The following is a 57,669-nucleotide window of genomic DNA, read 5'->3' on the forward strand; positions in this document are numbered from 1 at the left end:
TTAAGCAGTTTAGTGAGTGAGAAGTTAAAGTTATATGGTGAGGCCCATTATATTAAAGGGCGTAAAACAAAACAGTCCCTTAAGGGAATTATAGGTGTACGCTATAGTTTCTAAATATATGGTTATTTTTAATTGATCTCAATGTGTGTAGAAGGATTTTCAAACCAAGTGTCTAGGTTCGTCCTCTTTAAAGAAGAAGGCTTTCAAAAAGATATATTTTTTGCATGTGAGTTTTTTCTTATGACTTTTTATTGCTTAAATGATAATTTTGATGGGAAGCATTTAAGATTATGAAAGAAGGTTCAATATTTATTGAGAGTCGGTAGCGCATCTTTATGATGGGATGAGCGATTGCAGGTATTTTTATTAAAGTTTTCTTTATAATTCATTCTATATTTTGAGAATTTGTGTAGATTTTTGCAGAGTCACTTGGCAAAGGGCTCCTTGCCCGCTATAGAAACAGTCAGAGAATGTTATAATGAAATAAAGGTGAGTAAATGGCTTTAGAGCGTACTTTTTCGATGATTAAACCAGATGCAACCCGTCGTAATTTGACTGGCGCAATTACTAAAATGCTTGAGGATGCGGAGCTACGTGTTATTGCGTCTAAACGTGTTTGGATGAGCAAACGTGAGGCTGAAAAATTTTATGCTATTCATAAAGAACGCCCTTTTTTTAGTGAATTGGTTGAATTCATGTCTTCTGGTCCAACCGTTGTACAAGTTTTGGAAGGCGAAAATGCAATAGCTAAAAACCGTGAAGTAATGGGGGCTACGAATCCTAGTGATGCAGAAGAAGGGACAATTCGTAAGGTTCATGCTTTATCGATTGGCGAAAATTCTGTCCATGGATCCGATAGTGCTGAAACGGCAAAAACAGAAATCGCCTTTTGGTTTTCTGAGATAGAAATTGTTGGTTAATAAAGCGTTTATAATAATAAAGCGTATATAAGAAGCAAAAATCCGAAACACTATATTTCGGTTTTTTGCTTATAAGATTATAGACTTTTTTGAAAGCATATGGAGCATTAATTGTTTTTTAGCTTTTAATATTACAGCTGCTTTTACGAAAATATAAAGCCCATTTACTCTTTTTTGAAGAGCTTTCATCTATATACCACCCTTACTTGTAATGTGCAAAAAAGTGCTTGATTGATTTATCATTAATAAAAATAAATCAATCTTATGCTATTCTTATCTCTTATTTAAGTACAAAAAGATAAATTATCATTATAAATCTCCATACTCTTCATAGGATAACGTGTTTTAAACCTGCACGAAAATAATCCCACCCTGTCCACAATGTAAGGAGGGCAGAAATCCACAGCATAGTAATGCCAAACTCTACTGTGTAAGGGAAAATTTTATTACCGGCTGGTCCAGCTAAAAGAAATACAATAGCGATCATTTGTACAAAAGTTTTCCATTTTGCAAGACGAGAGACAGGAACACTAACTTTTAACTCAGCCAAATATTCACGTAATCCTGATACAAGAATTTCTCTGCAAAGAATGATAATAGCTGCCCATAGTGTCCACCCAGCGATGGTACTGTCTGCGGCAAGCAAGAGCAAACAAGCAGAGACGAGAAGTTTATCGGCAATTGGATCTAACATGCGACCAATATTGGATGTTTGTTCCCAAATACGAGCAAGGTAACCGTCAAGAAAGTCAGTAATGGATGCAACGATAAAAATGGAAACAGCAATCCAGCGAGTGATATCACTTGATTGTAGTCGCCCTTCTAAAAAAAAGCATGCAACAACCATTGGGACTGCAACAATTCGTGCATAAGTTAAAATATTTGGAAAAGAAAAAGTATGATTTTTCATGGAGCCATTTTTAATTCTTGTGAAAGAGAATATATTTCCTTAACGTAACAAGTCGAAGGTTATGAAACAAGCCTATTTTTCATGAAAATGGTTATGAATTTTTTGTGCAATTGTCATAGAAATTCCCGTAACTTTTTTTAAATCTTCAAATGAGGCACTAGCAACAGCTTTGGCACTTCCAAAATGATGAAGCAATGCACGCTTTCTTGTCGGACCGATATTTTCGATTTCATCAAGTGGGTTTTTGAATGTTGCTTTTTTTCGTTTTATCCTATGAGTTCCAATCGCAAAACGGTGTGCTTCATCACGCAGACGTTGCAAAAAATAGAGGATAGGATCACGTGGAGGAAGTGTAAAGGGGGGGATACCTTTTATAAAAAATCGTTCACGTCCCGCATGACGGTCAACACCTTTGGCGATTCCAACAACTGTGAAGAGATCATTTAATTGTAATTCAGCAAGTATTGCATGTACGCTGTTGATTTGTCCTTCACCACCATCGATTAAGATAAGGTCAGGCCAAATGGGAAAAAGATCATCATCTTTTATGTCATGACTTCTATTTGGCAGATCATACTCTTTGATAAGGCGTGAAAATCTTCGTTTAATCACTTCTTTCATCATGCCAAAATCATCGCCAGGCGTGATATCTGTTGAGCGAATGTTGAATTTTCGATATTGATTTTTAATAAATCCCATTTGACCAGCAACAATCATAGCCCCTACAGCATTTGTTCCCATGATATGAGAATTGTCATAGACTTCTATCCGGCGTGGAGGAACAGGTAGTTGGAATGTTTTAGCAAGACCTTGAAGCAATTTTGTATGGGTGGCTGTTTCAGAAAGCTTATGTTCAAGTGCTTCATGAGCATTGAGATAGGCACGATTAACAAGAGTTTTTCGTTCACCTTGTTTAGGTAAAGAGAGGGACACTTTGTGATTTGCTTTGAGACTAAATGCCTCTGTAAGAAGTGTCTTTTCTTCAATTTCTTCAGATAAAAGGATGCTTTTAGGAAGTGGTTTATCATCGTAAAATTGGGCAAGAAAACTCGCTAAAATTTCAGTGCGGGAAAAAGAGGGATCTGCTTTAGGAAAATAGGCACGGTTTCCCCAATTTTGCCCCATGCGAAAAAAGAACACTTGAATACAGGTCATTCCTTCTTTTTGCGCAATTGCAAATACATCCGCTTCTTTTATCGTTTGAGGATTAATACCTTGATGGCTTTGTATGTGAGAAAGGGCTGATAAGCGGTCACGATAGGAAGCTGCTTGTTCAAAATCGAGATTTTCAGCGGCTTTATGCATAGCTTGAACCATATCGCTTTTAATAGATTGATCTTTTCCCGAAAGGAACGCTTTTGCTCCTTTCACCAGTTCTTTATAATCACTGTCACTAATTTCATGAGTACAAGGTGCAGAACATCGCTTAATTTGATAAAGCAAGCAGGGGCGTGTACGGTTTTCAAAAACTGAATCAGTACAGGTTCGTAATAAAAAGACGCGTTGTAAAACATGAACTGTTTGTGTCACTGCACCAGCAGAAGCAAAAGGACCAAAATAGTGAGCTTTTCGTATTCGAGCACCACGATGTTTGTAAAGTGCAGGCACTCGATGATCATCTGTAATCATAATATAAGGAAAACTTTTATCATCACGTAGGAGTACATTAAAATGTGGATGCAATCTTTTGATGAGATTGGCTTCTAAAAGGAGTGCTTCTGTTTCTGTATGGGTGACGATAAATTCCATATGATATGTTGCACGAATCATGCGGGTAATACGATTATTGTGTCCTTGTTCACGTGTATAGTTTGAAACACGTTTTTTGAGATTACGAGCTTTTCCAACATAGAGAATATCACCATTTTCACCAATCATCCGGTAAACCCCTGGCTTATGCGGAAGGTGTCTAACAAACTCTTGTATGAACTTGATACCTTGGAATTGATTTTTCTCATAGCTTTGATTAGCATTATGCCATGTAATATTAGAGAGAAAAGAAAGTTTTTCCCGTTCATTTTGCGGACAATTTGTATTACTTTTCAGGACCATTCCGTTTATTACAAATATGTTGTTCGTTTAATATATGAAATATTCTTTTTTATTAAATAATGATTATTTATGTCTTTATAATTTTTTTCTATAAATAATATCTTATAGCATAAGAGTATGATTTTAGAGAGCCGATCTTTCATAAAAAATATGAGAGTTGTTATTCTAAGACAGCTTTATGAATTTGCCTAATTTATCCATTAAAATGATTGAATAGGAAATCCATGATGATTAAGAGGATAGACTTTCTAAAAGGAAAAAAATTAATTCACGCTGATCGTTATTAGCTTACCATTATAATATGTTGGTTTTATCCAAAGAATCAAAGAACTTTATCATTTAATGCCTTTGTATTTTACAACATGATATTTGATTTAGAAAAAATATAGAGAAAAGTCTAACATAATAGATGTTCTTTTTGAAGCCACTTATGCGTTATTTGGGCATTTTCATCTTGTCCCAGACGGTTGATAAGAAAGGGGCTGAGTTTTTTCATTTCTTCTTCCAAAAGGTAGGGAGGGTTAATAATAATCATACCACTTCCATTCATTGTCGGTGGACTTGAACTTTTTCGGATACGCATTTCAAGCTGTAGAATCTTAGGAATTCCGGTTTGATAAAGCGCGTGAAGAAAACTTTCAATTTCTTTGTCATATTTAACAGGATACCATAAAGCGTAGATTCCTCCAGAAAAGCGACGATAGGCTTTCGTTAATCCATCAATAAGGCGGGAAAACTCTCCAGTTTTTTCAAAGGGAGGGTCAACAAGGATAAACCCACGTTTTTCTTTTGGTGGTACATGAGCATTTAAGGAAAGCCAACCATCTAAATGCAGAACTTTTGTCTGATAATCTCCTGCAAAGTTTTTTGCTAAAATATGATAATCTTCATTGTGCAATTCTATTGCGGTGAGGCGATCTTGTTTCCGTAATAATTGACGAATAAGAACAGGAGATCCAGGATAAAATACAATTTCTTTTTCCCCTTTATTGAGGGCATCAATGATATCACACCATGGACAAAGGAGTGTTCTTAAATCTTCTGGGATAGGAGTTGAAAAAAGTCGTTGGACACCTTCGCGCCACTCTCCTGTTTTATATGCTTCTAAAGAAGAAAGGTCATAAATACCGATTCCAGCATGCGTATCTATAACGCGAAAAGCTTTTTCTTTGCGTTTGAGATATTCTACAATGCGAGTGACAATAATGTGTTTAAAAACATCAGCAAAATTGCCAGCATGATAAATATGCCGATAATTCATGGAGTAAACTCTATCATATGTATAACTGTACCGGATTATTAGCATAGAATAATAGAATTGATATCCATAAAAATATTCTTATAGAAATCAAACAATACCCTCACTCCCACATTATACACTACAGAAAAAATATTAATGTCATCGGAGCATTTATTCACAAGGCTATTTTTATATTATGAGATTAATCGTTAAAATTTTAAATTTTTTATATGAAAGATAGACAAGAAGAGATCAAACATTTCAATAGAGATATTTATGTTGTAAGAGATTTTTCTTTATGATCGCGGACTCTTCCAGGAAGACTATAAAAAACACTCAATTAACGAGAATATTAGTGAAGTTTGTTGAAAAATTGAAGGGTATCTTTCAAATTCATTCATAAATTTTCTTGTTTAAAGATTAAAGAATTTCAAATGCTTGATAAAAATATTGTTACATTTATAAGTTTTTTTAGCGAGCGTAAAATTATGGATAGAGCAATAAAGTGCTGGTGTTATAGTGATAGATTTTTGTAAAAGTGTGAATGAATCTCATTGCTTTAAGCAGAGCCAAAGCTTTACATTATACACGCTAAATAGCTAGGTTATTGTGTATGATGCTAAAATAAAACTTTTGAAAATTGATATGTGCTCTGCAAGCGATCTCAATCAAAATGAGGAATTTTAAACTAAAGTAAATAGGTTTATCTATCTCTAACACTATATTATCGAGCGGCTTTATGAGGTAATCTTATAAAAAAGGCTAGGATAAGAAATTCTTTTTATATGGATTATGCTTCGATACCATGCTTTTGATTGAATGTAATTTTCTATTCATGCCCATTCTGTTTTCAATACTGAGATAGGTTAAACACATGATATTATGAGAACGCATGCCCAGAATCCGGAGACTTGTAATAGTTAGAGCATACAGTGGCTTAGAGAGCTGGTTATATGGAGGTATTTTCTGAATAAAGGCGCAAGCTGGTACCTTTTTATTTTTTAGCAGTATTGCCATACCTCTTGGTACTTGAGTTGGTTCATAAAGTGCATTTTTACTCTTTCCGCTAATAGTTTTTACTTACACGCCAGATATTTAACTGAACGCGATGATGGCTCATATTTCGTATTGTACATAGAATAATGAATGATAAAATTCCTACCCCAACAAAGAATAAATGTTGTGCGTAAGATGATAGTTTTTGAAGAGACTGATGATGTGTTAAGAAAGTTTTTTAGAGATTTTTCTTTCTGAATTTTTTAATTGAATACGTAAGGTATTTTACAGCATGTTATGATCTTTATCAGTAAAGGATAATTTGACGGAAATATTTGTAATGATACGTAAAACATTGTGTAAAAGGAGAGACATTAGCTATAGTATTTACAGGAAGATGAGTAACCTAGGAGATCAGATGAAGTTATTTTAGAAAAGTTTTTAAGTGTTTTGAATTTTGTATGAGGCGGTTTATCATTGTTGAATGGTTTGTGTTATAGTACGCTAAAAAGGGATGAGAGGATAAAAAGTTCTTTTGCAATAAAAGCGTGTAATTGTTTTTAAGTTAAGAAGAAAATATACAAGTAAGATATTATTTTGATACATTCTTCAGAGGAAGCATGAATAAATGAAATCAAATTTAAAAGCATAAGTTAGAGAGAGTAATGGGTAATATTTTTTCACCAACGCATTTAATTATAATTTTATTGATTATCTTTGTGCTTTTCGGTCGCGGTAAAATTTCTGAATTAATGGGCGATGTTGCTAAGGGAATTAAAGCCTTCAAAAAAAATATGAAGGAAGAAGATGACAGCATTGAGGATAAAGTTGAAATGGCTCCTACTTCCCAAATAATTGATGTAGAATCTCAACAATCTCAGCCGTTATCGGTAAAACATGCAACAGCGCGCAGAAAGGTTTCTTCTGCTTCTAAAAAAAGCAAAACATCTGTTGCTAAAAAACAGTAACAAAAACGCAATCATCATTGTGCATTATTTTTTGATGAGAAAGTCGAATTAAGAGATGTTTGGGATTGACGGACCAGAGTTTATCGTAATCTTACTTGTTCTCATCATTGTCGTTGGACCGAAAGATTTACCTAAAATATTAAAAACAGTAGCAAAGGTAAGAGCGCGTATGTGTTCAACAGCAAATGAATTGCGTCATCAGTTTGATGATGCAATAAGACAAATCGAGCTCGATGCTTTGCAAAAAACATGTTCGAATATTAGCGATTCAAGTAAGAAGTTGACAGAGACTTTTGATCCCATTCAAAATACATTAGAAGATATCCACGATAATTTGGATGTTAAGGCAACACACCATAAATCAAAAAAAGATAAAGAAATTTTGGAATGCGATCAAAACGTAACCAATAAAGATACGACAGTATCTATTGCTTCTAAAGATAAAGAAGATATGTCATGAATGTTAAGAAAGATGAAGTTGATGCCCATATGGCACCACTTTTAGAACATTTAATTGAACTTCGTCAGCGAATTATTGCTGCCTTGGTTGCATTTATGATCGCTTTTATGATGTGTTTTCTTGTTAAAGATTATATCTTAAATTTTTTACTATGGCCATATCAGTGGGCAATGAAAATAGCAGGGGGTAATCCTGAGGGTATTCGTTTGCAATCAACGCAAGTATGGGAAACTTTTTTAACGAAGATGAAGCTTTCTGCTTTTGGGGGAATTATTTTATCTTTTCCCTATACGGCTTTTCAGTTTTATAGTTTTATTGCACCAGGGCTTTATAAAAATGAGCGGATGGCTTTTTTACCATTTCTCATTGGGGGGCCTATTTTATTTTGTATTGGGGGAGCGTTTGTTTATGGTCTATTAGCGCCAATAATACTATGGTTTAGCCTTTCTCAACAATTTCTTCCAGATGTTCATTTAAAAATAGAGTTTATAGTGCGTATTTCTGATTATTTGGGCTTTATGACATCGTTTATCCTAATTTTTGGTTTGATTTTTCAATTACCTCTTGTCATCAGTCTTTTAACAAAAATTGGATTTTTAACGTCTTATGATTTGGCGTCTAAACGAAAATGGGCTATTTTGCTCTCTTTTATTATTGCGGCAATCATAACGCCGTCGGATTTTTTTACGATGTTTGCAGTGGCTTTACCAACGATAGCACTTTACGAGATTTCAATTTTAATTGCTTACAGTATAGAAAAGAGAAGAAAATCCGCTTAAGAAAAGTGTATAATCTTATGCGATAAGGAATGAATAAAAACAATATAAATGAGGAATTTTTATGCTTGATATTAAGTGGATTCGTGACAATCCTGAGAAATTAGATAAAGCACTCGTAAGTAGAGGTCTTGAGCCACAAGCTGAAAGGTTAATACAACTTGATCTTGCACGTCGGTCGCATATTGCTAAGGTGCAATTGGCGCAGGAACGTCGCAATGCTGTTTCAAAGGAAATAGGACAGGCTTTAGCGGTATCGGATCAGCAAATGGCTGAACGTCTTAGAGCTGAAGTTGAAGAGATTAAAGCTTTTCTTTCCTCTGCAACAGTGGAAGAAAAACAGCTGACGGAGAGTCTTGAGAAAATTCTTTCAGCACTTCCAAATATTCCATTAGATGATGTTCCAGAAGGTAAAGATGAAAGTGATAATGTCGTCATTCGACATTTTGGTACACCTCCAACATTTAATTTTACACCAAAGGAACATTTTGATCTTGGTCAAGATCTCAAGCAGATGAATTTTGAACGAGCTAGTCGTTTGTCTGGAACACGTTTTACAGTACTTTCAGGGGCATTAGCACGGCTAGAACGAGCATTAGGCCAGTTTATGCTCGATGTGCATGTCAATGAGAATGGTTACACAGAAGTCTCAATACCTCTTCTTGTTCGTGATGAAATTGTTTACGGAGCAGCACAATTACCGAAATTTGCTGAAGACCTTTTTCGTACAACAGATGGTCGATGGCTTATTTCCACAGCAGAAGTGCCATTAACCAATTTGGTCAACGATGAAATTCTTGAAATATCAGATTTACCACTGCGATTTTCTTCTTTATCTCCCTGTTTTCGTTCAGAGGCGGGAGCAGCCGGTCGTGATACGCGCGGTATGTTGCGTCAGCATCAATTTTGGAAAGTTGAAATGGTCTCGATTACCAGTGAAGAGCAGTCTTTAATTGAATTAGAACGTATGACGGAATGTGCAGAAGATATATTAAAACGGCTTGGTTTGCCTTTTCGCACAGTGGTTCTTTCTACGGGTGATATGGGGTTTGCAGCGCGTAAAACCTATGACATCGAGGTTTGGCTTCCTGGTCAAGAATGTTATCGTGAAATTTCTAGCTGTTCAGTTTGTGGAGATTTTCAAGGTCGCCGTATGAATGCGCGCTATCGTAAAGAAGGCGATAAAAAATTGCATTTTGTTCATAGCCTTAATGGTTCTGGTACGGCTGTTGGACGTTGTCTTATTGCCGTACTTGAAAATTATCAACAGGCTGATGGATCAATTATTATTCCAGATGTTTTACAACCTTATATGGGAGGCATGCGCTGTATTACTGCTTAATTTTACGAAAGGAGAGACAATATGCGTTTATTGCCAAGAGGTGATGATACACAGACGCAAGTTTTTGCCATTTTAAAAGAAGCAGTTTGTCAGTATGATAAAAGTGTACCTCCATTGGAGATTGAATGATACTATGGGGCAAAAGGGTATTTTACAATTTCGTGAGGAGTTAGCCGCTCTTGTACTGAAAATGCGTAGCAAAGGCATTGATGACGTGCGATTTTTTTCGGCATTAGAGAAAATTCCGCGTCAACAGTTTGTTGCTGCTCCTTGGTTCAATAGTGCTTATGATAATAAAGTTATTCCCCTTGAGTGTGGTGAATATATGGAACGTTTGGAAGAACAACTCTTAATTCTTTCGGCATTATCGTTGAAAAAAAGGCATCGTGTCTTAGAAATTGGTACAGGATCTGGTTTTTGTACTGCTCTTATGGCATGTCTGAGTGACCGCGTGACAACGATTGATCGTTATAAAACGCTTGTTGATTTAGCACGCCAAAAATTTCAAACTTTAGGAATTGAAAATATTGTTATAAGGCAGATTGATGGAAGTCATAGTGTGACAGGCTTAGGATCATTTGATCGCATTCTTATTTGGCCATCACGTTTTGATGAACCAAAGGAATTTTTAGAACTTTTAGCTGAAAATGGAATTCTCATTCAGGCGATAGGACCTGACGAAGGGGTACAAACGGTGACGCGCTATACAAAAATTGGTAGTCGATTTGAGTGTTTAGAACTGTTCCAAGTGCGTTACCAACCTTTTATTAAAGGCATTGCGGAGATACTTTAATTTTTAAAAGCTAAGAAGTTTCTGCAAATTGTCTACGTTAAATTCATTTTGATCTTATATAAAGATATTTATGAATAAAACATCTCATTTTAACTCTTCGGTAATTTAAAAAAGCTTTAATGGAGTGAGTTGATTATTGATGAGTGAGCAAAACGATGTATCTAAAAGCTTTGGATAATATTTTCCAGCATAATTTTCAGAGAATAACTTTGTTAGCGGTGGTAACTATTGTTGCTGGTTGTAGTTCTGGTACACAGCGTTTTTCCAATACGTTCTCTCATCGTACGGTATCATCTCAATCAAATATATCAAGCACTATGTATACAGATCCGCGAATGCTATCATACGGTAGTGGTATGATACAAAGCACTGAATTGCCACCTGTGGAATCAGGTGATGATTCGTGGGGAGATGACAATTCTCCCTATAATTTTCCACATCAAGATAGGATAACTTCTTCTGATGGTCGCGTTATGGGCTCCCCTCCACGTAATCTTGGAACACTTTCTCGTTCACAAATGGATAAATCTCCTATTTTTCGGCGGAATTCTTATATTGTCCAGAGTGGAGATACACTGCTCAGTATTGCACGACAAGTAGGGGTTAGTGTTGAGGCATTAAAATTAGCAAATGGTATAAACAGCAATTCCATTTATATCGGTCAGGTACTGGTTGTTCCAAGCAGGCGTACATTATCAGCTTCAAATGCACACAATAATAACGATTGGGCAGTGTCAACTACAGAATCTACATCCCAATCTCAAGTGATGTCCTCTATAAAAAACAAGAAGTCCTCTCCTATATATAAAGCTCCTGTAACAACGCCACCCTCTGCAAAGATGAACAAATCAAGTTCTGAGAAAAATTTTTCTAAACAGATGACGCAATTGAAACATGAGACTGGTTTGTCAAGTACTGTTACGAATACAGATAATATGACGACTCCGCAAGCCACAGGAATTTCTAAGATGCGTTGGCCAGTACGAGGGCGTTTATTAAGCCAGTTCGGTCAAAAAAAGGGAACAGTAATGAATCGAGGAATAGATATTGCAGTGCCTGAAGGGTCTTCGGTAAAGGCGGCAGAAAATGGTGTGGTTATTTACGCGGGAGATGGATTAAAAGAGCTTGGTAATGTTGTGATGATTCGACATGAAAATGATATTATCACTATTTATGGATGTAATAGTAAGCTTGTTGTTAACAAAGGACAAAGGATAAGGCGCGGTGATGAGATTGCTAAATCTGGTGTTTCAGGAAATGTTAAAACGCCACGTGTCTATTTTGAGATGCGTAAGAATTCATTACCTGTTGATCCCCTTAAATATTTAGAAAACTAATTTATTGATGACTTTTACATTTGAATAGTCTTACAGTTTATAGAAAATTCATGAAAAACAATTGATTTTCTTAAATCAATAACATTGCAGCAAAAAATCATTGGTTTCAGGAGAGTAGTTCGTGGGGGGCGTTAGATATTACCATCTTTGTATTTATGAAAGTGTAAGAAATAGTATCATACTATTTGTCAGCTTTGAGTGTTCCAATTGCTCTTGCATTTGAGAGAAGCATGAAAAAAAATTTCACGCCTTTCTTAAAAAGTTTTTATCTACAGGCTCATTTCATATGTGTGACGTGCAAGAAAATCGTTTTGATTAATTCAGAAGGTTTGAAATAAGAGCGTTTTATTGTATTTAGATCTGTCGTTCGATATCAAAAACGATAAATTATCTATATAAATTAAAGTTTGTTCATTAGAAAAATTATCTTGTATAATTTATTGAGTTAGTGAAAAGATTTATATTGTAGGATATACAATAGGGGAAAGTGAATCTATTTTTTAAGATTTTTCTCATTATATTTTGGTATTCTGCCTCTTAAGGATTTATTGTATTTTTGTAAAGCTGTGATTAGATTATGTAGTTATTGCTTTTTATGATAAATTCTTTAGGAATTTTTTCTGTATCGGAATTTCATTTTAATAGAGTGGGAAATACCTGAGGTTTAACTATAGGAGATAAAAATGTTTATGACGAACGCTTATGCTCAAGTTGCAGGCGATGTTTCCGGTGGAATTTCATTTGCTAACGCTGTCCCATTCATTTTAATTTTTGCAATTATGTATTTTTTTATGATTCGTCCACAGCGTGCCCAAATGAAAAAACGCCAAGAAATGCTTAATGCAGTACGTCGTGGTGATACAGTTATAACGGGTGGTGGTATTATCGGCAAGGTTACGAAGGTTCACGACGAGAGTGGTGAATTAGAGGTTGAAATTGGTGAGAGTATGAATATTCGTGTTATTCGCTCAACATTAGCTGATGTGCGCGTTAAAGGTGAGCCGATTGCAGAAAAAAAATCAAAACTTAATGCTAAAGCAAAAACACCACAAAAGTCTAAATCTAAAACGACAACAAAAGAAGATATGAGTATCTCTAAAGAGAAAAAAGCTATATCAAAGGAAAATGCATCTTAAGGTGTAATAGCAGTTTATTACATTTTTTAAGCATTTTTGTAAAAAGCTTGGCAAGATCAAGGCAATATCATTGGAAAAGGGGCTTTATAGTGGCTACAGAAAATGGAGTTTTGGTTTTCTTTAGATTATTAAAATAGTTGCTTTATTTATAGAATATTACGCAATTTTTTTCTGTTTTTTAAATAAGATCATTGTTTTTATAAAAAGAAATTTGTGAGTAAATAAGCTGAGGAAACTTTTTAAAAGATAGATTTATTGAAGCAGGTATAGCAATTTATCGCGATTTATTACCAAATTTTCCTATATTTGTTGTATGAGAAGATTAGGGTATTATATAAAAATTTTCACTTCAGTACTAGGTTATGGTTAACATATCAATGTTTATATCAGCCTTACTTTAATTTTTATGGTGAGAAGTAGCGAAGTAGCAAAGACAATTGGATTATTCAAAAATAAAAGGTGCTTATTCATGTTCGATGCAATTCAAATTCGTGAAGCACATTTTCCAAGTCGCGCACCTATTGATGCTTATGGAAATGGTGGGTTTCGTTTTGCTGATATGTCTCATAGAGGTTCTATTATTTGTGTACCATCAGGTATTTATGGCATTGACATGGCAGGGCCTATTCCCACTCAAGGGGATATATCTCGTATTTTAGAAGAAGCTTCTGAAATCGAAGTTTTATTAATAGGTACTGGAATTGAATTATTACGATTACCTGAAGAGTTACGGGTGCTTTTAGGGGAAAAACGTATTTCATCAGATACAATGAGTACGGGAGCGGCGGTGCGTACATTTAATGTTTTATTGGCTGAAGATCGCGCTGTTGCGGCGTTATTATTTGCGGTAGAATAGAGTATTGTTTAATAAAACAAATGCTCTCGTCTAGTATGAAAGACTTGTGCGATTATTTTTCTGCGCCGTAAAGTACCGTCGTTTAAGGCGGTGATATAAGGGTATAGAATATACATAACTTAACATATTAAAGTGTTTTTAAATACAAAAGTGTTTTTAAATACAGCGGCAAGTATTTAGGACAAAGCTTGCTCGTCGTTCCTAATGAATCACATGAGTGATCAACTCTTGGCACTTGAGACAGTTCATAAGAGGCATTTTTAATTCTTTCTTATACAGTTGTTACCTACAAGCCAGTTACTCTTGGGACGTGCAAGGGAATGGTTTTTATTAATTTAACATGGAATTGGTTTGAAATGAAAGCATATCTACGATATTTGGGATTCTAATTTAACATACAAAACAACAAATTATGATTATAAATCAATGTATTGATAGTAACAGAAACTCACCGAGAGCAATTGGACTTTTTACAAATTAGTGTTGGTAAGAACCTTTGTCTTTTAGGATGGGGAGGAGGTCAATGATTTGATGAAGTTTTTGTGATCAGTGCATTTTTTATAAAATAACATTGTCATCTATCCACTGAAAAAGTGTTTTTCGTTGTTTGTTGTTCAAGTTTTACTATGCATGTTACGATTGTTTTTTAGCTTTTTTACTGCAAATGAAAACTTGAAGTCCTATAAGATAAGTTTTATCAGAAAAATTATTTATTTAATTTTTTTCTTTCTAAAACGAAAAGTGACTAGAAAAGAAACTTTAATTCACAATACAGTTAAGAGACACATTTAAAAATCTTATTTTCTGAACTGTATTTGCTTATCCTTCATTTTTTAATATGAATAAAAAGAGGATATTAATTTAATTGCTAAAAAAGGGACGTTAATAGGTTCATAGAATGATAGGCTCTCTTCCTTATTGTCTTGATATTTTACGTACCATAGATCGTGATCGCTATATATCAGTTTTATTTGCACCTAAAAAAAAGCGCCAAGCATTGGCTGCTCTTTATGTATTTAATGCTGAAATTTCTCGTATTCGCGAAAGTGTACATGATCCACTCATAGGAGAAATACGGTTACGTTGGTGGTATGATACTATTGCTCATGGTGAAATGCAAACGAGTGGAAACAATCCGATTTTGAATGATTTATTAAAAGCAATGACTCTTTTTAATTTACCTAAGACAGCTTTTTTACGTTATTGTGATGCGCAAATTTTAGATCTTTATCACAATCCAATAGAAACACTTCATGATCTAGAGCATTATTGTGGTGAGACAGCAGGCATAATTTTACAGCTTTCTTGTCAGATATTAGATCCTGAAACTGCACAAGAGTTTACAGATATCTATGAACATGGAGGGATTTCTCAAGGATTAAGCGGTGTATTGCGTCTTTTATCATTCATGCAATCACGATATCAATATTATTTACCTACTGATATATTAAAGGCTGTAGGAGTGAATAGGGAAGATTTGGAATCTCATCGTCTCAGTGATCAACAAAAGGGTCGTATTGTTGAAGCTATGGTAGCATTATCACGCGATCATTATACCCAATTTTACGAGTATTCTTGTACTTTACCTAGAATTCTTAAGCCAGCTTTTCTTCCATTGGTCATTGTACCGGCTTCTCTTCAAAAAGCTATACAGCTGGGGGCAGCAATTTTTCAAGAGAGTGCAACTTTGCCATTGATATATCGCTATTGGTTGATAACAAGGGCAGCAATAAGCGGCAATTTTCCAAAGATACTGTAAAAGAATATTACTACGTTGGAATGCGTAACATGGAGACTGATTTTCTCATATGAAGATAAAAGGAGCCATTGTGATTCCAAACCATTTTTTTGTTATAAAAAATGTTGATGTTTTGGTTGTTATGAACGCAAAAGAATAAGAAATTTTATGATCTTGAAAATACAGTGTATTTCTTCATCAGTAATATGTTTTATTCAGTGTATTGGATGGGTGAGATGCAGATAAAGAAAAACATGAGATAAATCTTAATACATTGGTTTGTTTGATGAAGAACTTTTAAGTACTCTGAATGTATTGATTGTAGCTCATTTGCAAATGAAATAAAATTTCTATTTTATGAGAGAAGTTATCTTAGCAGTCTATAAGTCTATAAAAAACTCTTATTTTTGAGAAATTATAACATCATAATTGATGGCTGTTATGATTTATGAATATATTGATTTATAATGATAATTCGTTTTTTCTCATATTGAATGAGAGTCTTGAATAGAAAAAGATTTCTCCATTTTTATAATGAATTTTAAAAATAGTTTTTTTGTATATTATAAGTTTGGTGTGTAAATGAAATCATTTAAGGAAGAAGAAATATGCTCCTTATGACTGATATTAAGAGTAGTAATATGATGAGCTATAAATGAGTGACGATAGGGATGATATTTATAGCTTAATGGGCGACAACCTTTACAACCTTTGGATGAATAATGTTTTTTAATGCGTTGCAAAAACGACTCTACATTCCATTGACTATTTTCTCGCAAATCCATACATGCACTGATTTGCGAGAGAATGAATCATTATACAAATGTTTGATCCTAAGATATGCAAACAAGAGATCTATCTTACCTCTTCAACTATAGACGAAGAGCTGACGGAAACTTTATCAAATAAGTTCTTTAAATTATGTAAAATCTTTTTATTGGAGAGCGTTAAAGATCTGATTATAATTTGTGCTATTAATTTCCAAAGGATGTTCTTTATTGGCAACTTGTAGCATTTCTAGCTTGAGATCTTCTCTTATCATCATATCTATATTGGTGCGGACTTCAGTTGAAAGAGTATGAGACGTGATATCTTTAGGCATGGTTACAGTCTTTATTTGATAAATGATACGGTTTGTTGCAACCGGACCTTTTATGATGCCATAATGACCTTTGGGAGCGGAAAATAATGCTTTAATGCCTTCAACGCCAAGGGTTTCAGATGAGTATTGACGCCGGAGGGTTGGTGTTGTTTGTTTTGTAACACCAAGGGTATGAGCAAGAGCAACAAGACTTTTTCCTTCCGTGAGCTGTTTGAGAGCATTTTGGGCTTTTTCATCAAGAAGACGTTGGATTTCCTCATTTTTCCATTGAGAAAGAACATCTAGCTTAGCCTCTTCAAGTGTCTTATCACGGGCAGGAATAATTTTATCGACCTTGTACCAGAGATATCCACCATTTTGAAAAGAGAGAGGATCAAGATCGACTCCTTCGTTTGATTGATAGATGGCATTCAGTAAAATATCTTTTTGAGGTAAATCCGTGAGTATTGCACCTTCAAGCGTTTTTCCTGTTTTATCAATGGTAATTGTGCGCAAAGATAACTTGTATTGGTCAGCTAACTCTTTGAGAGAAGCACCCTCAAAACGAGCATTTTCAATGGCTGCATAATTGTTACGGATATCATCAGTAGCACGATTTTTGGCAAGTGTTTGGCGAATATTTTCTTCTACACTTTCAAAAGGAAGAGAGCTTGAGGGTTCAATATGCGTGACGCGAATGATAACAGGTCCTTGTAAGTCATTTATCACAGAACTGACTTGGCCTTGTTGAAGTTCAAAAATTTCAGATGTCAGATGATTAGGAAGTTCATTTTCTGCGAGAGGCCCTTTTTTTATTTCATTAAGAGTCTTTTTTTCAGCTTTTACCAGTTCATCAAAACTCAATCCATCAGCTATTTTTTTTGCTGCATTATCGGCTTCTTCGCGTGAGGGGAATCGCAGTTCTTCGAATGTACGCTTTTCAGGCGTTACAAAACGTGAAGCATTTTGTGTATAATAGGCTTTCGCCTCATCTGTTGAGATATCTTGAGGTTTTACAAAATCATTAAGTTCCATAGATAGCAAAGAGACAGTGCGGTATTCTGGAGCACGAAATTGACTTTGATGTGTTTCAAACCATTTTTGTAATGTTGCGTAATCAGGATCAGCAATTGTTTTCTTTTCTTTTAGATCAATAACAAGATAATCAGCAATACGCATTTCTTCTTGATAAAGAGCAAGTGCTTTATAAAAGAGATTTGGTGCCTTCATATCAGAAAGTAAAGCAGCAATAAGCTGATTACGCTTTTCTTGTTTGGTGTAATAATTAAGAAAAGCACTTTCACTAATACGTAAATGCTGAAGATAGTTATAAAACAAGTTTTTATCAAAAGTGCCATTTACCTGGAACATCTTATCAGAACCAATCGTATGAGCTATTGTATCTTTTGAAAGACTTATTTTCATTTTACGTGCTTGTTCATCAAGCAGTACATTTTGTTGTAATTGATTAAATACAAAAGCAGGAATTTGGTATTGCTGCATTTCATTTGCTGTAAACATTCGTCCAAGATGAGCTGCATATGCTAAACGTGCGCTTTGATCGGCGAGTGCAAGACGATAATCATCGACAGTTACTGTGGACTTTCCAGATGTAATAAGATCTCTTTCACTTTTTTTGTGTAAGTGCGGTACCCCCCATAAAAGAATGAAGCATAAGAGTAAAATAGCAAGGAAAATTCTAAAAATCCAAGAATTTGTAGCACTTCTTATGATGTCAAGCATTGTTCAAGTCCATTTTTAATGTGAGTTATTATCAAAGCTGTAATGGAATTTGCAATAAAGAGATGAAAGATGCAAGCTTTAAAGACTTGCTTTCATTTTATAATTTGGTAACTACAGATAAACAATGTATTGTAAGAGCTCTTGAGGTGAAAATATGTCTCAAAATATTCGGCCTTTTCTTGCTGGAAATTGGAAAATGAATGGAACGAGTGAATCGCTTGGAGAGTTGCGTGCTATTGCTACAGGCGTTAGCTCTGATCTAGGTCATCTTTTTGAGGCGCTTATTTGTGTTCCAGCAACGCTTTTATCGCGTGCTTCTAATACGCTGAATGGTGAAAATCTCCTTTTAGGAGGACAAAATTGTCACTTTGATGATCATGGTCCCTATACTGGAGATATTTCAGCTTTTATGCTTAAAGAAGCGGGAGCAAGTCATGTTATTATTGGGCATTCAGAACGTCGTACAGTTTACCAAGAAAATGATGCGATTGTCTGTGCCAAAGTACAAGCTGCGTGGCGAGCAGGTCTTGTGGCTCTTGTGTGTATTGGTGAAACATTGGAGGAGCGTAAGAATAATAAAGTACTGGATATTCTCACGCAGCAGCTTGAAGAATCTTTACCAGATGATGCAACAGAAGAGAATACCATTATCGCTTATGAACCAGTTTGGGCGATAGGCACCGGCAATACAGCGACTCCAGAAGATATTGCAAAAGTACATCATTTCATTCGTGATAAGGTGCGCTCTCGTTTTGGTGATGAAGGCAATAAGATTCGTTTGCTTTATGGTGGATCCGTAAAGCCATCCAATGCATTTGAACTTTTAAGCATTGCTCATGTTAATGGTGCTTTGATAGGTGGAGCAAGCTTAAAAGCGATTGATTTTTTAACTATTTGCGATGTTTGTCGTAAACTATAGCAGAGAAATTTGAGTTTCCCCTTGGATTGTGCGTTATTTATGTGTAAATAGCTATTAAAGAGTTATTTGAAGAGCAGGGTTTATGCAAACAGTACTTATAGTTATTCATTTTTTGATTGTGATTACTTTGGTTGGTGTTATATTAATTCAACCTTCAGAAGGTGGTGGGCTAGGTGTGAGTAATAGCTCAGGGTTGATGAAAACTCGTGGATCTCGAAACCCTTTAACACGTTTGACTGCTATTTTAGCCTGTTGTTTTTTTGTTGTGTCTATTGGACTTACCGTGGTGGGTAATATATCAAATTCTAGTTCTGATATCTTAAAGCGTATACCGGTTAATTCAGAACAGAATTCTACCGATAAAGGCTCAGGCTCAGTTCCATCATCAAATGATGAGTCTTCCCCTTCTGTTCTTGAACAGCTAGGAGGCACTTCGAATTCTCCGCAGGAACAGAAACAGTCCACAAATCCTGAAGCAGAAAGTCCAGTTCCACAGGTTCTTGAAAACACAGTTCCGGATAACAGTACAAAATAGTTTTTTAAGAAAATATAGACTTTTTAAAAAGGTGATTTTTTCACCTTTTTTATTTTAGAAGAAAAATTGTTTCTTTTTGCATTTTTTGCTGGAAAAATCATTATAAATTGCTTATCACCATAAGCCCATGGCACGTTATGTTTTTATTACTGGTGGTGTGGTTTCTTCCCTTGGAAAAGGCATCGCAGCGGCGGCGTTAGCAGCGTTATTACAGGCTCGTGGTTATCGCGTACGTCTTCGCAAACTTGATCCTTATTTAAATGTTGATCCAGGTACGATGTCACCTTATCAACATGGTGAAGTATTTGTGACCGATGATGGTGCAGAAACGGATCTTGATCTTGGTCATTATGAGCGTTTTACTGGGCGTTCTGCAAATAGCCAAGATAGTATTACAACAGGGCGTATTTATCGCAATATCATTGAACGAGAGCGGCGTGGTGATTATTTGGGGGCAACAGTCCAAGTTATTCCTCATGTTACGGATGAAATTAAGAGATTCATTACGATGGGAAATGAAGAATTTGATTTTGTTTTATGTGAGATAGGTGGAACGGTTGGTGATATTGAAGCAATGCCTTTTCTAGAAGCGATTCGTCAGCTTCGCAATGAGCTACCGAGACAAAATGTCGTTTATGTCCATCTCACATTAATGCCTTATATTCCTTCAGCAGGTGAATTAAAAACGAAACCAACACAACATTCTGTCAAAGAATTGCAAGCAGTTGGTATTTCTCCTGATATTTTGCTTGTACGTGCAGATAGATCTATTCCAGAAACAGAACGGTGCAAATTATCACTTTTTTGCAATGTTCGCTCCAATGCAGTCATTCAGGCATTAGATATGCCAACGATTTATGATGTTCCTATGGCATACCATAAGGAAGGTTTGGACTCTGAAGTTCTTTGCGCTTTTGGAATCGATTCGGCACCTTCCCCCAAGATGGATCGTTGGGAGGATATTACGCATCGTATTCACAATCCTGAAGGAGAAGTCACGATTGCTATTGTAGGAAAATATACGGGCTTAAAGGATGCTTATAAATCTCTTATTGAAGCGATTGCGCATGGTGGTTTAGCGAATAGAGTGAAAGTTAATATTGAGTGGATTGATTCGGAACTTTTTGAAAAAGAAGATTCTGTTTCAGCTTTACAAAAAGCCCATGGAATTTTGGTTCCAGGTGCTTTTGGGGCACGTGGGGCAGAAGGGAAGATTCGAGCAATTCAATTTGCACGAGAGCGTAAAGTTCCATTTTTAGGGATTTGTTTTGGGATGCAATTAGCTTGTATAGAAGCAGCGCGCAATATTGCACAGATTGAGAATGCTTCATCAAGTGAGTTTTGCGAAACAGACAATCCAATTGTAGGTTTAATGACAGAATGGCTTAAAGGAGACGTCCTTGAAAAACGTACAAGAAATGGTGATCTCGGCGGTTCGATGCGCCTTGGTGCTTTTGCTGCTGAATTAAAAGAAGAGAGTCATATTGCTCAAATTTATGGGATGACCAAGATTGTCGAGCGACATCGTCATCGTTATGAGGTTAATATTGATTATAAGGATAAGTTAGAACAGTGTGGTTTGATTTTTTCTGGGATGTCTCCTGATGGTATTTTACCAGAAACGATAGAATATGTAGATCATCCATGGTTTATTGGTGTTCAATATCATCCAGAATTAAAATCCCGTCCTTTTGATCCACATCCGCTTTTTTCTTCTTTTATTGAAGCTGCTGTAGAACAAAGTCGATTAGTTTAATGCATAAATTGGGTTACTTTGCTTTTGAGGGATAAAATGACTAAACCAAATGCCCGTGTGAAAGTTGGAAATATGATTTTTTCAAATGAAATGCCTCTTTCATTAATTGCAGGGCCGTGTCAGATGGAAAGTCGTGATCATGCTTTTGAAATGGCTGGTCGTATTAAAACAATTACCGATCAGCTTGGTATCGGGTTTGTTTATAAATCAAGTTACGATAAAGCCAACAGAACCTCTTTGGGGGCGGCACGTGGTATTGGTCTTGAAAAAGCAATGTCCATTTTTTCTGATTTAAAAAAAGAGTTTAATTGTCCCATATTAACTGATGTGCATACAGAAGAGCAATGTACAATTGTTTCTTCTACAGTTGATATTTTACAAATACCGGCTTTTTTATGTCGTCAAACAGATCTTTTGGTAGCAGCCGCCAAAACAGAATGTGTTATTAACATTAAAAAAGGTCAGTTTTTAGCGCCGTGGGACATGGAGAATGTTTTAAAAAAGGTTGTTTACAGTGGTAATCCGAATGTTATGCTTTGTGAGCGAGGCACGTCATTTGGTTACAACCGACTTATTTCTGATATGCGTTCGTTGCCTATTTTACGTTCATTTGGTGCTCCTGTTATTTTTGATGCAACGCATTCTGTTCAAGAACCTGGGGGGCAGGGGGCTTCATCTGGTGGGCAGCGTCAATTTGTTGAAATTTTAGCGCGTGCAGCTGTCTCTGTTGGGGTAGCTGGTATTTTTTTAGAAACACATCAAGATCCAGATAATGCACCTTCTGATGGACCCAATATGGTTAAAGTTGATGATTTACAAAGATTGCTTGAGACTTTAATGGAATTTGATTATCTGTCAAAAAAGTTGAGTTGAGAAGAGAAGAAATATTTCATTAATAGGGCATTATAAATGAATCGAGACTTTTATTGGATAAGGAAACACATATGACTATAATTGTCGATATCATTGGGCGTGAAGTTCTTGATAGCCGTGGTAATCCAACGGTAGAAGTTGATGTTCATTTGGAGAATGGAGCTTTTGGTCGCGCTCTGGTTCCTTCGGGAGCTTCAACAGGAGCACACGAGGCTATAGAGCTTCGTGATGGTGGTTTGCGCTATCAAGGGAAAGGTGTTGAAAAAGCGGTTGCTGCAGTTAATGGCGAAATTCTTGAAGAACTTGGTGGGCGGGATGCAACAAATCAAATTGCTATTGATCAAGCAATGATTGCTTTGGATGGAACGCCAAACAAAGCCCGTCTTGGTGCCAATGCACTTCTTGGTGTTTCATTAGCTGTTGCAAAAGCAGCTGCGGATTCATTAAATTTACCTTTGTATCGTTATATTGGTGGTACACAAGCGCATATTCTTCCAACCCCCATGATGAATATTATTAATGGTGGCGTTCATGCTGATAATTTGATTGATTTTCAAGAGTTTATGATTATCCCTATAGGAGCTCCTACTGTAAGAGAAGCTATCCGTTATGGCGCTGAGATTTTCCATGCATTGAAAAAGCGTTTAAAAGATGCGGGTTATAATACCAATGTTGGTGATGAAGGTGGTTTTGCACCTCAATTTAAAAGTGCTGATCAAGCAATTGATTTTATTATGGAATCTATCATGATATGTGGCTATAAACCAGGTGAACAAATTGCCATTGGTTTAGACTGTGCTTCAACCGAATTTTATAAAAATGGTTCGTATTTTTATAAAGGTGAGGGGAAATGCCGAGACATCCAAGAGCAGGTAGATTATTTAGCACATCTTGTGAAAAATTATCCTATTATTACAATTGAAGATGGAATGGCAGAGGATGATTGGGAAGGTTGGAAGTTACTCACTGACACAATTGGAGAAAAATGTCAGCTTGTTGGCGATGATTTGTTTGTAACGAATTCAGCACGTTTGCGTGATGGTATCAAAATGGGGGTAGGCAATTCTATTCTCATAAAAGTTAATCAAATTGGTACATTGAGTGAAACACTTGATGCTGTAGAAGTAGCACATAAAGCAGGTTATCGTGCCATTATATCTCATCGTTCAGGCGAAACAGAGGATTCTTTCATTGCAGATCTTGCGGTTGCAACGAATTGTGGACAAATTAAAACAGGTTCTCTTGCACGTTCGGATAGATTAGCCAAATACAATCAACTTATTCGTATTGAAGAAATGCTAGGAGCCCAAGCGCGTTATGCTGGTGATTTAGTGTATAGTTCTGAGCACAAAATATGAAAGTATAAGATCATTTAGATTATGAAATTGAGATTTCTTATCAAAGGCATATACGCAATAATTTTTAAGTGTTTAAATTTATAGGGATTAAGATGAGAGGTATAATTATTAGTCAAGATCAAGGAACGTATCTCGTTGCTGGTGATGATGGTAAACGTTATCAGTTTGCGACTTGGGATTGGTTGGGAAAGAATCCACCAAGGATTGGTAATGCTGTTGATTTTGTCTGTGAAGGGGGGGTTGTCAGTTCTGTTTTTCCATTGTTGAGATCAGGTACAGAGAACACAAAGATAATGTTCGCACTGCTTTGTTGGGTTGCAGGTATCTTTGGTGTCCATCGCTTTATGGTTGGTAAAGTTAGGACTGGTGCTTTAATGCTAGTTCTATCTTTATCATTGTTTGGATTGATAATTACCGGCATTTGGGCAATTGTTGATTTTATAGTCATTCTTGGTGGAAGATTTACGGATAAAGATGGAAATCAGATTACAGATTTGTGAAAATCTTATAATAAAAAAAGGTAATTTAGCTCGCTTTTTATTTTTATAAATATATTAAGTTACATCATGCGAAATTATTGTACTACATTTATTTAATATGAGATATTAAAAAACATGTACAGCTAAGTAAACGTATTGAAAAAGACAATGCTATTTTATATGGGTAAAGCAAAGATATAAATCAACTAAAGCATGTTTTTTGTTACTGCTTATAGCAGGGGGAAATATTAGATTATTGGGGAGTTACGAACTATTTTAATTTCATGTTTATCATGGTGAGTACGAATTGTATTTACACCGTGAGGTTAATCCGCATATTGTCGAATTAGAAATAATCTCTTTATGAATAACACATGAGGAGCAGCTTTATAGGTGGGCAAGAATGAAAGGTAAGATTATTGGTCAGGATCAAGGAGATTATTTTGTTTCAGGGGCTGACGGTAAGCGTTATCAATTTACGAGTTGGGATTGGTTAGGAAAAAAAACACCAAAAGTGGGTGATACCGTTGATTTTGTATATGAAGATAATGTTGTTAAATCTGTTCTCCCTCTCGTGAGTAAAACTCAGTCAGAAAAATCAAGATTGGCGATAGCACTTGTTTGTTGGTTTTTTGGATGGTTGGGAATTCATCGCTTTATGGCAGGTAAAGTTGGAACGGGTATTGTAATGCTTCTTATAAGCCTACTAAGTATACCATTTACTTTTGGGGTAGGGATACTTTTAGTAACTGGTCCTTGGTCATTCATTGATTTTATAGTTATTTTATCCGGATATTTTAGGGATGAAAATGGGGATAAAATTATAAATTGGTAGAAATTTTAGAATAATATAAAAAGTAAAGAGTGAGGCACTTTCTTTACTTTTAATGTTGTCAATATATTAATTTAATAATGTAAATTATTTTAATATATGTCTTTAAATGTGAAATATTAAAGAAAATTATGAATATTTAAATAAAACTATTGAAAAAGACTGTACTATTTCATATGAAAAAAGCAAAGGTGCAAATCGAACAGCGTGCTTTGTATTACCACTTGTAATTGCGGGAATTTTAAGTTGTTGGGGAATTTTTAGCTTTTTAAATTGTCATATATCACGGTGAATACAGACTGTATTCATGCTGTGAGGTTTATTCAACATATTATCATATTAGAAGAAAAGCTTCTTTATGAATAACAATTTTATAGGTGGTGAAGATGAAAGGTAAGATTATTGGTCATGATCAAGGAGATTATTTCATTTCAGGGGCTGATGGTAAGCGCTATCAGTTTGCGAATTGGGATTGGTCAGGAAAAACGCCGCCGAAAGTTGGTGACGTCGTTGATTTTGTGTGTGAAGGGGATACCATTAAATCTATTTTCCCTATCTCAACTGAAGGTCAGTCACAGCAATCAAAAGTGACGTTAGCGGTCGTTTGTTTTTTTCTAGGTGGACTAGGAATTCATCGTTTTATGGTTGGTAAAGTTGGAACTGGTATTGCAATACTTCTTATAAATATAATAAGTGTAATAAGTATAATAAGTATAATATTTATGCCGGTAGGGCTTATAGGAATTTTTTTGATAATTACACCTTGGGTATTGATTGATTTTATAGTCATTTTAACAGGAAGTTTTAAGGACAAAGATGGGTGTAAAATCACAACTTAGAGGATATCCAATATTTATAATATAAAAAGTGGGGCATTCAGCTTACTTTGATCGTATTAAGGGGGGGGATAAATTGAAATAACAAATTATTTTGGTGTAGATTTGGTAATGAGGTATTAATCAAAATCATGCATAGTTGGGCAAAATATCAAGAAATTTGTGCTGTAAAGACTGTGCTATTTTATGTGGACAAAGCAGAAACGTCGATCAATCAAAGTACGCTTTGTACTACCTCTTATGACGGTGGGAGTCTTAAGCTATTTCAGTTATCACATTTATCATGGTGAGTATGGATTGTATTCACGCAGTGAAGTTAATCAGCATATTAGCGAATTAGAAAAGGAGCTTCATAAAATAGAAGCTGAGCGGATATTCATGGAAAAGCGTATTTCTCTTTTACGCAATGGGCATATAGAAAAAGATATGTTGGATGAGTATGTCCGAAAGAATTTGAACTTTTCTAAGCCAAATGAACTGACAATCTTAATACCTTGAAATTGATACTAAAGGTAAATGAAAAATCGCTTAATTTAAACAACAATCAGCAATGATATTGTTTAAGCCGATTGATAAGGCTTGTAACTTTTGTTCGTAAAGGTTATTCCTAAATAATCATAAAAGGGAGTTTAATATGGCAGAACGACTTAAAAAAAATTCTGCGTCGGCGGCGCGCACTGCATTATCAAGCACCACAAAGAAAGCACCAATAGCAGATTTTACAAAAGAAGAAGAAATTGATGCTTATCGTGAAATGCTTTTAATTCGCCGTTTTGAAGAAAAAGCAGGACAACTTTATGGTATGGGGCTTATTGGGGGATTTTGTCACCTTTATATTGGTCAGGAAGCCGTTGTTATAGGAACATTGAAAGCGGCAAAAGAAGGTGATCAGGTTATTACGTCTTACCGTGATCATGGTCATATGTTAGCGGTTGGGATGAGTCCGCGTGGTGTCATGGCAGAATTAACGGGGCGCCAAGGTGGCTTTTCCAAAGGGAAAGGTGGCTCGATGCATATGTTCTCTAAAGAAAAGAACTTTTATGGAGGACATGGTATTGTTGGTGCGCAGGTTCCAATTGGTTCAGGTTTGGCATTTTCGAATCAGTACCTTGGTAAAGATAATGTGACATTGGTTTATTTTGGTGATGGTGCTGCAAATCAGGGGCAGGTTTACGAGAGTTTTAATATGGCTTCACTTTGGAAGCTTCCCGTTGTTTATATTATTGAAAACAATCAGTATGCTATGGGAACGTCAGTTTCACGTGCATCTGCAGAAACTGATTTTTCCCGACGTGGTCTTTCTTTTGAAATTCCAGGTATTGTTGTTGACGGTATGGATGTTCGATCAGTAAAAGGAGCTGCTGATGAAGCAATTTCTTGGGCACGCTCAGGTAAAGGACCGATCATTCTTGATATGCAGACCTATCGCTATCGTGGTCATTCCATGTCTGACCCAGCAAAATATCGTTCAAAGGAAGAAGTCCAAAAAATAAAAGAGGAGCACGATCCGATTGATCAAGTAAAAAGTCGGATTCTTAAAAAAAATTGGGCGAGCGAAGACGATTTAAAATCTATTGAGAAAGAGGTCCGTGCAATTGTTGCTGATGCGGTAGATTTTGCACAAAGTGATCAAGAGCCAGATGCTTCTGAGCTCTATACTGATATTTTAGTTTGATGCGAGGGAAGCAAGTATGTCTATTGATATTTTGATGCCGGCGCTTTCACCAACTATGGAAGAAGGTAAACTGTCTAAATGGCTCAAGAAAGAAGGTGATAAGGTTAGCTCTGGCGATGTTATTGCTGAAATTGAAACGGATAAGGCTACAATGGAAGTAGAGGCCGTTGATGAAGGTACTCTTGGTAAAATTTTTGTGCCTGAAGGTTCAGAAGGCGTAAGGGTTAACACTGTTATTGCAATTTTGTTAGAAGAAGGTGAGCGTGCTGAGGATATTTCGCAACCTACTGATATAGCACAAAAACCTAAGGAATCTGCTCTTTCTCTGCCATTGTCAGTTCCGCAGGCTGCTCCTACTTTTGATACATCTCTTAATTTTGATATTCCAGCGGGAACACAAATGGTTACAATGACAGTTCGTGAAGCGCTTAATCAGGCTTTGGCTGAAGAAATGCGGCGTGATGAAACAGTTTTTCTTATGGGGGAAGAAGTCGCGCAATATCAAGGTGCCTATAAGGTTAGTCAGGGTTTGTTGGAAGAGTTCGGGGAACGCCGAGTTATTGATACCCCAATTACAGAGCACGGCTTTGCTGGGCTGGCTGTTGGGGCTGCTTTTGGTGGGTTACGTCCTATTGTCGAGTTTATGACCTTTAATTTTGCGATGCAGGCGATGGACCAAATTATTAACTCAGCAGCCAAAACACGTTATATGTCTGGTGGACAAATGACCGCTCCTATGGTTTTCCGAGGTCCCAATGGTGCGGCTGCCCGTGTTGGTGCTCAACATTCTCAATGCTATGCTGCATGGTATAGTCATGTACCAGGTCTGAAAGTTGTCATGCCTTATAGTGCTGCAGATGCAAAAGGTTTGCTGAAAGCTGCTATTCGTGATGATAATCCTGTTATTTTCCTTGAAAATGAGATTTTGTATGGGCATCAATTTGATGTTCCTCAACTGGATGATTTTCTTTTGCCTATTGGTAAGGCGCGTATTCATAAGTCTGGACAAGATGTGACGATTGTTGCATGTGGAATTGGGATGCATTATGCTGTTCAAGCGTTACCAGAAATTGAAAAACTTGGTATTGATGTTGAATTGATTGATTTACGAACCATTCGCCCTATGGATCTTCCAACAATTCTTTCGTCAGTTAAAAAAACAGGTCGTTTGGTAACAATTGAAGAGGGATTTCCTCAGTCATCCGTGGGAACTGAAATAGCAACGCGTGTTATGCAGCAGGCTTTTGACTATCTTGATGCGCCAATTGCTACGATTTCTGGCAAAGATGTTCCGATGCCTTATGCCGCTAATCTTGAGAAGTTGGCTTTGCCTAATACTGCTGAAATTATTGAGGCCGTTAAGGCTGTGACATACAGAGCATAACGGAGGAAAGCATAATGCCCATTAAAATTACAATGCCAGCGCTTTCCCCTACGATGGAAGAGGGAAATTTAACAAAATGGAATATTAAGGAGGGAGATAAGGTTTCCTCTGGTGATGTTATTGCTGAAATTGAGACGGATAAAGCGACAATGGAAGTCGAAGCCGTTGATGAAGGCAGGGTTGCTAAAATTGTTGTTCCTGCTGGAACACAAGGCGTTAAAGTAAATGCTTTAATTGTTGTTTTAGCAGAAGAAGGTGAAGATTTAGCTGAAGCTGCAAAAGTTACAGAAGAAATCTCTTCTTCTACAAGACAAGAATCAGAGGGCATCAAACAGACAGATTCTCTGAAACAGACGGACTCAAAGGGAATAAAAATGTCTCATGAATCATCAACTGGGCAATTAATACAGCAAGATAAAAAAGAATCTCGTCTTTTTGCCTCTCCCTTAGCGCGGCGATTAGCATCTCAGGCAGGTCTTGATTTATCCCTTATTTCTGGAAGTGGTCCGCATGGGCGTATTATTAAGCGCGATGTGGAAAAAGCTGTGAGCAGCGATATTTCTAAAGTGTCTTATTCATCACAGATAGGGGAGCTAACAGCTACAGGTGCTTCAGACAAACAGATATTGAAACTCTTCAAAGAGGATGAATATAGCTTCGTTCCCCATAATAATATGCGTAAAACAATCGCGACACGTTTGGTGGAATCAAAACAGAAAGTCCCACATTTCTATGTAACGGTAGATTGTGAACTTGATGCGCTATTAGCACTGCGTACACAACTGAATGCTGCTGCACCAATGGTTAAAAGGCAAGAAGAAACTCAGCCTACTTATAAGCTTTCTGTTAATGATATGGTGATCAAAGCTGTCGCACTTTCTTTGAAAGCGGTTCCTGATGCGAATGTCTCTTGGCTTGAAGGTGGGATGATTCATCATAAACATTGTGATGTTGGGGTTGCTGTTTCCATTCCCAATGGATTAATTACACCGATTATTCGCCATGCAGAGGAAAAGCCGTTATCACTTATTTCCAAAGAGATGAAGGATTTTGCAAAGCGTGCGCGCGAGGGCAAGTTAAAAATGGAAGAATATCAGGGTGGAACAACAGCTGTATCAAATATGGGGATGTATGGTATAAAAAGTTTTTCTGCTATTCTTAATCCACCGCATGCGACGATTTTTGCGATTGGAGCAGGGGAGCAGCGCGCCGTTGTTAAAAATGATGCATTAGTCGTTGCGACAGTTATGTCAGTTACGATTTCTGCTGATCATCGTGCTGTCGATGGTGCTTTAGCAGCAGAGATCGCGCGGACTTTTAAGAAGATGATTGAAAATCCATTAGCAATGTTGGTTTGAACTGTTTAACAGTTCTTCACGTAAATTGTGAGAGAGTGTATTAAGAGAATAAAAGCAAATTTAACGAGTTTGAAGAGCAATGTTATTGCTATTTCTGGTTTGGGTAAAGCATTTACGTAAGCAAAAGACATAAGATAATTCTGTCATGTTATTTTGCAGACTTAAGTTCAAAAAGTGCATATCCGTTTTATATATATCCATGGAGGAATTACTGTGGCAAATCTTTATGATGTAATTGTGATTGGATCAGGTCCAGGCGGATATGTAACCGCAATTCGTGCAGCACAATGTGGCTTTAAGACTGCGATTGTTGAACGTGAACATTTGGGAGGGATCTGTTTAAATTGGGGATGTATTCCCACAAAGGCCCTTCTACGTTCAGCGGAAATGAAACATTTTGCTGAACATGCAAAAAATTATGGACTAAAAATTAATGGTTCAATTGAGGCAAACATCAAAGATGTTGTGGCACGTTCACGCGGTGTTTCAGCACGTTTAAATGCTGGTGTTGATTTTCTAATGAAAAAAAACAAAATTGATATTATTTGGGGTGAAGCAAAGCTTACTAAAAAAGCAAAGGGAAGCCATCCTGCGGAAATTATGGTTTCTTCATCCTCAAAACCGATTATGCAACCGCAAAATCCAGTCCCTAAAGGAACGTTAGGGGAGGGAACTTATCAAGCAAAGCATATCATTATTGCAACGGGCGCACGTCCTCGTGTTCTTCCTGGTATTGAACCAGATGGAAAACTCATTTGGACTTATTTTGAAGCTATGATACCGCCAGCAATGCCAAAATCGCTTTTGGTTATAGGGTCTGGGGCTATTGGCATTGAATTTGCCTCTTTTTATCGTGATATGGGGGCGACAGTAACTGTTGTTGAAATGATGCCCCATATCATGCCTGCTGAAGATATTGAAATTTCAATGTTTGCTCGTAAACAGTTAGAGAAAAGAGGTTTACGCATTCTTCGTCAAGCAAAAGTAACAAAGGTTGAAAAGTCTTCCGATTCTGTGACTGTACATATTGATGTTCAAGGTAAAATAGAGACAATGACTGTTGACCGGTTAATTTCCGCTGTAGGGGTGCAAGGTAATATTGAGAATCTTGGTTTAGAATCTTTGGGAATAAAAACCGATCGTGGGTGCATTGTAACTGATGAATGGAGTTGGACGGGGGTGGAAGGCATTTATGCTATTGGTGATGTAGCAGGTCCTCCTATGTTGGCCCATAAAGCAGAAGAAGAAGGAGTGATATGTATTGAGCATCTTGCAGGTTTGAAGAGTGCTCATCCGCTTGATAAAAGAAAAATTCCAGGGTGTACATATTGTACACCACAGGTTGCCTCTGTAGGGCTTTCAGAAGCGGCTGCAAAAGAAGCAGGTTATGATATACGTATTGGTCGTTATTCTTTTGCTGCGAATGGTAAGGCGATTGCTTTGGGTGAAGATCAGGGGTTAGTAAAAACGATTTTTGATAAAAAAACAGGACAGCTTCTCGGGGCCCATATGGTAGGGGCTGAGGTAACAGAATTGATACAGGGTTTTGTTATTGCTATGAATCTTGAAACAACAGAAGAAGAATTAATGCATACTGTCTTTCCACATCCGACCTTATCGGAAATGATGAAAGAAAGTGTATTGGATGCTTATGGTCAAGTTTTAAACGCTTGATGACTGGATTGTATGAAAAATTTTATATTTTTGATTGTTACTTCGTATTTATAAGGCAAAGGCTTAAATGGTTACGGTTGTTGATAGAGTTACAAATAGACGTTTGCGTCATCCTGAAAAGGCACATCGTCCTGATACAAGCGTTCAAAAAAAGCCAGATTGGATTCGTGTAAAAGCGCCAACATCACCAATTTATAAGGAAACACATGGTATTGTACGTACGCATAAGTTAGTGACTGTATGCGAAGAAGCTGGTTGCCCTAATATTGGCGAATGTTGGAGCCAGAGGCATGCTAGCTTTATGATTTTAGGTGAAATATGTACGCGTGCTTGTGCTTTTTGTAACGTTGCAACAGGTATTCCACTTGCCGTTGATGATAATGAGCCAGAACGTGTCGCCGATGCTGTTGCACGGATGGAATTAAAACATGTTGTCATTACATCTGTTGATCGTGATGATCTTGCTGATGGTGGCGCTGAGCATTTTGCAAAAGTTATTTATGCGATTCGTCAAAAAACTCCTAAAACAACAATTGAAGTTCTTACACCTGATTTTCGTCATAAGGATGGCGCTTTAGAAGTTGTTGTTGCTGCTAAGCCTGATGTTTTTAATCATAACTTAGAAACAGTTCCTTCTAAATATTTGAAGGTCCGTCCAGGGGCGCGTTATTTTCATTCAATTCGTTTATTACAACGCGTTAAAGAACTTGATCCAACAATTTTTACAAAATCGGGAATTATGGTTGGCCTTGGGGAGGAGCGAAATGAGATTTTGCAATTGATGGATGATTTGCGCGCTGCTGATGTTGACTTTATGACAATTGGACAATATTTGCAGCCTACACGAAAACATCATCCAGTTGTTCGTTTTGTGCCTCCTGAAGAATTTGAGTCTTTTGCCAAGATTGGTAAAGTAAAAGGATTTTTACATATGGCTTCCAATCCTCTGACGCGTTCATCTCATCACGCTGGAGATGATTTTGCCATTTTGCAAAAAGCGCGTGATGAAAAATTTTCCTTACAGAGATAATTATGCCGATTTTTACAATACATCGGCAGATCACCCATAGTGCCAGTGAAATGTTTGATCTGGTTTCAGATATTGAGCGTTATCCTGAATTTTTACCAATGTGTGAGTCTTTAATAATACGTTCTCGAAAAGAATATGGAAAAAAAATATTGCTTCTTGCGGATATGACCGTTGGCTATAAGATTATTCGTGAAACTTTTACGACTCAAGTATTTCTTCAGCCGGAAAAAAGTCTTATAGAAGTTAAATATATTGATGGTCCATTCAAATATCTTGAAAATCGTTGGGCCTTTCATGATATTGAAAATACCAATGCATGTAATGTAGAGTTTTTTATTGATTATGAATTTAAAAGTAAAACGCTTGGATTAGTGATGGGCTCAATGTTTGATATTGCGTTTCGTAAATTTACCGAGGCTTTTGAGAAGCGTGCGCATCAGATTTATGGCTCTACGGTAACATAGTCTATTCTGTTATTTTTTAACAATACGTATTGCTTATAACAGCGTGAAGGTGAAAACCGGTTTCCATCTTTACTATTTGTTTTTAATTCAGCTTTCAAAAGCATATTGAAGGAACATCATTTTAAATGATGAAGATGATGTACAGCTTCACTCTTTTGTTTCTCTCTTTTTAAATAGATGCACATCCGTTAAACAGAACACCCAAATAGAACATGCTTGCGTCATACCCATTTCATAATAGTGCTCATAATAAATAGTATAGATCCTTCGTAAAAGCATATAAACTCCACATCTGTACGTTTATGAACAAGTCAGCCTGCACCATTTATTTGCCATCTCTCAAGATGTTGCGCCAGCTCTTAGCACTTGAGAGAGAGGTACAAGTGTCCTTTTCTTTAATCATTTTATTTACTACAGTTTTTTTCTCTTGTGGCGTGCAAGTGAATAAATTTGATTAATTCAACCTACACAGGGCTGAAGTGAGATAACTTTACGCTATTCAGGTCTTTCATTTTCAAGTTGTGGGCGACTATAGACTCAATGTGGAATAGAGAATTTTGAAATTAGTATGGGGAATTCAGTGAAGTAATTCCAGAATCATTTTAAAAACATTTTCAACAGTTGCATGGCGGATAGCATTGCGATTAAGATGAGCAAAGTGCATTTCTTTGTGCAGGGGGGGGTGATTTTTATAAGCAACTGCGCAATGCACAAGTCCTACAGGTTTATCAAGACTTGCACCTCCTGGACCAGCAATCCCTGTTACAGAAACTGCAATGTCAGCTTGTGAATGTTTTAATCCACCCTCAGCCATTGCAAGAGCAACTTCTTTTGAAACGGCACCATAGGTTCTTATAAGTTCAGCACAAACGCCAACAAGGCGTGTTTTGGATTCATTTGAATAAACAACAAATCCACAATCGAGAACATCTGACGATCCTGCAATATTTGTGAGGCTTGCAGCAATGAGTCCCCCTGTACAAGACTCTACAGTTGTTAACAGTAAACCTTTTTGGCGAAAGGTATTAAGGACTTCATGTGCTTGTTTTTCACAAAGATATGTCATTGGGGAATTTCTCCTGAATAAAGAACGCTCGCTGTTGCAAGAGCAGCAATTCCCTCACCACGACCAATAAATCCAAGCTTTTCATTTGTTGTTGCTTTGATAGAGATTCGATCAGGTGTCATTGCAAGTATTGTCATAAGATTTTCTGTCATAGCATGACGATAGGGACCAATTTTAGGATTTTCAGCGATAATTGTGATATCAACATTGGCGATACGACCATCTGCTTGTTTTATAATATCGAGAGCATGACGGAGAAAAATTTCTGATGATACATTTTTCCATTGAGGATCAGAGGGAGGAAAATGTGTACCGATATCTCCAGCACCTTGAGTTGCAAGAAGGGCATCTGTTAATGCATGAAGAGCAACATCCGCATCGGAGTGTCCATTTAATTTTTTATGAAAAGGGATTTTTATACCACATAATATAAGAAAATCACCATCTTCAAAAGAGTGAACATCATAACCATTGCCGGTACGGATATCAGGAAACATTTGCATTTTCTTTTGGAGATATAAATGTGCAGTATTAAAATCTTCATGCCATGTAATTTTTATGTTGTTAGGATCCCCAGGAACGGTACGCATAGGAATTCCAAACCATTCGGCAATTGCAGAATCGTCAGTGAATTCTTGTTTGCAAGCTTGTTTTGCTTGTTTATGGGCCGCTAAGATATGTTCAAAGGGAAAACACTGTGGAGTTTGTGCACTATAAAGATGGGTACGGGGAATTGTTTCTAAAACATGCTGATTATTTATACGTTTAAGGGTATCAGAGATGGGCAGAACAGGAAGAACACCTTCTTGAGGCGTGATAGTGTTGTGAATGTTATTAAAAAGCTTGTTTTCAATAAAAGGGCGTGCACCATCATGAATATGCACATATTGGGGGGAAAATTTTTTAAGTGCCTGAAGTCCATGTAAGGTAGAGATTTGACGTGTATTGCCTCCTTCAACGATAATAAGGCGCTCTTTAAAATCGCCAATAGCTTGTTCACAGATTTGACGATCTTCTGGATGAATAACAAGGATAATTGTTGTGATAGCTGGATGCTGCAAAAAACAATGCACGGTATGATAAATAACTGGCTTTTGTCCTAGAAGCCGATATTGTTTTGGAATTTTATGGGGAGATCCTGCTCTTTCACCCCGTCCAGCGGCTAATATTATTGCTGCAATAGAAATATTTACTCTCCTTGTGTTATAATCTTAGTTTGCTTTTTTGTCATTAATTTTAAAATGATTTTGAAAGGATGGTTGTTGTAGATCAGCAAGGGATATCATGGACAACACCTCAAAAAAAGCATTTAATGCTTTTTGAAGTGCGGTATTTAAACCACAAAAATCAAACAAGGGGCAAGTTGGTTCTGCAGTATCGAAACATTCTGCTAGGGAAAAGTTGTCTTCTGTTACTTTCACAACATCAGCGACTGAAATCTCTGCTGCGGGTTTAGCCAATCTAACTCCACCATTGCGTCCACGCACTGTTTGTATAAAACCTGCTTGAACAAGCAGCTGAAGGATTTTAAATAAAAAAAGTTCTGAAACGGCATATGCTTTAGCAATTTCTGGAACACGACTGAGAGTTCCCTGATTATCTGCACAATACATGAGCATTCGAAGAGCATAATTTGTTTGTTTTGTTAATCGCATCTCATTTCCTTCGTAAAGTATCGTCGAACACAGTCTATTTTAAAGATATTTTGCAAAATATAGAAGCTTTTCCTCATTGACTATATTTGCCCTATTTTAAATGTAGTATTAGTATTGTCAATTTTTGCTACAAAAGGTTATATGAGAATAATGGGATAAGGGTATGTAAGCTCATGACGAATATAACATCTGTGACGAATCTTCAAGACATAGATAAAAATACTTATAACGATGAGTTGTATCGTTTAAGTAAGGTATATATTTTTTTAGGGATTACAATTATTGTATTGGCTTTACTTACGGCCTCTGTTTCGTTTATTATTCTTATTGGATTAACTCCTGTTGTTCCCAGTAGAACAGTAACCCTTATTCTTATAGGAATTAATAGTTTTTGGGTTTTAGGGCTTATTGTCATCGTTTTTTATGAGATGATTCCGATCATTCGTGCTTGGCGTTCAAGGCGTGCAGGATCGCGTCTTCATGTGCGCCTTATTTCATTGTTTGCACTTGTTGCGACAATGCCAGCTGTTGCTGTAGCTCTTGTATCGGGTCCAGCACTAAATTTGGGACTTGATCGATGGTTTGATACAACAACGCGGCAAATTGTGGGCTCTTCTATTGATTTAGCAAATGCTTATGCAGATGAAATGCTTCAAAATTTAAAAAATTTATCCTACGCGATGGCATTTGCACTTGATAACAAAAAACTCTTAGAACGTAATCCAGCTGAATATAGGATGCAATTGACGCGTCATGCTATAGGACGCAATTTGCGTGGTGCATTTTTGTTAAGTTCTAGCGGAGCTATTTTTGTATCGAGTGCTCTTGGTGATGAAGATAAACTGCCAATTCCTCCTTCTCATCTTATTGAACGTGCAACCAGTGCGAGACCTTTTTCTTTTCAACCAGGCGTTCATGATTATTTTGGTATTATTTTAAAATTTACCAACATTCCAAACACATTTTTATATTTGGTGCGTGACGTTGATAAAGGTGTTTTATCTGCTTTGCGTTTGACAGAAGTTAATACAGATCGTTATCGTGATTTAAATGAAAATCGCCTGCTGACACAGATTGCATTTGGTATGCTTTATTTGTGTCTTTTTTTTAGTTTATTCTTATCAGCTATTTGGGCTGCTATTGCTGTTGCTGATCGTTTAGTGCGTCCTATTCGTCTTCTCATTAGTGCTGCCGATGATGTTGCTTCTGGAAATATGGAAATTTTCGTGCCAGTACGAGCAAAAGATGGAGATATTGGGCAATTATCCAAAACTTTTAATTACATGGTCAGTGAATTGAAAAGTCGGCGTAATGAGTTGATTGCAGTGCGTGATCAAATTGATGAAAGACGGCGTTTTTCTGAAGCTGTGTTATCGGGTGTAACAGCGGGAGTAGCAGGTATAGATGATAATGGTGATATCACCATTATCAATCGGTCTATTGAAGCGATGTTTGATATTCGCTCTGAGCACGTTGTTGGACAAAGTCTTTTATCTTTAAGCGCTGAAATTTGGCAGGTTTTTCAGTTTGTGCGTTCATTAGATCGTAAAAACCATCGTGAACAGGTCACTTTAAACGTTGCAGGAAAAGAGCGTGTCTGTAATGTTCAAGTTACGATGGAGGAGGATGATGGACAGGGGCAATCTTGGGTTCTAACAATTGATGATATTACTGACCTTGTTGCAGCGCAACGTACAGCGGCGTGGGCGGATATTGCGCGGCGTATTGCGCACGAAATTAAAAATCCTCTTACACCTATTCAGTTATCCGCTGAACGCATTCGTAAACGTTATAACAAAGCTATTACACAAGATAGAGAGGTTTTTGAGCGGTGTATTGACACAATTATTCGGCAGGTTGGAGATATTGGGCGTATGGTTGATGAGTTTTCCTCTTTTGCACGTATGCCCAAACCCAAAATGCATATTTTAGATATACGAGAATTGTTGCGCGAAGCATGTTTCTTGATAGAGGTGACGCGACATGATATTCATTTTGAGCAAGATTTAGGAACTCTACCACTTATGGGTGCATTTGATAACCGTCTCATTGTACAGGCTTTCTGCAATGTTATCAAAAACGCGAGCGAATCCATAGATTCAGTTATGCGAGAGGAAAATATTCACGGTCATATTCTTGTCCGTTCTTATCGACAGAAAGAATGGGTGGTTGTGGATGTTGTTGATAACGGGAAAGGACTTCCTAAAGAGCAAAGACAAAAGTTATTAGAACCCTATATAACAACGCGGGAAAAAGGAACAGGACTGGGGTTAGCCATTGTGCGCAAAGTTATTGAAGATCACGGTGGTTTCATGGAGCTTCATGATGCACCGGAGAGTTTTTATGAAGGTCGTGGTGCGATGATCCGTTTGATATTTCCTGCGGATGGGGGTAAGCAGGGTAATATTATACAAGCCATAAATCATAAGATAGGGGAATAGTATGGTATCAGATATCTTGATTGTTGATGATGAAGCAGATATTCGTGAGCTTGTTGCTGGTATTTTAGAGGATGAAGGTTATGAAACGCGCGTTGCTTGTAACTCTGATGAAGCATTGGCTCAAATTAGTGAGCGTATTCCAAAGCTCATTTTTTTGGATATTTGGCTACAGGGTAGTCGTCTCGATGGTTTAGCACTGCTTGATGAAATTAAAACACAATATCCGGCTCTTCCGGTCGTTATGATCTCTGGTCATGGTAATATTGAGACGGCTGTTTCCGCTATAAAGCGAGGGGCATATGATTTCATTGAAAAACCTTTTAAAGCTGATAGACTTGTATTGGTTGCAGAGAGAACACTTGAAAATTCAAATTTAAAACGTGAGCTTTTAGAATTACGAAAGCGTTCGAACGAGACATTAGAGTTGCTCGGAAAATCGACAGTTATAAAAAATTTGCGTCAAATCATAGAAAAAGTAGCACCAACCAATAGTCGCATCATGATAACAGGGCCTTCAGGGGCAGGAAAAGAGACTGTTGCACGAACTATTCATGCGCTTTCAACGCGTTCGAATGGGCCATTTGTTACAATAAATGCTGCAACGATTACTCCGGAAAGAATGGAAATAGAGCTGTTTGGCAGCGAAATGGAGGGAAGAGAGCGTAAAATCGGTGCCTTAGAGGAAGCTCATGGTGGTATCTTATATCTTGATGAAATTGCTGACATGCCGCGTGAGACTCAAGGGAAGATTCTTCGGGTTTTAACGGGGCAAACATTTGAGAGAATTGGCGGCACAAAACGTGTTAAGGTGGATGTCCGTATCATTTCTTCGACAGCGCAAAATCTTGAAAACCTCATTTCTGATGGGCGCTTTAGGGAGGATCTTTTTCACCGTCTTTCCGTTGTTCCTATTGTTGTTCCGCCCCTTTCAGCGCGTCGTGAAGATATTCCAGAACTTGTACATCATTTTGTAAAAACAATATCACAGCAGGTTGGGATTAAACCGCGTGCAATCAGTGATGATGTGATTGCTATTTTGCAAACGCACGCTTGGCCGGGTAATGTGCGGCAATTACGTAATAATATTGAGCGTCTTCTTATTCTCGTGCGGGATGGTGATGGTCCTATAACAGCGGACTTTCTTCCCAGTGAAGTAAGTGATTCTTTGCCACGCCTTCAAATGGATTCAGATGAAAGTATAATGGATTTGCCGTTACGTGAAGCTCGAGAATTGTTTGAAAAGAGATATTTAGTGGCGCAGATTGGGCGTTTGGGTGGAAATATATCACGTACTGCTGAATTTATAGGCATGGAGCGTTCAGCTTTGCACCGTAAACTTAAAGCGCTTGGAGTTTCTTAAGCGATGCGTGTTATTATTTGCGGAGCAGGACAGGTTGGTTATGGGATAGCAGAGCGTCTTGCTGCTGAAAATCATGATGTTACTGTTATTGATATCGAAACGAGATTAATTGAAAAGATTCGCGATACATTGGATGTGAGAGGTTTTGTTGGTCACGGTTCACGGCCTGAAGTTCTTTTGGCAGCAGATGCAGACAAAGCTGATATGTTGATTGCTGTTACTTTGTTTGATGAAGTCAATATGGTAGCTTGCCAAGTAGCACATTCATTATTTAATGTGCCCACAAAAATTGCTCGTATTCGCTCACAATCTTATTTAGAGCCACGTTATAAGACGCTTTTTTCCAGAGAGAATATTCCCATTGATGTGGTTATTTCGCCAGAAGTTGAAGTTGGGGAAATGGTTTTGCGCCGTATTGCTTTACCTGGTGCAATAGATGTTCTTTATTTTTGTAATGATGATATTGTTGCGTTAGCCTTGGAATGTATGGAAGATTGTCCAGTTATTAATACACCTTTGCGTCAATTAACAGAGCTTTTTCCAGATCTTCATACGACGGTTACCGCTATTAAACGTGGCGCGGAATTATTGGTTGCACATTCAGAAACGCAATTACGCGTTGGTGATATAACCTATCTTGTTGTTTCTCGTGAACAGATGCGTCGTGCTGTTGGGCTTTTTGGTCATAAAGAACAAGATGCACACCGCATGATTATTGCAGGGGGTGGTCACATTGGCCTTTATGTTGCACAGGCGATTGAAAAGCGTTTCCATAAATTAAAATTGAAGATTATAGAATCGCATAGAGAAAGAGCTCTTACAATTGCTGATCAGCTTGAAAAAACGACAGTCTTATACGGTAACGTGTTAGATCCAGTGATTCTTCAAGATGCGGGAATTGATCAGTCCGATTTAATGATTACATTGACCAATCAAGATCAGGTTAATCTCTTAAGCGCTATTATTGCTAAAAGATTGGGCTGCAAAGCCAATATGGTATTGATTAATAATGTTGCCTATCAAGAATTTAGTCGTGCTGTTGGTGTGGATGCATATCTTAATCCCCATAGCGTTACAATATCGAGAATTTTGCAACAAATGCGCCGTGGGCGTATTCGTTCTGTTCATTCAGTTTTTAATGGCCGAGCAGAAATTATTGAAGCTGAAGTGATGCAAACATCTTCATTAGTTGGTAAGTCATTATCAGAGCTCAATTTATCAGATGGTTTGAGAATTGGTGCAATTTATCGCAATAAGACAATAATACAGCTTTCGGCAGATACGCGTATTTTGTCTGGTGATAGAATAGTGATTTTTGCTCTTGCTGATAGAGTTCGTGATGTTGAACAACTCTTTCGCGTAAGTTTAGAATATTTTTGATGTATTATCTATGGATATTTGTACTTTTTGGTATAGTGGATAATTAAGATTGGTGGATAGGCTTTGTTTGTCTTCAATGGTTAAAACTGGACAGCGTGTTAAGCTTTTTAGTTATGATAAAAAAATAGATAATCTCCCTGCTGGTGTTGAGCTGCATGAAGCCGAATCAATTTTACCACGCTCAGCAATTTATCGCCTTGATCCCGATTTTTCTGATTATAAACTAGGGTGTACAATTGTTCAGTTCTCGGATTTTTTTCGTGTTATGCTGATGAAATATCAACAAGGTGTTTGGTTAGATACAGATGTTTACCTTGTTAAACAATTTCATCCAGATGCCGATAAGGTTTGGTTGGCAAGAGAAAATAATACAAGAGTAGGCGTTTCTGCACTTTATTTTCCACCCAATAACCCTGTTATAAAAATATTTGAAGATTATTGGGCAGGCACAGAAATTATTCCTCATTGGCTTGGGTTTAAGCGTCGTGTTTGGAGATCGTTCTGGTTAAAGAGGAAAAAAATGCCGATTTTACCGGGAAATCTTGGCGTTACAATATTTGGCAATGATGGTATTTCACGATTAGCAAAACGATATGTTTTTTTTCATGAAGCAAGGGAAAAGGAAACTTTTAATTATTGGACTGGTCGAAAAACTGAATGTATTTTTGAACCAGCTTTTGGCGTAAAGCCGCTTACAGATTCACGCTTGATAGGCTTTCATATTCACAGAAAGACAAAGACCACGAAAAGACCTCAGGAAGGAAGTTTTTACCATTGGGCGGTATCTCGCATTCCTGATGTTCATCATTTGTTTAGGTAGAGTTATTATTGCTATTTTAACTATTGAGATTTTAATCTATCTTATACATCTCTTGATTGTAGCTTGCACAAGAGAGTAATGTTAGCATATGGATAAAAACATTGAATGTGTAAAGAGCGGTTGTTATATGAACGGAAAGTAAAAATATGAGTGATCCAATGAAAACAGCATTAAGCCTTGTTCCTATGGTTATTGAACAAACCAATCGTGGTGAGCGGGCCTATGATATTTTTTCCCGTCTTTTAAAGGAGCGGATTATTTTTATTAATGGTCCTGTTGAAGATGGTATGGCAATGCTTGTTTGTGCACAATTGCTTTTCTTGGAAGCGGAAAATCCTAAAAAAGAAATTAGTCTTTATATTAATTCTCCAGGTGGTGTCGTAACATCTGGTATGGCTATTTATGATACTATGCAGTTTATTCGCCCTCCTGTTTCTACGCTTTGCATGGGGCAAGCGGCATCTATGGGGTCTTTATTGTTAACAGCTGGAGCAAAAGGTCATCGTTTTACATTGCCAAACGCACGTATTATGGTGCATCAACCATCTGGAGGTTTTCAAGGTCAAGCTTCAGATATTGAGCGACATGCGCAGGATATTATAAAGATGAAACGGCGTTTAAATGAAATTTATGTCCAACATACGGGTCAAGATTATGAGGTTATAGAGAGAACTCTCGATCGCGATCATTTTATGACAGCAGAAGAAGCCAAAGCGTTTGGCTTAGTTGATGATGTTATACAATATCGTGCAGAAACTGAAAAAGAAGAAAAAGATTAAGAATTTTTATAGAAAAAACAGCTACTTTAAATCAAAGAGTTTTATAAAAAATATCGCAAAATAAGAGAAACACCTAAAAATATTGAGACATGCATGGTTTTCTATATGTCTTTTAGTTTTCATGATGAAAAGCTTCCTTTGAAAAGGCAAAGTGTTCATATATCGTGGTGAAAGGAAAGAAAAATGAGCAAAATTAGCAATAGCGGGAACGAATCAAAAAATACTCTCTATTGCTCGTTCTGCGGCAAGAGTCAGCATGAGGTGCGTAAGCTCATTGCGGGGCCTACTGTATTTATCTGTGATGAATGTGTAGAGCTTTGCATGGATATTATTCGGGAAGAAAATAAGTCTTCTGGGGTTAAGGTGCGTGATGGTGTTCCTACGCCACAGGAAATTATAACAGTTCTTGATGATTATGTTATTGGTCAGCAGCATGCGAAGCGTGTTCTTTCTGTTGCTGTGCATAATCATTATAAACGGTTGGCGCATCAGTCTAAAAGCAATGATATTGAGTTGGCAAAATCAAATATTCTTCTTGTTGGTCCAACGGGCTGCGGTAAAACTTATCTCGCACAAACATTAGCACGTATTATTGATGTACCTTTTACGATGGCGGATGCGACCACTTTGACTGAAGCAGGTTATGTGGGGGAAGATGTTGAAAATATTATTCTTAAGCTCCTTCAAGCAGCAGATTATAATGTTGAACGTGCACAGCGTGGTATAGTTTATATCGATGAGGTTGATAAGATTTCTCGTAAAGCAGATAATCCTTCTATTACAAGAGATGTTTCGGGGGAAGGAGTTCAGCAAGCGTTATTAAAAATTATGGAAGGAACGATTGCTTCTGTTCCTCCTCAAGGTGGACGTAAGCATCCGCAACAAGAGTTTCTTCAGGTTGACACCACAAACATCTTATTCATTTGTGGGGGAGCTTTTGCAGGTTTAGAACGGATTATTTCAGGGCGTGGTGAAAAAACTTCTATTGGTTTTTCTGCGACCGTTAAGGCTCCTGATGAGCGTTGTGTCGGTGAAATTTTTCGTGATTTAGAGCCTGAAGATCTTATAAAATTTGGTTTAATACCAGAATTTATTGGACGCCTTCCTATAGTCGCTACCTTAGAGGATTTAGATGTTAACGCCCTCATGCAAATTTTATCACAACCTAAAAATGCGTTAGTAAAGCAATATCAGCGTCTTTTTGAAATGGAGAATGTCGAGTTAGCATTTCATGAAGATGCTTTACGTGTTATTGCAAAGAAAGCAATTGAACGTAAAACTGGTGCTCGTGGTTTGCGTTCAATTATGGAGAAGATCCTTCTTGAGACGATGTTTGAGCTACCGGCTCTTGAAGGCGTTCAAAAAGTGGTTATTTCGAGTGATGTCGTTGATGGGAAAGCGCGTCCTCTTTATATTTACTCAGAACGTGCAGAAGATAAAGAAAATGTATCAGCATGACATTGTGCGATGCACAATATAAAAGGTGGTAATGAATGGTATTTGATGGGTGTTTCTAATAATATCATTATAATGCTTGATTTATGTATGAGTAATTACCACTTCATGTACAGTGAAGAGCTGAGGTTTTCTAAAGGTGAGCTGGTTGTTGTAGGTAGCTCATAGGCTCCAGAAAGGAGAGTTATGCAATATATTGATGAAAAGACAGATGAAGTAAGAGATGGGGTTTATGCTGTTTTACCTCTTCGTGATATTGTTGTCTTCCCCCATATGATTGTTCCACTTTTTGTGGGCCGCGAAAAATCAATTCGTGCTCTTGAAGAAACGATGGCGGTTGATAAGCAAATACTATTGGTGACACAAAAAAATGCTTCTGATGACGATCCAAAATCAGAGGATATTTATCATATTGGTACATTTGCTAATATTCTTCAACTTTTAAAGCTTCCTGATGGTACTGTAAAGGTTTTGGTTGAAGGAACTGCACGTGCAAAAATTAGTCAATTTGCTTTAAGTGAAGGTTATCATCAGGCTTTTGCAACTGTTACAGAAGAACCTAGAGAGAGTGATGTTGAGATTGAAGCTCTTTCAAGGTCAGTGATTGCTTATTTTGAAAACTATGTAAAGCTTAATAAAAAAATCTCTCCTGAAGTTGTGAATGCGATTGGCCAGCTTGATAATCCTTCTAAGCTTGCCGATACGATTGCTTCTCATTTGATGATTAAACTTGCAGAAAAGCAAGAAATATTAGAGCTCTTACCTGTGCGGGCCCGTCTTGAACGTGTTTTGTCCTTCATGGAAGGAGAAATTTCTGTTTTGCAGGTTGAAAAACGTATTCGTTCGCATGTTAAACGGCAAATGGAAAAAAACCAACGAGAATATTATCTCAATGAGCAGATGAAGGCTATTCAAAAAGAGTTAGGAGCAGGTGATGATAGCCGAGATGAACTCTCTGAATTAGAAGAACGTATCAAGAATACAAAACTATCCAAGGAAGCGCAGGAAAAAGCTGGAGCAGAATTGAGAAAATTACGGAATATGTCTCCTATGTCTGCAGAAGCGACAGTTGTACGTAACTATCTTGATTGGTTATTAGCAATGCCTTGGGGTAAAAAATCTAAGATTAAAAACAATTTAGATTTTGCTGAAAAGGTCATGAATAATGAACATTTTGGTCTTGAAAAAGTTAAGGAGCGAATTATTGAATATTTGGCCGTACAAAGTCGCGCGTCAAAGATAAAAGGTCCCATTATTTGTTTGTTAGGTCCTCCAGGTGTAGGGAAAACATCATTAGCGCGCTCTATTGCAAAGGCAACGGGACGTGAGTATGTTCGTATCTCATTGGGAGGTGTCCGAGATGAAGCAGAAATTCGTGGACATCGCCGAACATATATTGGATCGATGCCTGGAAAAATTATCCAGTCTATGAAAAAAGCAAAAAAATCTAATCCGCTTTTCTTGCTTGATGAAATTGATAAAATGGGCCAAGATTTTCGTGGTGATCCTTCATCCGCTTTATTAGAAGTTCTTGATCCTGAACAAAATGGTACATTCATTGATCACTATTTGGAAGTTGAATATGATCTTTCTGATGTCATGTTTATCACAACTGCCAATACGCTTAATATTCCAGGTCCGTTAATGGATCGTATGGAAATTATTCGTATCGCTGGTTATACTGAATGTGAGAAAATGGAAATTGTTAAACAGCATCTTTTACCAAAGGCACTAAAAGATCACTGTTTGTCTAAAAAAGAACTCAGTATTTCTGATGGAGCACTAAGGTCAATTATTCAGTTTTATACACGTGAGGCAGGCGTTCGTAACCTTGAACGTGAACTCATGAAAATTTCCCGCAAATCCGTTACAAAAATTCTCAAAACACATCAAAAATCTGTAAAAGTTACAGAAAGTAATATTCATGATTTCTTGGGTGTTAAACGTTATCATTACAATCAGATTGAAGGAGAAAATCAAGTTGGTGTTGTAACAGGTCTTGCGTGGACAGAAGTCGGTGGAGAGTTATTGACCATTGAAGGAGTTATGATGCCCGGCAAAGGGAAGATGACTGTAACTGGAAATTTACGTGATATTATGAAAGAGTCCATTTCAGCGGCAGCATCTTATGTACGTTCTCGTGCTGTTGATTTTGGTATTGAACCTCCACTTTTTGAAAAACGCGATATCCATGTTCATGTTCCAGAGGGTGCGACACCAAAAGATGGCCCATCGGCTGGGATTGCAATGGTGACAGCAATTGTTTCGGTCCTTACAGGAGTAGCTGTGCATAAAGATATTGCAATGACTGGTGAAATTACTTTACGTGGACGCGTTTTACCCATTGGTGGATTAAAAGAAAAACTCTTAGCAGCTCTTCGAGGAGGGATAAAAAAAGTACTTATTCCTGAAGAAAATGCAAAAGATTTGGTTGATATTCCTGATGATGTCAAAAATAATATGGAAATTATTCCGGTAAATCATGTGAGTGAAGTTTTGAAACACGCTTTGGTTCGTTTTCCAGATACTATTGAATGGAAAGAACCCTCTACAGTGGCTGTCCCAATCCGGTCAGAGAGCAGTGATAGTGACGGAATACAGATTGCGCACTGATTCACTTATCTCATTTATAACGGCATTTTTTAGGTGGCAGAAGGCGTTGTTGAGGTTATTATTTTGTTTTTTGTTGGAAAAAGTGAAAAATTCCGTGAATAACTGTGATTATTGCTAAAAAAACAATGTTTTGGATAAAAATAAGACTTCTGTTTGCTGTACTTTTCAATAAACTGACCAATAACATGATTAAGTCATGTTCAGGTAATATAGGGAAAGGAAATATTTTATGAATAAAAGTGAATTGGTTAGCTCCGTTGCTGAAAAGGCAGGTGTTTCGAAAGCGCAAGCTGGTGCTGTTGTTGATGCTTTTATGGCTTCTGTAACAGAAGCTTTAGCTTCAGGGGGAGATGTTCGTCTTCCAGGTTTTGGCACTTTTGAAGTTTCTCATCGTGCTGCAACAAAGGGGCGTAATCCTTCAACTGGTGCTGAAATCGATATTCCAGCACGTTCTGTACCCAAATTTTCTGCAGGAAAAAGCCTTAAAGAAGCAGTTAATAAAAAATAATTTAAGCTACATTAAAAAAACCCGATTTATTTATAAGCGGGTTTTTTTTACACATGTGTTATGCGCATTTTTCATATAAAACTTTGAGATCTTTGCGATACTTTTTATTTTCATGTATTGCTTAAAATATATTGTTTTTAGTATTTTCAAAAAATATTGCACTGTATTAATTGAGCACGGGTATGGCTTATAAAATGTAATATTAACTTTTATTACGCTGAAGTGTTACGGTATTTATTTCAAAACAAGATCCGTAAATAATATGAGGCGGAAAACTCTGTAAAGTCCATAAAAGTTATTATATATCACCATTTACGCTTAATAAAAGTGCATGTTGGTGCCACCGTGCTATCTATTTTCTCAGTTCCTATAATGTTGCGACTAGCCCCAGATATCTGAGACGAGTGCATAAGGGATAGTTTTATTCTTTTACTCTTATACGCCAACCTTTCTTGTGACACACCAAGAGGATAATTTTATTGATTTATTAGAGAGCCTGAAATGAAAGAATCTTTTGATATTCAGATTTGGTTTTCAATATTGTGATTTTTCTTGGCATTTGAGAGGGGAGAGATAGCTCCAGCTCTATCCTACAAATATTTTTTCCATATCTTTATTTCACTTGTGATATGCAAGCGAGTATTTTTCCTTCATCATACAAGAGTTAAAATGAGAGAACATCACAAATTTTGAGGGAGGAAGTTACAAAACAGAAAAATTACTCTTATAAAATAATATACATTACGTAATATAAAAACTATTAATAAAGATAGTACAGTATTACGTGTGTATTTTTCATCTATTTTTTTGATTATTCATAATATATTTATATGATTATTTTTTTAGTCATTAAATCATATTAAATTTTTGATAGCGGTAAAGGTTTTTTATAGCCAAAAGTTATTTCACAGCACCTACATAATTGAATAAATGATGAAATGTAGGTAGTATTTATTGATTGGAGGAGACAGTCTTTAAAAGGCTTTAGAATGATTTTTTCACGAGAGTCATAAAGATCTATTCAGTAGGTGAGAGGCGAATCGTATGTTTTTTATAAACAGGAGCTCTTTGATTCTTTATCTGCTAACCACTGAGTACAATCATTGAGAGCTCTCGCTGTTATGGCTTGTTTTTTTACTAATTTTTTTTCTTTACTTGGTAAGCGTTTCCCTGAATGTTTAATAGAAGCAATAGGGGGAAAAAGTCCGAAATTGATATTCATTGGCTGAAAAGACTGTGTTTCTGCTTTTTCATCTATGATGTGTCCCCCCGTAATATGATTCAAAAGGGCTCCGAATGCTGTAGTTTGTGGGGGGAGGCAAGGGGAAATATGATGATATTCGGCAGCAGCAAAACGTCCAGCAAGAAGCCCTATTGCCGCTGATTCTACATAACCTTCACATCCGGTAATTTGCCCTGCAAAGCGTAGTTGTCTTTTTTGTTTTAAACGAAGGGTTTGATCAAGAATAATTGGCGAGTTGAGGTAGGTATTGCGGTGAAGACCACCAAGACGCGCAAACTCTGCTTTTTCAAGACCGGGAATCATTCTAAAAATACGAATTTGTTCACCATATTTCAGTTTTGTTTGAAAGCCGACCATATTATAAAGCGTTCCAAGTTTATTATCTTGGCGTAATTGAACGACAGCATAGGGTTTAACTGTAGGGTTATGGGCATTAGTTAAGCCCATAGGTTTCATAGGACCATGTCTTAACGTTTCAAGTCCGCGCTCAGCCATAATTTCAATGGGGAGGCATCCATCAAAATAGGGCGTTTTTTCAAAGTCACGAAACTCTGTTTTTTCAGCATTTTTTAACGCTTCAACGAATGTTTCATATTGTTCTTTGTTGAGAGGACAATTAAGATAATCTTTTCCTGTTCCCTCAGGACCAATTTTATCATAGCGAGATTGATACCAACAAATGTTGATATCAATACTGTCGGTATGGATAATAGGTGCAATCGCATCAAAAAAAGAAAGAGCTTTTATACCGGTTATTGCTTGTAATTTTTGAGCAAGTGCAGGCGATGTAAGGGGGCCCGTTGCAATGACAACATGTTTCCAAGCTTTAGGAATTTCTTGAACTTCTTCACGTTTGATTGTTATAAGGGGGTGGTTTTCGAGTGCTGTCGTAACGGTTTTTGAAAATCCATCACGGTCAACAGCAAGAGCACTCCCTGCGGGAACTTTGTTGGCATCAGCAGCTTTCATAATTAACGATTTTGCTAATCGCATTTCAGCATGTAAAAGCCCTACGGCATTTGTTAATGAATCATCGCAACGAAACGAATTTGAACAAACCAGTTCTGCCAATTTATCGGTTTTATGGGCATCTGATTTTTTTTCGGGTCGCATTTCATGCAAAACAACAGGAATTCCTGATTGAGCGATTTGCCAGCTCGCTTCACACCCCGCAAGACCGCCACCGATGATATGAATTGGGATATCAAATGTCTTTAACATAATTGACTTTTAGCGTAAGCAGTTATGTATGAAAAGCATAGATTTTGTTTTTTTTAATATATTTGTTTGCTTTTTTTCTGTAATTAATGGTATAGAAACGCCGCTTGTATAAGGTTATTAGCTTGTAAGTTTGAGCGGATGTGGCGAAATTGGTAGACGCACCAGATTTAGGTTCTGGCGGGAGACCGTGGGGGTTCGAGTCCCTCCATCCGCACCAAAGCAATCCCTTAGGTGCTACGGATTTCTACGTGTCTGAAATTCCGCTTCATGGTAAATGTAACACTCGAAGTGTTAGAATGTAATGATTATTAGAGTGGGTTGATCCCTCTCCTTAGAAAAATGAAGGTGTTTAATGCAGGTTACCGAGACGCTTAATGAAGGACTGAAGCGCGAAATTAAGATCGTGGTTCCAGCGAAAGATTTAGAAGAAAAGTTGAATGAACGATTGGATGATACCAAGGGAAAAATCAAGCTTAATGGTTTTCGTCTCGGTAAAGTGCCTAGTGGGCATTTGCGAAAAATGTATGGTAAATCCTTTATGGCGGAGATTCTCAATGAGATACTCAGTGATGCACCCCGTTCTATTTTAGCAGACCGCAATGAACGTGCAGCGATGCAGCCAAAAATTGATATAGATGAAGATGAAAAAATTCTAGATGGCAAAGCTGATTTTACTTTTAGTTTAAAGTATGAAGTTTTACCAAAAATTGACATTAAAGATTTTGAACACATTACGGTTATCCGTGAAATTGCAACTGTTCCTGAACAGGATATTGATGATCAAGTCAAACGCGTCCTTTCTTCTACGCGTAATTATTCCCTAAAAGAGGGGAATTCTGAAGAAGGTGATCGTATTACCATAGATTATCAAGGTAAGCTTGAAGGCGTTCCATTTGAAGGTGGGGCAGATAGTGATGCACAACTGATTCTTGGGTCAAAACAATTTATTCCTAGTTTTGAAGAGCAATTGGTTGGTGTGAAAGCTGGGGATGCAAAAACGATTTTTGTTAAATTTCCAGATAATTACAGTGCGGCACATTTGGCGGGACGGGAAGCAGAGTTTGACATTACTATCAAAGCTGTCTTTAAACCAGATGAATTAAAAATTGATGATGAAGCAGCGCAAAAAGTTGGTTTAGAGTCTCTAGATCGCTTACGTGAGGTCGTTCGTGGGCAGATTGAAAGCCAATATGGTTCAGTGACACGTCAAAAAGTTAAGCGTCAAATTCTTGATGCTTTAGATGCTGATTATAATTTTGAGATTCCTGAAGAACTTTTAGAAGTTGAGTTTAACAATATATGGGCTCAGGTTAATGATGATTTGAAAAAGGCTGGGCGCAGTTTTGAAGATGAAGGTATTACAGAAGAAAAGGCACGGGAGGAATATCGTGTCCTTGCGCAGCGTCGTGTTCGTCTTGGTTTGGTGCTTTCTGAAATTGGAATGAAGGTTGGTGTTAAAGTTAGTGAGGATGAGCTAAAAGCAGCCGTTTTTGATCAGGTTCGCCAGTATCCTGGACAAGAGAAAGAGATTATGGATTTTTTCCGTAGGACTCCGGAAGCTGTTGAAAATCTACGTGCTCCGATTTTTGAAGAAAAGGTCATTGATCATTTATTAGCACAGATAAAAGTCACAGATAAAGAAGTGACGGTTGAAGAGTTGATGAAAGAATATGACGAATCAGATGTTCCTGAAGAAAAGCCGGCAAAGAAAAAGTCTGCAGTGAAAGAAACGTCTACAGAGAAAAAACCAGCTAAGAAAAAGGCTCCTAAAAAAGCTTAATATTTATGCAAACAACACAAGCCCGATAGAAACGGGCTTGTGTTGTAAGATTTATGTTCTGGGGTTACACTGAGAGAATGGTTTTAGATAAGCCATGAGTATATTTTAAATATTGGTAGTGGATTGGCAATGAGCATCATTGATACGCGTACTCCTGATTCTAAGCGTTTTATTTCTGGAGTTACAGGTGATTGGGAAGTCATCATTGGCATGGAAGTTCATGCGCAAATCATATCAAATTCAAAACTTTTTTCAGGAGCATCAACAAAATTTGGTGCAGAGCCGAACAATCATGTATCACTTATTGATGCAGCCATGCCAGGTATGTTGCCTGTTCTTAATCAAGAATGTGTTCGTCAAGCGGTTCGAACGGGGTTAGGATTAAAGGCGCATATTAATTTAAAGTCTGTTTTTGATCGCAAAAATTATTTTTATCCAGATTTACCGCAGGGGTATCAGATTTCTCAATTTCGCTATCCCATTGTGGGAGAGGGAAAGATTATCATATCTGTTGGTCCAGATTCGAATGGCCAATTTGAGGATATTGAAGTGGGAATTGAGAGGTTGCATCTTGAACAGGATGCTGGAAAATCGATGCACGATCAACATCCAACGATGTCTTTTGTAGATCTTAATCGTTCTGGTGTTGCTCTTATGGAAATTGTTTCCAAACCTGATATGCGCTCATCAGATGAAGCCAAAGCCTATATGACAAAATTGCGTACGATTGTTCGTTATTTGGGCACTTGCGATGGCAATATGGATGAAGGTTCTATGCGTGCAGATGTCAATGTATCTGTTCGTCGTCCTGGTGAAGATTTTGGAACGCGCTGTGAAATTAAAAATGTTAATTCTATTCGCTTTATTGGTCAAGCAATTGAGTATGAAGCGCGTCGTCAGATCGCAATTTTAGAAGATGGAGGCGTCATAGATCAAGAGACTCGGCTTTTTGATGCCGCTAAAGGTGAAACGCGTTCTATGCGCTCAAAGGAAGAAGCGCATGACTATCGTTATTTTCCTGACCCTGATCTTTTACCATTAGAATTTGATCAAGCATTTGTGGATGCTTTGGCAGCAGACTTACCAGAATTGCCTGACGCTATAAAAGCACGTTTTATTAAGGAAATGGGATTGACAGTGTATGATGCTTCCATTCTTGTGACAGAAAAGGCTATTGCTGATTATTTTGAAGAGGTAGCGCGTGGGCGTGATGGAAAAATAGTTGCCAATTGGGTGATTAACGACCTTTTAGGGGCTTTAAATAAAGATAATCGTGAGATTGAAGAGTCCCCAGTATCGCCAAATCAATTGGGAAGTATTATTGATCTCATAAAAGAAGGAGTTATTTCTGGAAAAATTGCCAAAGATCTTTTTGAGATTATTTGGAATGAGGGGGGTGATGCACGCCAAATTGTAGAAGAGCGAAATATGAAGCAGGTAACGGATACAAAGGCTATTGAAAGAGCTGTTGATGAGATCGTTGCTAATAATTCTGATAAAGTTGCGCAAGCAAAGCACAAACCTGCTTTAGCTGGTTGGTTTGTTGGACAGGTAATGAAAGCAACAGGTGGTAAGGCAAATCCCCAAGCTGTTAATGAATTGGTTAAGATGAAACTTGGCATAGATTAAATTTTTATGGGGTGGAGAAGAAGCCATACATATGATATCTTCTTGAAATTAAAGGATAGCACGTTAACCTATCAATTGGAATTGTAGTTGAATTTACGAGTAACTTTTTCGATAATTTCAATCGTTAATAATTTTATTCCAACGATTAATTTCATGAGCGCACTAAATGAATGGAATAGCAGATGGCTCGTTTTTTTAAGCAAATCTTCACATGGTGGAATGGCAATACCATTGGTACGCGTTTTTTCACATGGCGCAAAGGTAAGCGGATAGGGGAAGATCAATTTGGAAATATATATTATGAAGGAGGACTTCATAAGGATGGTTATCCGCACCGTTGGGTTATCTATAAAGACTATTCTGAGGCCTCTACTATTCCACCAGGTTGGCACGGCTGGATTCATCATCGCTGTGAGTGTCCACCAACACAGGAGGATTATCATCCTTATGAATGGGAAAAGCCTCATGTTGCAAATATGACAGGAACAAGTGAGGACTATCGACCAAAGGGGGCTATCACCTCCAATGGAGAGCGTTCTTGTGTGCATGAAGATTATGATGCGTGGTCACCTAAAAAATAACATGTTTTAATGTGCGTGTGTATTTTTGTCTTATTTGACTCTATGTTATGAAAAGAATTATTTTTTTAAGGTGCGATTGATTTTGATATGATGAGATTTTTTTTATTGTTAGGGGTGAGGCATTTTTTTTATATTTTTTTAATGGGAATTTTAGTGTTTTTATCCTTAAATAGTGGAGTGCGGGCTGAACGTATTAGCAATGGAATTGCTGTTTTTGCGGGTCTTGACAAAATCACGGGGCGGACTACACGTTTTGAAGTTACTCTTGGTAAAATTTATCAGTACGGTGCATTACAGGTAACTCCACGTGCGTGTTATACGAGCTCTAAAGATGAACCCACGCGTACAACAGGTTTTGTTGAAGTCAATGAAGTGACATTAGATAAAAAAATACGGCGTATTTTTACAGGATGGATGTTTGCAGATAGTCCTGGTTTGAACGCTGTTGAGCATCCTATTTATGATGTATGGTTAAAGGATTGCAAGCAGAATTCTCAAGATCTTCCTCTTCAATGATTAGTGTATTATCTATTTATAATACATTGATTTATAATGGTTATTTATCATTTTACAACTTAATAGGAGGTTCAAATTCCTATGATTACCTCATTTAAAATTTTTTATATTGAATTGATCCAAACTATTCTCTTGCGCGTTAAAAGTGACGGATGTGTAAATAAGACTGTCTAAGAAAGGAATAAAAAACTCCGTCATGAACTGTTTAAATTCAAAGATGCATCATTAGAATAAACATATTTTTTCAGTGTTTCATAAGAGACAGTTCTTGAATTATATCTGTAAAAGGTTGAAATGAAAGGCTTGTTTATATTTGTTAAAGAGATGAACTGACGCTTTTGCATTTATGAGGGAAACAGACTATCAAGTAAGTAATTCATCATGAAACACCAATCAGTATATCTAGAGAACGCCTGTGTTGGTAGTTCTTTTCTCATAGAGATGTCGTTTTTTATTCAAAGAGTAGAAGCAATGCAATCTCTATTAATGGAAAAATTGAGATTTAAGATTATTTAAAGTTTATCAATCGAAGTATAGCTTGGTTAAAAAATGCAGTGATCAATATATTTCTAGTAAGAAAACAATGTTTATATATTTTTATTATATACCACACTCATAAGTGAGTTTGTCTATTCGTAAGTCCTTGTATATTGCATGACAACTTCACATTTAAGTAAGCAGGATACCATTAAGTTTGTAAATCATATTCTTGGTATCCGTGCTTTTTAAAATCTTTTGTATAAAATACACGTGTTTTCATGTAGAGCTATTGAAAATTTTAAAAGGGGCCTCGAAGAGGCGTTAAAAAGATTTTGCATCACTGGGAGTGGTATATTTATTTTGTATAAAGAATAACCCATTTTCTGAAAAATACGAGATTTTATACAATGAAAGTTTCTAGTCACCACCATAATGATGTTTCCCGATTGCCGAAACAACCTAAAGAACCCTTATTGAATGTTCCATTTATTATAGTTGTTTTGATAGCATTTTGTTTTTGTCTTTATTGCATTTCTCAGTATTTTTTTTCTCATCAGTTTTATGTTGAAAGCCTTGAGTTTTTTTCATTTATACCAGCATTGTTTAAGAGGGATCCTGTAGCATTTTGTTATACCATGGTGAGTTATTCATTTATGCATAGTAGTTTTAAACATGTTGCTCTTAATATGGTTTGGCTTTTGGTTTTTGGCTCTCCTTTAGCAAGGCATTTTGGTGTTTTACGTTTTTTAATTTTTTGGGTGTTAACGGCAGTTATTTCTGTTTTGACTTATTTTACATTTCATCAAGAAAGTACCATATCACTTATTGGGGCGTCAGGTGCCGTATCTGGAATGATGGGTGCTATTGCACGTTACGGTTTTCCTAGTGGGAATCTAGCTGTCAATGCGCAGAACGAAAAACTTTTGGGACCTTTATTGTCTGTCAAAAAAGCTCTGTGTTCTAAGGGGGTGCTTGTTTATATGAGTGTATGGCTAGCGACTGATTTTATCATAGGTATTTCTTCTATTTTGTTTGAAGAAAATGGCATCTCAATAGCATGGGAAGCTCATATTGGCGGTTTTTTTGCGGGTTTTTTGTTGGTTGGTTTTTTTGATGTTTCACAAAAAATTAAAAACTAGGATCTAAGATATTGATGTGCCACATAAAGTGCTATTGTTGCTGCATTTGAAACATTTAATGACTTAATATTTCCAGGCATATCAAGGCGTGTTAAAGCGCAAACGGTTTCGCGTGTTTTTTTACGTAAACCTTTACCTTCTGCTCCTAAAACAAGAGCAATTTTATTCCCTGTTAATGCTGTTTCTAGAGGTTGGTCACCTTCTGAATCGAGACCAAAGCTTGTAAAACCTGTTTGATGAAGTTCTTGAAGAGCTTCAGCGAGGTTTCGTACGGTAATATAATGAATCATTTCCAGAGCTCCAGATGCTGCTTTCGCAAGAACACCGCTTTCGTGGGGAGAGTGACGGCAAGTTGTAATAAGTGCTTTAGCTTTCAATGCAACTGCAGAGCGCATAATAGCGCCAACATTATGTGGATCAGTAATTTGATCCATGACAATGACCAGATCAGTATTGGTTAGTTCCGACAGTTTGCATGGTTTGAGGGGGAGAGTTTCCAGAACAATACCTTGATGAACAGCCTCACTTCCAACAAGCGAATCAAGATATTTGGGGGTGCATAATGTAACAGAGCAAGGATAATCTGATTCGGATATATTTAATCGTTTTAAGGCATTTTGTGTAACGTAAAGACATTTTAAAATTCTTTTTGGGTTTTCTAAAGCAGCCTGAACAGAATGAATGCCATAAAGATAGATGATCCCTTGCTGTAAAGAAGCAGCTTTCTTCTTTGGGTGTGTAAAAGATCGAGAAGGAGAGCCTTTTGTATCGCGATATCGGCGACGCAAACGAGCATAATGAGAATTTTGTGATGTTTTTTCTTTCATAGCTTCTTTATAGCGTGTTAATAAGAAAAATAGAGAGAAAAAATCTATGATTTAAAATTATGAGCAGGAAATTTGTACAGAATTGTATTTATTCTGTTGACAGATACAATAGTAATCGTCATAACCACTTCGCAATCAGATTGAATTGAATGGGTATTCAAGATGGTTGTCGTGATGTCTCATTGCGTGACTTTATCGGTGTAATGGAGGGGTGCCCGAGTGGTTAAAGGGGGCGGACTGTAAATCCGTTGCGTATGCTACGTTGGTTCGAATCCAACCCCCTCCACCATTCATCGAAGGAGAGTTAGTACGTGGGTTCATGCGGGTATAGCTCAATGGTAGAGCAGCAGCCTTCCAAGCTGAATATGCGGGTTCGATTCCCGCTACCCGCTCCAAATGGTTGTTGATGATTGGGCAAATAGGTATGATGGAGGATATTCCATTTATAGATGGGGTGGGGTTTTGCCTCTAAGAGTTGTGGTTATTGGGCTGTTTACAGTCTGGTCAGACTCATTTTTGCAGGACTGACCCTAGGTGCTAACAAAAATAGGGAATAAAACAAGAGATTAATAGCAATGGCGAAGAGCAAGTTTGAACGAACAAAACCGCATGTTAATATTGGTACGATTGGTCACGTTGATCATGGGAAGACCTC

The 57,669-nt window shown here is 37.1% G+C and carries 48 protein-coding genes, 3 tRNA genes and 1 pseudogene; 43 read left to right on the plus strand and 9 right to left on the minus strand.

What is annotated here, in order from left to right; genetic code table 11:
• The coding region (locus tag ACFIK7_RS00930; RefSeq protein WP_375662778.1) for an autotransporter outer membrane beta-barrel domain-containing protein at positions 1-114 on the plus strand (114 nt) is incomplete at its 5' end.
• A gap of 383 nt (positions 115-497) precedes the next feature.
• The gene (gene ndk, locus ACFIK7_RS00935) at positions 498-920 is read left to right on the plus strand and encodes a nucleoside-diphosphate kinase (protein WP_375631370.1); all 423 of its coding nucleotides are present in this window, start codon (positions 498-500) and stop codon (positions 918-920) included.
• A 328-nt stretch (positions 921-1,248) separates the two neighbouring features.
• Here the strand turns inward: ndk and pgsA are convergent, their stop codons facing one another.
• The 3 genes from pgsA to ACFIK7_RS00950 all read right to left on the minus strand — a co-directional run bounded on the left by pgsA (position 1,249) and on the right by ACFIK7_RS00950 (position 5,143).
• Entirely contained in the window at positions 1,249-1,830 is a 582-nt protein-coding gene (gene pgsA, locus ACFIK7_RS00940; RefSeq protein ID WP_273723320.1) for a CDP-diacylglycerol--glycerol-3-phosphate 3-phosphatidyltransferase, read from the minus strand.
• Between the two features lie 72 nt (positions 1,831-1,902).
• Positions 1,903-3,882 (minus strand): excinuclease ABC subunit UvrC, encoded by a 1,980-nt coding sequence (gene uvrC / locus ACFIK7_RS00945; protein ID WP_375643090.1) that lies wholly within the window; start codon positions 3,880-3,882, stop codon positions 1,903-1,905.
• A 397-nt stretch (positions 3,883-4,279) separates the two neighbouring features.
• Complete coding sequence (locus ACFIK7_RS00950; RefSeq protein ID WP_273791128.1) at positions 4,280-5,143, minus strand: 23S rRNA (adenine(2030)-N(6))-methyltransferase RlmJ; 864 nt, start codon at positions 5,141-5,143, stop codon at positions 4,280-4,282.
• 1,640 nt (positions 5,144-6,783) lie between these two features.
• On the opposite strand from ACFIK7_RS00950, the gene tatA reads away from it, so the two are divergent.
• The 9 genes from tatA (at position 6,784) to ACFIK7_RS00995 (ending at position 15,545) form a co-directional block, all read left to right on the plus strand.
• Positions 6,784-7,086 carry a twin-arginine translocase TatA/TatE family subunit gene (tatA, locus tag ACFIK7_RS00955; RefSeq protein WP_273791129.1) on the plus strand — a complete coding sequence of 101 codons (303 nt, stop codon included), beginning with the start codon at positions 6,784-6,786 and terminating at the stop codon, positions 7,084-7,086.
• A gap of 55 nt (positions 7,087-7,141) precedes the next feature.
• Complete coding sequence (gene tatB, locus ACFIK7_RS00960; protein ID WP_375631369.1) at positions 7,142-7,546, plus strand: Sec-independent protein translocase protein TatB; 405 nt, start codon at positions 7,142-7,144, stop codon at positions 7,544-7,546.
• Positions 7,543-8,325: a twin-arginine translocase subunit TatC gene (gene tatC, locus ACFIK7_RS00965; RefSeq protein WP_273791131.1), complete on the plus strand. Its 783-nt coding sequence runs from the start codon at positions 7,543-7,545 to the stop codon at positions 8,323-8,325. Before tatB ends, tatC begins: the two co-directional genes overlap by 4 nt.
• A gap of 61 nt (positions 8,326-8,386) precedes the next feature.
• The gene (serS, locus tag ACFIK7_RS00970; RefSeq protein WP_375631757.1) at positions 8,387-9,664 is read left to right on the plus strand and encodes a serine--tRNA ligase; all 1,278 of its coding nucleotides are present in this window, start codon (positions 8,387-8,389) and stop codon (positions 9,662-9,664) included.
• Between the two features lie 133 nt (positions 9,665-9,797).
• The gene (locus ACFIK7_RS00975) at positions 9,798-10,457 is read left to right on the plus strand and encodes a protein-L-isoaspartate(D-aspartate) O-methyltransferase (protein WP_273791164.1); all 660 of its coding nucleotides are present in this window, start codon (positions 9,798-9,800) and stop codon (positions 10,455-10,457) included.
• 155 nt (positions 10,458-10,612) lie between these two features.
• Complete coding sequence (locus ACFIK7_RS00980) at positions 10,613-11,794, plus strand: peptidoglycan DD-metalloendopeptidase family protein (RefSeq protein ID WP_375631367.1); 1,182 nt, start codon at positions 10,613-10,615, stop codon at positions 11,792-11,794.
• A 683-nt stretch (positions 11,795-12,477) separates the two neighbouring features.
• Positions 12,478-12,930: a preprotein translocase subunit YajC gene (gene yajC / locus ACFIK7_RS00985; RefSeq protein WP_375662770.1), complete on the plus strand. Its 453-nt coding sequence runs from the start codon at positions 12,478-12,480 to the stop codon at positions 12,928-12,930.
• A gap of 469 nt (positions 12,931-13,399) precedes the next feature.
• Positions 13,400-13,786 carry an Mth938-like domain-containing protein gene (locus ACFIK7_RS00990; RefSeq protein WP_375643084.1) on the plus strand — a complete coding sequence of 129 codons (387 nt, stop codon included), beginning with the start codon at positions 13,400-13,402 and terminating at the stop codon, positions 13,784-13,786.
• Between the two features lie 898 nt (positions 13,787-14,684).
• Entirely contained in the window at positions 14,685-15,545 is an 861-nt protein-coding gene (locus ACFIK7_RS00995; protein WP_273791136.1) for a phytoene/squalene synthase family protein, read from the plus strand.
• Positions 15,546-16,458: 913 nt separating this feature from the next.
• On the opposite strand, the gene ACFIK7_RS01000 is transcribed toward ACFIK7_RS00995, so the two are convergent.
• Positions 16,459-18,348, minus strand: coding sequence for a peptidyl-prolyl cis-trans isomerase (locus tag ACFIK7_RS01000; RefSeq protein WP_375662771.1), 1,890 nt, complete (start codon positions 18,346-18,348; stop codon positions 16,459-16,461).
• A 154-nt stretch (positions 18,349-18,502) separates the two neighbouring features.
• Between ACFIK7_RS01000 and tpiA the strand changes: the two genes are divergently transcribed.
• The 15 genes from tpiA (at position 18,503) to ACFIK7_RS01075 (ending at position 33,521) form a co-directional block, all read left to right on the plus strand.
• On the plus strand, positions 18,503-19,267 hold the full coding sequence (tpiA, locus tag ACFIK7_RS01005) for a triose-phosphate isomerase (RefSeq protein ID WP_375631362.1): 765 nt from the start codon (positions 18,503-18,505) through the stop codon (positions 19,265-19,267).
• 82 nt (positions 19,268-19,349) lie between these two features.
• Complete coding sequence (gene secG / locus ACFIK7_RS01010; RefSeq protein ID WP_273791139.1) at positions 19,350-19,802, plus strand: preprotein translocase subunit SecG; 453 nt, start codon at positions 19,350-19,352, stop codon at positions 19,800-19,802.
• Between the two features lie 127 nt (positions 19,803-19,929).
• A complete protein-coding gene (locus tag ACFIK7_RS01015) occupies positions 19,930-21,558 on the plus strand; it encodes a CTP synthase (protein ID WP_273791140.1) in 1,629 nt (542 codons plus the stop codon).
• A gap of 36 nt (positions 21,559-21,594) precedes the next feature.
• Entirely contained in the window at positions 21,595-22,431 is an 837-nt protein-coding gene (gene kdsA / locus ACFIK7_RS01020; RefSeq protein ID WP_273791141.1) for a 3-deoxy-8-phosphooctulonate synthase, read from the plus strand.
• A 71-nt stretch (positions 22,432-22,502) separates the two neighbouring features.
• A complete protein-coding gene (gene eno, locus ACFIK7_RS01025; RefSeq protein WP_375631360.1) occupies positions 22,503-23,789 on the plus strand; it encodes a phosphopyruvate hydratase in 1,287 nt (428 codons plus the stop codon).
• Positions 23,790-23,881: 92 nt separating this feature from the next.
• The gene (locus tag ACFIK7_RS01030) at positions 23,882-24,289 is read left to right on the plus strand and encodes a TM2 domain-containing protein (protein WP_375631359.1); all 408 of its coding nucleotides are present in this window, start codon (positions 23,882-23,884) and stop codon (positions 24,287-24,289) included.
• 382 nt (positions 24,290-24,671) lie between these two features.
• On the plus strand, positions 24,672-25,103 hold the full coding sequence (locus ACFIK7_RS01035; protein WP_375643078.1) for a TM2 domain-containing protein: 432 nt from the start codon (positions 24,672-24,674) through the stop codon (positions 25,101-25,103).
• A 383-nt stretch (positions 25,104-25,486) separates the two neighbouring features.
• Complete coding sequence (locus tag ACFIK7_RS01040; RefSeq protein WP_375660883.1) at positions 25,487-25,939, plus strand: TM2 domain-containing protein; 453 nt, start codon at positions 25,487-25,489, stop codon at positions 25,937-25,939.
• Positions 25,940-26,122: 183 nt separating this feature from the next.
• A complete protein-coding gene (locus ACFIK7_RS01045) occupies positions 26,123-26,434 on the plus strand; it encodes a septum formation initiator family protein (protein WP_012754998.1) in 312 nt (103 codons plus the stop codon).
• A 136-nt stretch (positions 26,435-26,570) separates the two neighbouring features.
• Positions 26,571-27,611, plus strand: a complete 1,041-nt coding sequence (gene pdhA / locus ACFIK7_RS01050) for a pyruvate dehydrogenase (acetyl-transferring) E1 component subunit alpha (protein WP_273791144.1) — start codon at positions 26,571-26,573, stop codon at positions 27,609-27,611.
• Positions 27,612-27,627: 16 nt separating this feature from the next.
• Entirely contained in the window at positions 27,628-28,995 is a 1,368-nt protein-coding gene (locus ACFIK7_RS01055) for a pyruvate dehydrogenase complex E1 component subunit beta (protein ID WP_375662772.1), read from the plus strand.
• Positions 28,996-29,009: 14 nt separating this feature from the next.
• Entirely contained in the window at positions 29,010-30,353 is a 1,344-nt protein-coding gene (locus ACFIK7_RS01060; protein ID WP_375662773.1) for a pyruvate dehydrogenase complex dihydrolipoamide acetyltransferase, read from the plus strand.
• 213 nt (positions 30,354-30,566) lie between these two features.
• Positions 30,567-32,027, plus strand: a complete 1,461-nt coding sequence (gene lpdA, locus ACFIK7_RS01065; protein ID WP_375662774.1) for a dihydrolipoyl dehydrogenase — start codon at positions 30,567-30,569, stop codon at positions 32,025-32,027.
• A 67-nt stretch (positions 32,028-32,094) separates the two neighbouring features.
• Positions 32,095-33,057 (plus strand): lipoyl synthase, encoded by a 963-nt coding sequence (gene lipA / locus ACFIK7_RS01070; protein WP_273791148.1) that lies wholly within the window; start codon positions 32,095-32,097, stop codon positions 33,055-33,057.
• A 2-nt stretch (positions 33,058-33,059) separates the two neighbouring features.
• The gene (locus tag ACFIK7_RS01075; protein ID WP_273791149.1) at positions 33,060-33,521 is read left to right on the plus strand and encodes a type II toxin-antitoxin system RatA family toxin; all 462 of its coding nucleotides are present in this window, start codon (positions 33,060-33,062) and stop codon (positions 33,519-33,521) included.
• A 577-nt stretch (positions 33,522-34,098) separates the two neighbouring features.
• Here the strand turns inward: ACFIK7_RS01075 and ACFIK7_RS01080 are convergent.
• Genes ACFIK7_RS01080 through rirA form a run of 3 tightly spaced genes read right to left on the minus strand, consistent with a single transcriptional unit; the run spans position 34,099 to position 36,242 of the window.
• Positions 34,099-34,587, minus strand: coding sequence for a CinA family protein (locus tag ACFIK7_RS01080; protein ID WP_375631353.1), 489 nt, complete (start codon positions 34,585-34,587; stop codon positions 34,099-34,101).
• Positions 34,584-35,774, minus strand: a complete 1,191-nt coding sequence (locus tag ACFIK7_RS01085; RefSeq protein ID WP_375662779.1) for a bifunctional 2-C-methyl-D-erythritol 4-phosphate cytidylyltransferase/2-C-methyl-D-erythritol 2,4-cyclodiphosphate synthase — start codon at positions 35,772-35,774, stop codon at positions 34,584-34,586. Before ACFIK7_RS01085 ends, ACFIK7_RS01080 begins: the two co-directional genes overlap by 4 nt.
• Before the next feature lie 24 nt (positions 35,775-35,798).
• Complete coding sequence (rirA, locus tag ACFIK7_RS01090) at positions 35,799-36,242, minus strand: iron-responsive transcriptional regulator RirA (protein WP_375662775.1); 444 nt, start codon at positions 36,240-36,242, stop codon at positions 35,799-35,801.
• 173 nt (positions 36,243-36,415) lie between these two features.
• On the opposite strand from rirA, the gene ACFIK7_RS01095 reads away from it, so the two are divergent.
• The 8 genes from ACFIK7_RS01095 to ACFIK7_RS01130 all read left to right on the plus strand — a co-directional run bounded on the left by ACFIK7_RS01095 (position 36,416) and on the right by ACFIK7_RS01130 (position 47,598).
• On the plus strand, positions 36,416-38,683 hold the full coding sequence (locus tag ACFIK7_RS01095) for a PAS domain-containing sensor histidine kinase (RefSeq protein WP_273791152.1): 2,268 nt from the start codon (positions 36,416-36,418) through the stop codon (positions 38,681-38,683).
• 1 nt (position 38,684) lies between these two features.
• Complete coding sequence (locus ACFIK7_RS01100) at positions 38,685-40,043, plus strand: sigma-54 dependent transcriptional regulator (RefSeq protein ID WP_273791153.1); 1,359 nt, start codon at positions 38,685-38,687, stop codon at positions 40,041-40,043.
• Between the two features lie 3 nt (positions 40,044-40,046).
• Positions 40,047-41,423 carry a Trk system potassium transporter TrkA gene (trkA, locus tag ACFIK7_RS01105; RefSeq protein WP_273791154.1) on the plus strand — a complete coding sequence of 459 codons (1,377 nt, stop codon included), beginning with the start codon at positions 40,047-40,049 and terminating at the stop codon, positions 41,421-41,423.
• A gap of 49 nt (positions 41,424-41,472) precedes the next feature.
• Positions 41,473-42,243, plus strand: a complete 771-nt coding sequence (locus ACFIK7_RS01110; protein ID WP_375662776.1) for a hypothetical protein — start codon at positions 41,473-41,475, stop codon at positions 42,241-42,243.
• Positions 42,244-42,389: 146 nt separating this feature from the next.
• Complete coding sequence (clpP, locus tag ACFIK7_RS01115; protein WP_005773677.1) at positions 42,390-43,022, plus strand: ATP-dependent Clp endopeptidase proteolytic subunit ClpP; 633 nt, start codon at positions 42,390-42,392, stop codon at positions 43,020-43,022.
• Positions 43,023-43,205: 183 nt separating this feature from the next.
• Complete coding sequence (gene clpX, locus ACFIK7_RS01120; protein ID WP_273723371.1) at positions 43,206-44,480, plus strand: ATP-dependent Clp protease ATP-binding subunit ClpX; 1,275 nt, start codon at positions 43,206-43,208, stop codon at positions 44,478-44,480.
• Positions 44,481-44,663: 183 nt separating this feature from the next.
• A complete protein-coding gene (lon, locus tag ACFIK7_RS01125; RefSeq protein ID WP_273791157.1) occupies positions 44,664-47,090 on the plus strand; it encodes an endopeptidase La in 2,427 nt (808 codons plus the stop codon).
• A gap of 229 nt (positions 47,091-47,319) precedes the next feature.
• Positions 47,320-47,598, plus strand: a complete 279-nt coding sequence (locus tag ACFIK7_RS01130; protein ID WP_273791158.1) for an HU family DNA-binding protein — start codon at positions 47,320-47,322, stop codon at positions 47,596-47,598.
• A gap of 1,051 nt (positions 47,599-48,649) precedes the next feature.
• On the opposite strand, the gene trmFO is transcribed toward ACFIK7_RS01130, so the two are convergent.
• Positions 48,650-50,062 carry a methylenetetrahydrofolate--tRNA-(uracil(54)-C(5))-methyltransferase (FADH(2)-oxidizing) TrmFO gene (gene trmFO / locus ACFIK7_RS01135; protein WP_273791159.1) on the minus strand — a complete coding sequence of 471 codons (1,413 nt, stop codon included), beginning with the start codon at positions 50,060-50,062 and terminating at the stop codon, positions 48,650-48,652.
• Positions 50,063-50,196: 134 nt separating this feature from the next.
• Here trmFO and ACFIK7_RS01140 point away from each other — a divergent pair.
• The 6 genes from ACFIK7_RS01140 (at position 50,197) to ACFIK7_RS01165 (ending at position 56,187) form a co-directional block, all read left to right on the plus strand.
• Positions 50,197-50,279 (plus strand) — tRNA-Leu (locus tag ACFIK7_RS01140).
• Between the two features lie 135 nt (positions 50,280-50,414).
• Complete coding sequence (gene tig, locus ACFIK7_RS01145; protein ID WP_375662777.1) at positions 50,415-51,842, plus strand: trigger factor; 1,428 nt, start codon at positions 50,415-50,417, stop codon at positions 51,840-51,842.
• 129 nt (positions 51,843-51,971) lie between these two features.
• Positions 51,972-53,471, plus strand: a complete 1,500-nt coding sequence (gene gatB, locus ACFIK7_RS01150) for an Asp-tRNA(Asn)/Glu-tRNA(Gln) amidotransferase subunit GatB (protein WP_273791161.1) — start codon at positions 51,972-51,974, stop codon at positions 53,469-53,471.
• 182 nt (positions 53,472-53,653) lie between these two features.
• A complete protein-coding gene (locus ACFIK7_RS01155; protein ID WP_012755018.1) occupies positions 53,654-54,052 on the plus strand; it encodes an NADH:ubiquinone oxidoreductase subunit NDUFA12 in 399 nt (132 codons plus the stop codon).
• Between the two features lie 90 nt (positions 54,053-54,142).
• A complete protein-coding gene (locus ACFIK7_RS01160) occupies positions 54,143-54,568 on the plus strand; it encodes a DUF2155 domain-containing protein (RefSeq protein ID WP_273791166.1) in 426 nt (141 codons plus the stop codon).
• An 887-nt stretch (positions 54,569-55,455) separates the two neighbouring features.
• The gene (locus ACFIK7_RS01165; RefSeq protein WP_375643067.1) at positions 55,456-56,187 is read left to right on the plus strand and encodes a rhomboid family intramembrane serine protease; all 732 of its coding nucleotides are present in this window, start codon (positions 55,456-55,458) and stop codon (positions 56,185-56,187) included.
• On the opposite strand, the gene ACFIK7_RS01170 is transcribed toward ACFIK7_RS01165, so the two are convergent.
• Positions 56,184-57,014, minus strand: a complete 831-nt coding sequence (locus tag ACFIK7_RS01170) for an RNA methyltransferase (RefSeq protein WP_273791163.1) — start codon at positions 57,012-57,014, stop codon at positions 56,184-56,186. The two genes, ACFIK7_RS01165 and ACFIK7_RS01170, sit on opposite strands and share 4 nt — an antisense overlap.
• A 205-nt stretch (positions 57,015-57,219) precedes the next feature.
• Between ACFIK7_RS01170 and ACFIK7_RS01175 the strand changes: the two genes are divergently transcribed.
• The 3 genes and pseudogenes from ACFIK7_RS01175 to ACFIK7_RS01185 form a co-directional block, all read left to right on the plus strand.
• Positions 57,220-57,303 (plus strand) — tRNA-Tyr (locus ACFIK7_RS01175).
• Positions 57,304-57,335: 32 nt separating this feature from the next.
• Positions 57,336-57,409 (plus strand) — tRNA-Gly (locus tag ACFIK7_RS01180).
• A 180-nt stretch (positions 57,410-57,589) separates the two neighbouring features.
• A pseudogene (locus tag ACFIK7_RS01185) lies at positions 57,590-57,669 on the plus strand (elongation factor Tu); the annotation flags it as partial.

The sequence above is a fragment of the Bartonella sp. CL266QHHD genome (assembly GCF_042195355.1).
GTDB lineage: Bacteria > Pseudomonadota > Alphaproteobacteria > Rhizobiales > Rhizobiaceae > Bartonella.

Excerpts from the sequence above, each read along its gene's own strand:
- ACFIK7_RS01100 (WP_273791153.1), top strand. The coding sequence starts at position 38,685 with ATGGTATCAGATATCTTGATTGTTGATGATGAAGCAGATATTCGTGAG.
- ndk (WP_375631370.1), top strand. The coding sequence starts at position 498 with ATGGCTTTAGAGCGTACTTTTTCGATGATTAAACCAGATGCAACCCGT.
- yajC (WP_375662770.1), top strand. The coding sequence starts at position 12,478 with ATGTTTATGACGAACGCTTATGCTCAAGTTGCAGGCGATGTTTCCGGT.
- ACFIK7_RS01165 (WP_375643067.1), top strand. The coding sequence starts at position 55,456 with ATGAAAGTTTCTAGTCACCACCATAATGATGTTTCCCGATTGCCGAAA.
- lon (WP_273791157.1), top strand. The coding sequence starts at position 44,664 with ATGCAATATATTGATGAAAAGACAGATGAAGTAAGAGATGGGGTTTAT.
- ACFIK7_RS01015 (WP_273791140.1), top strand. The coding sequence starts at position 19,930 with ATGGCACGTTATGTTTTTATTACTGGTGGTGTGGTTTCTTCCCTTGGA.
- eno (WP_375631360.1), top strand. The coding sequence starts at position 22,503 with ATGACTATAATTGTCGATATCATTGGGCGTGAAGTTCTTGATAGCCGT.
- uvrC (WP_375643090.1), bottom strand. The coding sequence starts at position 3,882 with ATGGTCCTGAAAAGTAATACAAATTGTCCGCAAAATGAACGGGAAAAA.
- ACFIK7_RS01080 (WP_375631353.1), bottom strand. The coding sequence starts at position 34,587 with ATGACATATCTTTGTGAAAAACAAGCACATGAAGTCCTTAATACCTTT.
- ACFIK7_RS01155 (WP_012755018.1), top strand. The coding sequence starts at position 53,654 with ATGGCTCGTTTTTTTAAGCAAATCTTCACATGGTGGAATGGCAATACC.
- tig (WP_375662777.1), top strand. The coding sequence starts at position 50,415 with ATGCAGGTTACCGAGACGCTTAATGAAGGACTGAAGCGCGAAATTAAG.
- ACFIK7_RS00975 (WP_273791164.1), top strand. The coding sequence starts at position 9,798 with ATGGGGCAAAAGGGTATTTTACAATTTCGTGAGGAGTTAGCCGCTCTT.
- ACFIK7_RS01170 (WP_273791163.1), bottom strand. The coding sequence starts at position 57,014 with ATGAAAGAAAAAACATCACAAAATTCTCATTATGCTCGTTTGCGTCGC.
- pgsA (WP_273723320.1), bottom strand. The coding sequence starts at position 1,830 with ATGAAAAATCATACTTTTTCTTTTCCAAATATTTTAACTTATGCACGA.
- pdhA (WP_273791144.1), top strand. The coding sequence starts at position 26,571 with ATGGCAGAACGACTTAAAAAAAATTCTGCGTCGGCGGCGCGCACTGCA.
- trmFO (WP_273791159.1), bottom strand. The coding sequence starts at position 50,062 with ATGTTAAAGACATTTGATATCCCAATTCATATCATCGGTGGCGGTCTT.
- tatB (WP_375631369.1), top strand. The coding sequence starts at position 7,142 with ATGTTTGGGATTGACGGACCAGAGTTTATCGTAATCTTACTTGTTCTC.
- ACFIK7_RS01040 (WP_375660883.1), top strand. The coding sequence starts at position 25,487 with ATGAAAGGTAAGATTATTGGTCATGATCAAGGAGATTATTTCATTTCA.
- ACFIK7_RS01045 (WP_012754998.1), top strand. The coding sequence starts at position 26,123 with ATGTGGACAAAGCAGAAACGTCGATCAATCAAAGTACGCTTTGTACTA.
- ACFIK7_RS00950 (WP_273791128.1), bottom strand. The coding sequence starts at position 5,143 with ATGAATTATCGGCATATTTATCATGCTGGCAATTTTGCTGATGTTTTT.
- tatA (WP_273791129.1), top strand. The coding sequence starts at position 6,784 with ATGGGTAATATTTTTTCACCAACGCATTTAATTATAATTTTATTGATT.
- trkA (WP_273791154.1), top strand. The coding sequence starts at position 40,047 with ATGCGTGTTATTATTTGCGGAGCAGGACAGGTTGGTTATGGGATAGCA.
- rirA (WP_375662775.1), bottom strand. The coding sequence starts at position 36,242 with ATGCGATTAACAAAACAAACAAATTATGCTCTTCGAATGCTCATGTAT.
- clpP (WP_005773677.1), top strand. The coding sequence starts at position 42,390 with ATGAGTGATCCAATGAAAACAGCATTAAGCCTTGTTCCTATGGTTATT.
- ACFIK7_RS01000 (WP_375662771.1), bottom strand. The coding sequence starts at position 18,348 with ATGCTTGACATCATAAGAAGTGCTACAAATTCTTGGATTTTTAGAATT.
- tatC (WP_273791131.1), top strand. The coding sequence starts at position 7,543 with ATGAATGTTAAGAAAGATGAAGTTGATGCCCATATGGCACCACTTTTA.
- ACFIK7_RS01160 (WP_273791166.1), top strand. The coding sequence starts at position 54,143 with ATGAGATTTTTTTTATTGTTAGGGGTGAGGCATTTTTTTTATATTTTT.
- ACFIK7_RS00980 (WP_375631367.1), top strand. The coding sequence starts at position 10,613 with ATGTATCTAAAAGCTTTGGATAATATTTTCCAGCATAATTTTCAGAGA.
- ACFIK7_RS01060 (WP_375662773.1), top strand. The coding sequence starts at position 29,010 with ATGCCCATTAAAATTACAATGCCAGCGCTTTCCCCTACGATGGAAGAG.
- ACFIK7_RS00995 (WP_273791136.1), top strand. The coding sequence starts at position 14,685 with ATGATAGGCTCTCTTCCTTATTGTCTTGATATTTTACGTACCATAGAT.
- ACFIK7_RS01130 (WP_273791158.1), top strand. The coding sequence starts at position 47,320 with ATGAATAAAAGTGAATTGGTTAGCTCCGTTGCTGAAAAGGCAGGTGTT.
- secG (WP_273791139.1), top strand. The coding sequence starts at position 19,350 with ATGCAAACAGTACTTATAGTTATTCATTTTTTGATTGTGATTACTTTG.
- ACFIK7_RS00990 (WP_375643084.1), top strand. The coding sequence starts at position 13,400 with ATGTTCGATGCAATTCAAATTCGTGAAGCACATTTTCCAAGTCGCGCA.
- clpX (WP_273723371.1), top strand. The coding sequence starts at position 43,206 with ATGAGCAAAATTAGCAATAGCGGGAACGAATCAAAAAATACTCTCTAT.
- tpiA (WP_375631362.1), top strand. The coding sequence starts at position 18,503 with ATGTCTCAAAATATTCGGCCTTTTCTTGCTGGAAATTGGAAAATGAAT.
- gatB (WP_273791161.1), top strand. The coding sequence starts at position 51,972 with ATGAGCATCATTGATACGCGTACTCCTGATTCTAAGCGTTTTATTTCT.
- ACFIK7_RS01030 (WP_375631359.1), top strand. The coding sequence starts at position 23,882 with ATGAGAGGTATAATTATTAGTCAAGATCAAGGAACGTATCTCGTTGCT.
- ACFIK7_RS01055 (WP_375662772.1), top strand. The coding sequence starts at position 27,628 with ATGTCTATTGATATTTTGATGCCGGCGCTTTCACCAACTATGGAAGAA.
- ACFIK7_RS01035 (WP_375643078.1), top strand. The coding sequence starts at position 24,672 with ATGAAAGGTAAGATTATTGGTCAGGATCAAGGAGATTATTTTGTTTCA.
- kdsA (WP_273791141.1), top strand. The coding sequence starts at position 21,595 with ATGACTAAACCAAATGCCCGTGTGAAAGTTGGAAATATGATTTTTTCA.
- lipA (WP_273791148.1), top strand. The coding sequence starts at position 32,095 with ATGGTTACGGTTGTTGATAGAGTTACAAATAGACGTTTGCGTCATCCT.
- ACFIK7_RS01095 (WP_273791152.1), top strand. The coding sequence starts at position 36,416 with ATGACGAATATAACATCTGTGACGAATCTTCAAGACATAGATAAAAAT.
- serS (WP_375631757.1), top strand. The coding sequence starts at position 8,387 with ATGCTTGATATTAAGTGGATTCGTGACAATCCTGAGAAATTAGATAAA.
- ACFIK7_RS01075 (WP_273791149.1), top strand. The coding sequence starts at position 33,060 with ATGCCGATTTTTACAATACATCGGCAGATCACCCATAGTGCCAGTGAA.